Source organism: Sphaerisporangium krabiense (assembly GCF_014200435.1).
Taxonomy (GTDB): domain Bacteria; phylum Actinomycetota; class Actinomycetes; order Streptosporangiales; family Streptosporangiaceae; genus Sphaerisporangium; species Sphaerisporangium krabiense.
Genome location: NZ_JACHBR010000001.1, coordinates 4,732,123 through 4,789,793 on the forward strand (window position 1 = coordinate 4,732,123; position 57,671 = coordinate 4,789,793).

Genomic DNA, 57,671 nt, shown 5'->3' on the forward strand with positions numbered 1-57,671 from the left:
ATCGATTTACGGCATCAGTTCCGCTGCGCTGGCTCGCCCACCTATGTCGACTGGGTCGAGCGGCTGCTGAAGTTGGCCCCCACCAACGGTAAGCCCATGTGGCAGCCGACCGACGGCTTTACCCTCCAGGTCGTCCACGATCCTGCCGTAATGGAGACGTTCCTCCGCGAGCGGGTGGCGGAAGGCCACACCGCGCGCATCATGGCTGGCTTCTGCTGGCCGTGGAGCGAACCTTCCGCTGAGGATCCTCTCCCAGTGGACGTGAAGCTCCCCGGCTGGGAACGTCCGTGGAACCTTCAGGCAGAAGAGCCGATCAACGGCATCCCGCCATGGCCGCTGTGGGCCACTGATTCAGCCGGGTTCGGCCAGATCGGCTGCATCTACAGCGCTCAAGGCTTCGAGTTCGACTACGCCGGGGTCATCATCGGCCCCGACTTGACGTGGACTCCTTCGGGCTGGGTCACGGTTCGACAGGCGAACAAAGATCGGACCAATACAGCGCCCGAGACTTCGATGCACTGGTTCGCCATACGTATCGGGTCCTGGCCACGCGCGGAATGCGCGGCGTAATCTTGCACGCCGTCGACCCCGCCATCAACCGCCTGCTGAACGAACTTGGTGTCCCTGTGATGGATGGCTGACACGCGGGATGACACGTACTAATAGCGCCAGCGCCAGGCTGTCATGGGCATTGGCGGTGCTGATCGCGACAGAGATCGGCAGACCTGTCCGTTTGGTGATGAGGTGGATCTTCGAGCCGTTCTTGCCGCGATCGACAGGATTCGGACCTGTCAGGTCGCCCATGTGACCGCTCGCACGCTGACCGAGTCGATCGCGCATCGCGACCAGTCCAGCTCTCCGCGTGCGCCCAGCTCGTCCAGCAGGAGCCGGTACAGCTTGACCCGCATTCGGGCGGTGGTCCACTCGGTGAAGCAGCGGTGCACGTCTGCTAGGAGAACGGAAGGTCGGCGGCAGTTGCCGCCACGCACACCCGCTGGTGGCCACGTACACGATCATCGCCAGGATCCTCCGGTCGTCCACCCGCGGCCGCCCGCCACCTTGTGGCGGTGTCGGCGCCGGCGAACCACCCGCTGGAACAACTCCCAGACCTCATTGGGGACCAGCGGTCGAAGGAACGCGTCCACGACCGATCTGACGATCAACCTCAAACGAGTCGCGGTCAAGGCCGGATGCACCGCCACGTTGACGCCTGACAGCCCCACCGTGAGTGCCTCATAGCTTTGTCCGCTGGGTTCGCCTCAGGAAGTCCTCTCCTCCCGCGTCGCTGCCGACCGTCACCCTGTCGACCGCAGACGCCTCCCCGGCCTCATCTGCCAGCAGCCATAGCAGAAGCCTTCGCCCCACCTGTCGCAGGCAGAAACCAAATCGCCGGAGCCGACTTTGGATGACTTGCATAAGCCGTTTCCCCTGGCGTATATATCAAGCGGGCAGCGGTAGGGCGAGTGCGGCATGAAGTCCGTACTGATGGATAAGTTCATCTGCAAAAGTCACTCTCCCACTCCTTCGTGATTCGGTCTCGAATCTCCCGATTGTATTCGACACGCGCAGGCAGGTAGGGGGCAGGGGGTGGGCTCTGCACGGAAAGGCCACCCTGGCATTACGGCGACCCCAGGCGGGACGTAGAACGAGGTGCTGGAGTCTGAAATCTGGATCATTGAGGGTGCTTGGATCGGTTCATCCTCCAGCATGATCCACTTGGCTCCATTCGAGCCTTTGGCAAGTTCGACGCGAATTGCTCTAGCTACCCCTGACGGAGCAGACTGCAGGCCGTGCAGATGGTGTGCGGCGATTAGTTCAGGACATGCATCACGGTAGGTCGCATTCCATGGAATGGGACCTCCGGCGGGCCAACTCCCACCCTGCCTGAGAGGCCCAGGCCAACCTGCCCGCATGTATGAGTAGCGAGCCACCGCGAGTTCGATGCCTACGCCGCGGTTTGGGTTAGTAGCAGCCTCAACGAAGGTACGGTGATAAGTGAGATAATCGGTCGCTAGGGTCGCCCTTGCCTGACGTCCGCGCTTATCTCTTACTGTGCAATGAAGTAGCCCCCACCCAAGTGGCGTCGGGATCAGGCTGGACGCACCGCAGAACTCATCGTAAGTTGTACCCGCATCACGCGCAGTGGAAGGCGAAATCTCTGAGTACTCTTTCAGATCCGTTTCCTTCAGGGCTGAATTCATGTACAAGCCCCGCTTCTCCCATACCGGATTCCGTGGAGAGCTGTAGCCGGCCTTGGATCGCTTTCTCGTCATACCGAGAATGCTGCCGCCATGGAGAAAGTTGCGCTACCGGTCACATTCCAGCGCTCTTCACTCGCCTTGAGATGGCTACGAACTGGGTGGATGCTCGCCCACAAGCCCGTCAACCGTGTGTGGCAAGCGCGATCGCGTCATCCGCAAAGCGCGCCAGCGGTTCAGGCAGCCAGCCGAACCCTTAGGTGCTCAAGTGGTGGCTTCTGCCAGCCTCTCGGGCGCGCGGGGCGGTGCGTGCCCAGACCGGCCGAAGAGCCGCAGTCGGGCACGCAGACCGCCCGGCGGGCCGCCTTGACTGGAAGACGTGAAGAAAGTCCTCATCCGATGGGACTGGCTCGCTTGGTAGCTGGCCCCGGGTCTCAAGCTGGCCGGCGGCTACTCGGGCTTGGGGAGCTCGCGCTCGTCTGAGTCGGTGACGAAGGAGCCCATGCCGGGTTCGGTGTGGATGAGGCCGTCTGCTCGTAGGGCGCGCATGACCTTCTGGGCGGTGGCGTTGGCGATGCCGAACTCTTCGATGATGGCGATGAGGGAGGGGATGCGCTCGCCTGGCTTGTACTGGCCGGCGAGGATGTGTTCGCGCATGATCGCGTGGACCTGGCGCCACCTGGGCTGCGTGAACACCAGCTATGACGTGAAGTTCTGGGACATCCGCCGCAACCAATCCAGCAGGACCGCCTTGTTCGAGGTGCGCTGGAAGGTTGGCCGGCGGGGGAAACGAAGAGCTTCCGCACCAAGGGTTTGGCCGAGAGCTTCCTGTCCGATATGCGACAAGCGGCCAAGTGGACGGCCAAGCGGGGCGAGGCGTTCGAGCTGGAAACCGGCCTGCCGAGTCGATGATCAAGGCTAAGAACGCGCGAAACTCGCTGCAGTTCGCACAGGCGTACGTCTTGGCCAAGTGGCCTCACTCCGCGGCCAAGTCCCGTGAGGGCATGACGGACACCATGACAGGCGTCACGCTCGCGCTGCTGCATGACCGTCCGGGCAAGCCTGATACCGCAACGCTGCGGGCGGTCCTTCGCAACCACGTTTTCCTACCCGACGACCGGCGGGCGCTCCTCGATCCTGAGCAGACGGCGGCGATGCGCTGGCTCTCCGCGGCTTCGCTGACCGTCATCGAGTTGGAGGAGGCCAAGACCGTGCGCGCTGTGTTGGCGGCGATATCCGTCAACCTCGGCGGCACACGGGCGGCTGACCCTACCTTCCGGCGCAAGCGCGCGGTGTTTCATCACGCGCTTGGCTACGCGGTTGAGCTGGGGAACTTTCGGCGAATCCGCTGGACCGGGTGAAGTAGAAGCTCGCGAAGATCTCGGGCGAGGTAGATCGGCGCGTGGTGGTCAATCCGACGCAGGCTCGGGAGCTCCTGGCGGCGGTCACCTATGTGGGCCGGGCCCGCGGAGCGATGCTGGCTGGGATGTTTGCCTGCATGTACTTCGCCGGCCTGCGGCCTGCTGAGGCGGCGGGGCTCCGCGAGAAGGACTGTCACCTACCCGAAACCGGGTGGGGCCTGCTGACCTTGGAGGAGACTCGTCCGGAAAGTGGGCGGCGGTTCTCCGACTCAGGCGAGACGCATGATGTTCGTGGGCTCAAGCAGCGTCGACGCAAGGCCATACGCGATGTGCCGATCCCGCTTGAGCTGGTGAAGATCCTCCGCGCGCACATCGAGGAGCATGGCGCCGCGGCTGACGGGCGGCTGTTTCGCACTGCGACCGGCGGCGTCTTCTCCACGACGGCCTACGCCAAGGTATGGAAGGAAGCGCGGATGTACGCGCTGACACCTGATCAAGTCGCGTCATCCTTGGCAGGCAGGCCGTACGACCTGCGGCATGCGGCGGTCTCGCTCTGGCTCAACTCCGGGGTTCCGGCTCCGGACGTCGCTGAGCGGGCAGGGCACAGTGTGGACGTGCTGCTTCGGGTGTACGCCAAGTGCATCGATGGGCAGCGAGAGATCGCCAACCAGCGGATAGCGGACGCGCTGACGACCTGAAGACGATCACTCTGCGAAGGGCCACGGATGACCGTGGCCCTTCGATTTTGTGTGTCTGAGCTGGGCAAAAGGCGCGGTTTTCATCCCGCATATATCCCGCAAGTACCCGCCTGGGGCTGCATTCGGTGGCATGCGGCTGCAGGTGGCGACGATCGCCGATCAAGAGGAAAGACCAGGTCAGAGGGTAGATGACCTGGTCTGGAGGGCGCGCCCTGCAGGATTCGAACCTGCGACCGTCGGATTAGAAGTCCGGTGCTCTGTCCAGCTGAGCTAAGGGCGCTCTCGGTTAATTGTGCATGATCCCAGGAGTGGCCGTGTACCTTGCGGGGGCGGGTGGGCCGGTCATGGCTTGTGGGAGTCTATGGCCTGGCAGGGCGGGGGGCAGGTGGGTGGCCGGGGGCCTGAGATCGGTGTCTTCGGTCGGTGGGTGTGATCGTCTGGCGGAGGTCTCTCTAGGGTGATCTTCGGACTTTCAGGTGCTGTCGCGCTTGGGCGTACGCGGTGAGCGGGATGCGGAGTTGGGCGGGCGCCGTGCAGGGCATCGGGATCAACCGTCCCGCATCATGCTGAGACGGCGCCGACAGAAGGGCGTGCACCAGGACGATGAGGCACGCTGCGCGACACGAACATCGACCGGGGTGAGTGAGAGCGCACGAGGCCAGGCCGTCTACGTGGCGTGTCTCTCGCGGATCGGTGCGACGCGCGACGTGGGCTGGGGCGCACCGACAGGCGGGACGGCGTGTCTCGTCGTCGGTGTGGGTGGCGGGGAGTGCGGGTTGTCGAGAACTTGGGTGGGCGGATCGGGAGACAACTGGGTAAAGCGCAGGCGCTGCTGGTGAGGTGATGATGCGGTCACTTCGTCTGGCGGCGCGGACTCATGAAGGGGTGGCCGTTGAGGGTTGATGCGGCCGAGATCGATGATGCTGAGCTGATCAGGCGGTCTGGTGATGATCCTGAGCAGTTCGCGGTGTTGTTCGACCGGTATGGGCGGCAGATTCATCGGTATGTGGCGCGCCGGCTTGGTGCGCAGGTCGCCGATGACATCGTGGGCGAGACGTTTCTGGCCGCGTTCCGGCGGCGTGGGGCGTTCGATACGTCGTTTCCGCAGGCCAGGCCGTGGCTGTACGGGATCGCTACCACGCTGATCGCCAGGCATCGGCGGCAGGAGGAGCGGTTGCTGCGGGCGCTGCACCGGACAGGGATCGATCCGTTGCCTGAGGCCATGGCGGACGTCGTGGAGCGGCGGGTGGCGGCGCAGGACAGGAAGCGTGAGCTGGCGGGGGCGCTGGCGTCGCTGTCGCGTGGTGACCGGGACGTGCTGTTGCTGGTCGCGTGGGAGGACATGTCGTACGAGGAGGTGGCGCGGGCGTTGGACATTCCCCTGGGAACCGTGCGGTCGCGGCTGCATCGGGCGCGGAAGAAGGCCAGGAGCGTGCTGGAAGGGGAGGAGTTCTGATGGGGGTCGGTCTCAGGGAGTTCCGTCGGGACACGCCGGAGATGACGGCGGAGGCCGAAGGGGCGGCTCGGGCGCGGCTGGTGGCGGCCATGCGGGCTGAGCGCGAAGGTCGTGAAGGCGGGGAGAAGGGAGCTCTCGGAGGGCTGGAGCGGGGCGGTCGCGGGGGCCGGGTGGGTAGGAAGGCTGGGCTTGGTCGGGGCGGTGGGTCTTCCGTGGTTCGCTTGGGGGTGCGGGTGGCGGTCGCGGCGGGGGTGGCGGTGCTGGTCGGTGCCGGGATCGTTCTGGTGCGGGGCGGGCCTGCCATGGTGCCGGCGGCGAATGTACGGGAGCTCGGGGAGCGGGCTGCCGAGGCGGCGGAGAGTACGCCCGCACCGGTCGCGGGTACCGGCAAGTGGCTTTACATCAAGCAGCTACAGGCGCCTGCGGCGGAGGGGAGCCACGGGTTCGGCAGGGATCTCGGGAAGCGCATGACGTGGGAGCAGTGGACCAGTTCGGACGGGAAGCAGGTGGCCTGGTATCAGCCGGACGGCAAGCTGCTCGTGCAGGGAACCTCTCCTGGGGTCAGCGCGGCCGAGTTGTCCGAGCGGCCGGTCACTCCCGAGGAGATGATCAAGCGCGTCGAAAGCGCGTTGCAGGCGAGCCGCGTCGGCGCCATTGTCGACGTCGATCACGGGCCTCCCACGACGGAAGAGGAGGAGTTGTTTCAGGCGATCTCCCAGCTGATGAGTGAGCAGTCACTCGGACCTGAGGTCCGGGCCGCGCTTTTCCGGGCGCTGCCCACCATCCCGGGCGTTTCGATGACGCGGGACGTGGCCGACGCCGATGGCAGAAAGGGGGTGGCGTTCAGTTATGCGGGATCGTGGGCTAGGTCCGATCTCATCCTGGACGCCACGGACTACCGCTTTCTGGGCACTTACGGGGTCACTCTCAAGGACCAGACCTTCGAGTACGCCGACGTCGGCAAGGTCTTCGTCAAAGCAGGCACTCCGCTCAACTGGACGGCCCAACTTGAGACTCAGGTCGTGGATCGGGCCGGCCTGAAGCCCTGACGGGACATGGAGACAGGGCCGGATAGAGGCCCCTGGCATGAACGTGTGAGGGGACACGGAACAGAACCTTTCCGGCCCTGTTCCGTGTCCCCTCGGAGCGGCGCTCCAGCCGTACTGCCCTGAGTGGAGAGATACGCGGTTGGCGGGTGGAGCCCGGTTCCGGAGTCGGTGTTCCGCAGCACGGCGGAGTCTCTCGGTGTCTGGGCGATCACCCACGTCCGTTGCGGGCATCTATCACGGTGCCTCTGGCGGCAGTACAAACTACGTGTCTGTATTAAGAAGCCCGGGCGCACGCGCTCTGCCTGGGACATGGCCCGTGGGCCGTGTCCCAGGCACGTGCAGCCGGCTATGGCCTTAGCTCCAGCACCACGGCGGCCCCAGTGCGCCGCCCGGGTGGGACATGGCCTGTGGGCCGTGTCCCACCCGGGCGGCACCCGCGCGTCCGAGTTGTGTGCGCTTCCACGTCCACGCTGAAGCACCCGGGGGACACGCCGGGCTCTGGTCGGTGCATCGTCCCCTATCGGGAGGCGATGCCCTTGTTTGTGCATTTGTCCAGGTCAGTTCCCTCGTCGGCTGAAGCGGATGGTCGTCAGGTGGTGCTGGAGGCCGCCTGTGAGTCGGCTTCCTCTGAAGACGGACGAGTGCCCCGACCCCTGTAATGCTCCCGGGATTCCGGACATGGATCAGAAGACCGACGATCCAGATGAGGAGACCCGATGGGAGCCGATCCCCCCGGACGGTTCATAGAGATCTATGAACATGCCTACCGTCCGATACTCGGGTACGCCTTGCGTCGCTGTGAGGACCCCGATGACGCGGCCGACGTGGTGGCCGAGACGTTCGCGATCGCCTGGCGGCGGGTTGAGGAGATACCTGAAGGGGACGAGGCCAGGCTTTGGCTGTTCGGGGTGGCTCGGAGGGTGCTGGCCAATCATCGGCGCGGGGAGTGGCGTCATGAGCGGCGGACGGCGGCGCTGCGGGAGCAGCTTTCGGCTTCACCACTGTTCGCGCAGCGTTCGCAGGAGGACGTGTCCGACATAGGACGGGTCTTCGCCGGCTTGTCGGACGGTGACCGGGAGCTTCTGGCGCTGGTCGCGTGGGAGCACCTGGACACCGCTCAGATCGCGCGGACGCTCGGCATCTCGCGCAACGCCGTCCGTGTCCGGCTCTACCGCGCGCGCAGGCGGTTCGCGCGGGGCCTGGCCGAGGCCGGAATCGACCATCCACGCACCGTCGAGTTCCAAGGGAGCGCACTGTGAGAATCGAGCGCGCGATGGACATCGCCGGCCTCGTCAGGGTCCGGGACGAGGACCTGGCAGAGGATCCGGTGGGCCACGCGTCCGGCGCGGGGGCGCGGATGCTGATGGAGTCCATCATGTCCGAGGAGCGTGTCGCCGTCTCGCCGCGCCCGAATGTGCCGCTGCGGCGGCGCTTAGTGCTGGGCGGCGCAGGAGTCGTCGGTTTGGCGGCGGCGGTCACGATCGGGTTCGGCCTGCCGATCGGTGGTCCGGTCACCGAGTACGCCAACGCGGCCGTGTCCATCAGTAAGGCCGACGACGACTACAGCATCACCATCACCGACCCCGCCGCCGATCCTCGTCGCCTTGAGGAGGCGTTCCGTGCCGTGGGGGTGAACGCCACGGTGAGGCAGGTGCCGGCGATGCCCGACCATGTGGGCAAGCTGTACGGCCCGGCACGTCCTAGCGGGGACGACTCCGTGTGGAAAGGGAGCATGTCGCTGACCCCGGTAGAGCCCTGCGCGTCGGCGTTCTGCGCCACGCTGACCGTGTCCGGCGGCTCACCCGATCAGCTCGTCTTCGGGATCGGCCGCCCTGCCAGGCCGGGTGAACCGTACGCCGACCTGCCTCCTACTCTGACCGGCAGGTACGCGGACGCCTTGGACGGGTACAGGTCGGACGGTTACCGGGTTCGCGGCAAGACGGTCGCGGACGTGCGCGCCGAGTTGGATCGGCGCGGGTTGAAGGCCGTCTACCAGCTCTGGTGGAGTTACGCCGACGGCGGCTTCTTCCCCGAGCCCGTTTCCGCGGACCGGATAAAGGACGACTGGATCGTCGAGAGCTCCCGCGCGTACAGCTCCGACACGATCGAGCTCACCGTCGTTCCCGGCCCGGAGGCCGGCCCCGCGCCTACTCCCTCTCCCCGCCCCCATTGGTGGGACCTCCCGGAAGGCTGACGAACGGGTTCGGTCAGAGTTCGCCGCGGAGTGGCAGGCCCGCTTTGCGGTAGATGGCGTCGATCACGGCCATGTTGGCGAGGGCGTCCTCCGGTGGGGTGAGGGTCGGGGTGCCGTCGTGGACGGCGGTTCTGAAGGCGCGGAGTTGATGGGTGTAGCTCGCCTCGCCGGAGACGCGTTCGCGGCGGCGCTCGCCGTCCACGGTCACGGTGAGGCGGTGCCAGTACTGCGGCGCTACGTAGTTGGTGATGCGGAGTGTGCCGTGCTCACCTTCGACGCGCGCGGCGATCTTGAGTGGGTGGCCGCCCGACCACATCGAGGCGTGGACGCGGCCGGTGGCGCCGCTGGGGAAGCGCAGGTCGGCGGCCATGGCGCGGTCGACGCCCGGGGAGCGCAGCAGGGCGGCGGCCGAGACCACGGACGGCTCGCCGGGGCCGAGGGTGCGCAGGCAGTGGACGGCGTAGCAACCCGCGTCCATGAGCGCCCCGCCCGACAGTTCCAGTGAGTAGCGGATGTCGGAGAAGCGGGGGAGCGGGAAGCACATCCAGGTCTCGACGTGCCGGACCTCGCCGAGTTCGGTGTGGACGATCTCCAGTGCGCGTTCCATCAGCGGGTGGTAGCGGTAGTGGAACGCCTCCATGACGACCAGGCCGGAGCGCCGCGTGGCCTCCGCGACGGACGTGGCCTCGTCGGCGTTCGAAGCGAAGGGCTTCTCGCACAGGACGTGCTTGCCCGCGTCGATCGCGCGCAGCGTCCACTCGGCGTGCAGCGCGTTGGGCAGCGGGTTGTAGATCGCGTCGATGGACGGGTCGGAGAGGAGCGCCTCGTACGACCGGTGGACGACGGGGATGCGGTGCTTTGCCGCGAAGCGCTCCGCCCGGGAGCGGTCGCGCGCGGCGACGGCCACGATGTCGACGCCGGGGATGGAGCGGGCGGGCCTGACGAGTGCCGTGGGGGTGATCCGGGCCGCCCCGAGAGTCCCGATGCGCATGATCGAATCATGCCAGATGACATGACATAGGGGCCGTGCCGAGAGTCGAGACCGAGAGTTGGGGGTGGTTCCGCCGCGGAGGCGTACTGCGGATCGGTACCAGGACCACGTCGCGACCGGGCGGGCCGGAGAGAAGGCGGGTGGCGCGGGGAGTTTACGGGGAAGTGCTTGCTTTCTGGGAAAGGCTGCCGTCGGTGGGGCGGGCTGCTTAAAATTAGACGCCATGTTCGTCCGTACGGCCCTTCCTGAGATATCGCTGACCGGTGGTGATGTGACGGAGGGGGTCGTGCGCGTAGGCGACACCGTGCGGCGGCCGATGGGGCCGTCGAGTCCCGCGGTTCACGCTCTGCTGCGCCACCTGGAGTCCGTGCGTTTCGAGGGCGCGCCGCGGGTGCTCGGTATTGACGACCGGGGCAGGGAAGTTCTTTCGTACGTCCCCGGCCAGGCGGCCACGCGTCCGCTGGCCCCGCACGTGGTGACGGACGAGGCGTTGGCTCGGCTCGGGCGGCTGGTGCGTCGGTTTCATGATGCGGTGTCCACGTTCGTTCCGCCTTCTGACGCGGTCTGGGTGGACGGGTCGGGGGACGACGCGGAGCCCGAGCTGGTCGGCCACTGCGACATCACCCCGGAGAACGTCGTCTTCCGCGGCAGCACGCCCTGGGCTCTCATCGACTTCGACATGGCGCGCCCGACGACCCGCCTGTTCGACGTCGTCACCACCCTGCGCCACTGGGCCCCGATCGCCGACCCCATCGATCGCGATCCGGCGCACCGCATGGTGGACGTCGGCAGGCGCATCCGCGTCTTCTGCGACGCTTACGGGCTGGAGGGGCGCGACCGCCGCCGGCTGCTGGAGCTGAGCAGGCTCCGTTTCGGTCGCTCGTATGTCGCCATGCGGGCGCGGGCGATCGAGGACGGCGGGGGCTGGGCCCGCATGTGGGAGGGCGGCGCGGGGGAGCGCATCCGGAGGGCCGCCGACTGGCTGGACGCCAACTGGGACGAGCTGGAGTCCCACCTCCATTAGTCGATTCATCCCCGTTCCTGCACAATTCTGGACGGCGCGCGGCACGGCACGATTCGGACATGCCGCGACGCGGGAGCCTGGCGCGCCGTGGCACGGAGGTCCCCGTGACGGGGGACGTGGCGCGGTGCTCATGGATGTCTCCGAGGACAGAGGGTGGGGGTCGGAGTGAAACGGGCCAGTACGGGTCATGCCGGGGCGAGGGTGCGGAGGGCGGGTCTGCGGGAGCGGGGCGTCGGGCTGGCGCTGGGCATGGTCTTGGACACGGTGTTCGCCGATCCCCGGAGTTCCGTGCATCCGGTGGCGCTGTTCGGGCGGGCCGCGTCTCTGCTGGAGAGTCGTCTCCATGGGCGGACACGGGTGCGGGGCGTGGCATACGTCGCCGTCTGCGCGGGGTCGGCGGCGGCCTTGGGCGTGGCGGTCGAGCGGCTGACCCGGCGCAGTCCGCTCGCGCGCACGGGCGTCACGGCCGTCGCGACCTGGGCCGTGCTCGGTGGGACGAGTTTGGCACGGGAGGGCGTGTTCATGGCCGCCGCGCTGGAACGGGGTGACGTGGCGGCGGCGCGCGGGCGGCTGTCGCACCTGTGCGGCCGCGATCCGTCCCGGCTGTCGGAGGGGGAGCTGGCGCGGGCGACCGTCGAGTCGATCGCGGAGAACACCTCGGACGCCGTGGTGGCGCCGCTGGTCTGGGGCGCGGTGGCCGGGGTGCCGGGGCTGCTGGCGTACCGGGCGGTCAACACGATGGACGCGATGGTCGGGCACCGTTCGGAGCGGTACGAGGTGTTCGGCTGGGCCGCCGCGCGGCTGGACGACGTGGCGAACTACCTGCCGGCGCGGCTCACCGGGGTTCTGGCGAGCTTGTCGGCCCCACTGGTCGGCGGGTCGCCGCGGACGGCTGCGGCCATGCTGCTCAGGGACGGCCACCGGCATCCGTCCCCGAATTCCGGACGGTGCGAGGCGGCCTTCGCGGGGGCGCTCGGCGTGCGGCTCGGGGGGAGTAACGACTATGGCGGGCGGATCGAGCACCGGCCGCACCTTGGAGACGGCCCTCCGCCTTCCGTTCCCGACATTTCACGATCCGTACGCTTGGCCCGCGCCGTGAACCTGACCTCCGCCGCCCTCGCCGCGACCGCGGTCCTGGCCGTCCACCGATACCTCAGAAGGGCAGGCGGGAGGGCCTCCGCCCGGTGAGGTTCCCAGGGCGCCGCGTCCACGCGAGGAGCAGGGCACGGGACGTCACCTGGTGAGGCGCGGTGCGGGGGCTCGAATGGGTGAGTTCGCTGTGCTGGTGGTCCCGTTCGCGTTGGGGTCTGGGAGGGTTGGGGGGTGCTGAGCGGGATGTTGCTGGTGGCGGGGACTACGTCGGATGCGGGGAAGAGTGTGGTCACGGCTGGTATATGCCGATGGCTTGCTCGGCGCGGGGTGCGCGTGGCGCCGTTCAAGGCGCAGAACATGTCGCTTAATTCGTATGTGACGGCTGACGGTGCGGAGATCGGGCGGGCGCAGGCGGCGCAGGCGCGGGCGGCGGGGGTGGAGCCTGTCGCGGATATGAATCCGGTTCTGCTGAAGCCGGGCAGCGATCGGCGGAGCCAGGTCGTCGTGCTCGGCAAGCCGGTCGCCGAGGTGGACGCCATGGAGTACGGCGCGCACAAGGACCGGCTCAGAGCGGTGGCGCTGGAGTCGCTGGAGCGGCTGCGGGCGTCCTATGACGTGGTGGTGTGCGAGGGGGCGGGCAGCCCTGCGGAGATCAACCTGCGCCGGGGGGACATCGCGAACATGGGTCTGGCGCGGGCGGCGGGGATGCCGGTGGTCGTGGTGGGGGACATCGATCGTGGCGGTGTCTTCGCGGCCCTGTACGGCACGCTGGCGCTGATGGACGCGGGGGACCAGGCGCTGGTCAGCGGGTTTCTGATCAACAAGTTCCGGGGGGCGCGCGAGTTGCTCGATCCAGGGCTGGACATGCTGACCGGGCTGACCGGACGGCCGGTGTACGGCGTGCTGCCGTGGCTGGACGGGATGTGGATGGACCTGGAGGACTCGCTGGCGCTCGACGCCCGCCGGGGGGCCGTCCCGGCGAGCGCGGGGGCCCGGGAGAGCCTGCGGGTGGCGGTGGTGCGCTATCCGAGGATCAGCAACTTCACCGACGTGGACGCTCTCGCCGCCGAGCCGGGGGTGGTGGTCCGCTTCGCCAGGTCTCCCGCCGAGATCCTGGACGCCGATCTGGTCGTCCTGCCGGGATCGCGGGCCACCGTTTCCGACCTGGCGTGGCTGCGCGATACGGGTCTGGCCGAGGCGCTGCTGGATAGGAAAGGCCCGATTCTTGGTATCTGTGGCGGCTATCAGATGCTCGCCCGCACGATCCGTGACGACGTCGAGTCCGGGGCGGGGCTCGTGGACGGGCTCGGGCTGCTGCCGGCGGACGTCGACTTCGCCCGGGAGAAGACGCTCGCGCGACCGGTCGGCACGGCGTACGGTGAGCGCGTGGCGGCGTACGAGATCCATCACGGGATCGTGACCGCCGACGCCGGGGCCGAGCCGTTCCTGGACGGCTGCCGCGCGGGCGCCGTCTGGGGGACGACCTGGCACGGCGCGCTGGAGAGCGACGGCTTCCGCCGCGCCTTCCTGGCCGACGTGGCGGCGGTCGCGGGCCGCGACTTCGTCCCCGCGCCCGACGTCTCCTTCGCGGCCCTGCGCGAACGGCACCTCGACGCCCTCGGCGACATGATCGAGCAGCACGTCGACACCGAGGCGCTGCTGTCGCTGATACAGGACGGCGCCCCCAGGGGCCTTCCCGTCCTCGCCCCCGGCGCCTGACAGCCGGGTGCGCGGGGCGCTTCCCGGCGATCGTCGCTCTCGGGCCGTGCGTAGAATCGTGGCGTGCTCGTCTACGACGGAGACTGCGGGTTCTGCCAGCGTTGCGTGGAATTCGGCCACGCGCACCTCCGGATGCCGCAGGTGCGGCGCTTCCAGGAGCTGGATCTCGCCGAGCACGGCCTCACGCTTCAGCAGGTCACCGAGTCGGTGCAGCTTCTTGGGCCGGACGGGCTGCGGGCGTCGGGGGCGCGTGCCGTGGCCGTGCTGCTGGCCGTGCAGCCGGGGCTCGGCTGGCGGCTGCTCGGACGGCTGATGCTGGTGCCGCCCGTGAGCTGGGCCGCCGAGGCGGTCTACCAGGTGATCGCCCGCAACCGTCACCGTCTGCCCGGCAGCACGGGCGCCTGCGCGATCCCCCAGCGCTGAGGCGCCCCCTCCCGCGCCACACCATCCGACGTGATCGCGCATCCGCCACGACAGGGCGCCTTGCCGGATTCGGGAAAGGAAGGGGCGTTCAAGTGTCCGGGAATGCCGCTACCGCGGCGGCGGACCGCCCGCGACGATGCCATGCATGACAGCAGTGGTGGAAACCGAAGGACTGACCAAGTTCTACGGGAAACGCCGGGGGCTTGAGGACCTGACCTTCGAGATCCGTCCCGGCGAGGTGTTCGGGTATCTCGGGCCGAACGGGGCGGGGAAGACGACCACGATCAGGTTGCTCCTGGACGTGATCCGGCCGACCCGGGGTACCGTGCGCGTGCTGGGGGCCGACCCCCGCCTCCCGGCGGTCCGCGGCAGGATCGGGTACCTTCCCGGAGAGCTGGCCCTGGAGGGCCGGGAGAAGGCCCGTGAGTACCTGCGGTTCCTCGCGGACGTCCGGGGCGGGGTGGCCGCGGGGCGGATCGAGGGGCTGGCCGAGCGGCTGGAGGCCGATCTGTCGGTGCCGATGGGGAAGCTCTCCAAGGGCAACAAGCAGAAGGTCGGCCTGATCCAGGCGTTCATGCACGACCCGGAGTTCTTGATCCTGGACGAGCCCACGAGCGGCCTGGACCCGCTGGTCCAGCAGGAGTTCCTGGCCATGGTGCGCGAGGTCCGCGCGGACGGCAGGACGGTGCTGATGTCGTCGCACGTGCTGGCGGAGGTCGAGCACGTCTCCGACCGGGTCGGCATCGTCAGGGGTGGCCGGCTGGTGGCCGTGGAGGACGTCGGCGCGCTGCGCGAGAAGGCGGTGCGGCGGGTGGAGTTCCACTTCGATGCGCCTGTCCCGGAGGAGGCGTTCCGCGACCTGCCGGGGGTGCGCGACCTGAAGGTCGAGGGCGCGAGCGTGGTGTGCACGATCGACGGCCGGCCCGACGCGCTCGTCAAGGCGGCGGCGAGGTTCACCGTCGTCCACATGGTCTCGGCCGAGCCGGACCTCGAAGAGATCTTCCTCACCTACTACAGCGAGGACGTGCACCGTGCCCACGTTGGCGCTTAAGACGCTGCGCGAGTCGCGGCGTGCGATCATCGGCTGGACGATCGGCATCTGCGCGTTCGCCGGGATGTACACCTCGTTCTATCCGCAGATGGCGGCGAACCCGGATCTCTACAGCAAGATCGCGATGGCGAAATATCCGGACAGTGTGAGAAAGCTCCTGGGCGGCCTGGAAAACTTCACCACCGGCGTCGGGTTCCTCCAGGCGGTCATCTACCAGCTCTTCGTCCCGCTGATCTTCATCATGTGCGCGATCGTCCTCGGCAACAAGGCCATCGCCGCGCCGGAGGAGTCCAAGACGCTGGAGCTGACCCTCACCCTCCCGATCGACCGCAAGCGGCTGGTGCTGGAGCGGTTCGCCGGCCTGGCCGTCTCCCTGCTGGCCATCGCCGTCGCCTCGCTCATCGTGATCATGGTTCTCGGGGGCGTGGTGGACCTCGACGTCTCCTTCGGGCGCGTGCTCGCCGCGCACACCGGCCTTTTCCTGCTGGTTCTCTTCTTCGGTACACTCGCGCTGACCGTCGGGGCGGCCACCGGGCGCAAGGCCCTGGCGATGGCGGTCGCGGGGGTGTACGCGGTCGGCGGCTACCTGGCGCAGACGCTCGCGGCGGACGTCGAGGTGATGAAGTGGCTCAGCCACCTGTCGCCGTTCCACTACTACACCCAGGGGAATCCGCTGGTCAACGGCCTTCCGGTGGGCGACTACCTGATCATCCTCGCCGCGGTCGCCGTGCTGCTCCTGACCGCCGTCCTCTCGTTCGACCGGCGTGACGTAGGGGTGTGATGGACGTTCTCGCTCACGTGAGCGAGGCCACGGGGGTGCCCGCCGACCTGCTCGGCGGGTATCTGCCCGTCCTCTCCTCCGCCGCGGCGACCGGGCGCCTGCCCGGCCGGGACGCCGTGGACGTGCTGCGCGCCCTCGGGGCCGAGGCCGCCGAGCGGGGCGTCCCCATGCGCGCGCTCGCCGAGGCGTGCCTGCTGGCCGCCGAGCTGGACGCGGGCCCCGCCGGGTCCCCGGTGCTGGCCGCGGCGCGGCGCTCACTCGCCGCCTACTTCGACGGGTACGAGGAGGCGCAGCTCAGGGCCATCCGCAGCGAGGACGAGGCCCGGCGCGCCTTCATCGACGACCTGCTGCAGGGACGGGCGGACCGCCTGGCCGAGCGTGCCGAGCACTTCGGCCTGCGGCTGGCCGAGGGGTACGTCGTCGCCGTCGCCAAGGACGCCGAGCCCGTCGGCGAGGACCACCCCCTGGTCCGGCGGATCGAGGAGGCGCTCATCGCCCGATTCGGCTCGCACAACATCCTGATCGCGGCCCGCGACGGCCTGCTCGTGTGCGTCGCCCCGGCCACGCTCACCGCCGCGACCGGCGAGTTCACCCACCACGTGCGGGGCGGCCTCGGACCGGGCTGGCGGGTGGGCGTCGGACGCCCGCACCGCGGCCCCGGCGGGGTGGTGACCTCCTTCAGGGAGGCGAGCGAAGCGATCGCGCTGGGGGAGCGGCTCGGCCTGCGCCCGCAGGTGCTGAAGGCCGCCGACCTGCTCGTCTTCCCGGTCCTGTTACGCGACAGGGCCGCGATGGAGGATCTCGTGGCCACGGTGCTCGGCCCGCTGCTGGCGGCGCGCGGCGGTCCCGAGCCGCTGCTGGAGACCCTGGAGGCGGTGTTCGGCGCGCAGGGCAACCAGACCGCCGCCGCCCGCAGGCTCGGCATCAGCACGCGGGCGGTCACCTACCGCCTGGAACGCGTCCGCCGCCTCACCGGTTTCTCTCCCGACGATCCGACGCAGCGCTTCACCTTGGAGACGGCCGTCCTCGGCGCCCGCCTGATCGGCTGGCCTCCGCCCGCGCGGCCGGGTGGCGAGCCGTGATTGATTGGTATTGTCCGGTCCTGTCCGGAGCGTCGGGGTCTGCCCTACCATACGGAGCGTGATCACGACCCGTGGACTGGTTCTCCGGTCGATCGGCACGCTCGCCGGACTCGGCGGGCTGGCCTGCTGCCTGACGATGCTCTACCTCGGCGCTCGCGCCGTCATGTCCGTCGGCGGCTCCTGCGGCTCCGGCGGGCGGTACGCGACGGCGGTGCCCTGCCCGGACGGGGTGGCGTGGCTGATACCGGTGTCCACCATGGGCGGCATCCTGGCCCTCGGGGTGTACCTCGGCCTCCGGCTGCCCGTCGGGCCGAGGCTGGCCGCGCTGGCCTGGCCGGCCCTGTTCCTCAGCCTCGGCTGGGCCTTCCTGGACAGCGCCATGGCCGACCCCGCCCTCGGCCTGGGCATCATGATCCCCGGAGTCGTCTTCATGATCATGGGAGGGGCCCCGCTCGCCCTGCTCTTCCACCGCAGCGCCGCACGCGCGGTCTTCGTAGGCCCCGCACCCGCCCGTCCACCCGTGACGACCCGGGCCGCGGGCCGGAGCGGGGGGCCGAGCGGGGGGACGGTGCGCTGGACCACGTCCGTGGTGCTGCCCGGCCAGGACGACCTACCACGCGACGCCGTGGACCTGGACGACCCTCCCCAGGACCGCCCCACCTACCCGCCGCCCCGCACCGCGCCCGCTCCACGCCCGCGCTCCCCACGGTTCGCCTACCTGGACGGCCCACGTGACGCCCCCCGCGACGCTCCTTGGGATGCACCCCGCGACGTCCCTCGGGACGCCCCTTGGGACGCCTGAGCCCGATGAGATCGCGAAGGGAGTCCCCATGAGCAAAGAGAAGGCGCTGCGCGCGTGGGCGATCGCGCTGCACGTGATCGCGATCGCCGGAGGCGTCTACCTGGGCGTCCTCTTCTTCGGCCTTGCCACAGGGACGGGCTGAGGTCAGGGGATCAGCAGCAGCTTGCCGGTGGTACGGCGCCCCTCCAGGTCCTCGTGCGCCTGACGCACCTGCGCGAGCGGGTACCGGTGCGAGATGTGCACGTGAAGCCGGCCGGACTCCACCCAGCCGAGGACGTCGGCGGCCCGGCCGAGCAGTTCCTCCCGCGTGACGGTGTAGTGCGCCAGCGTGGGCCTGGTCAGGAAGAGCGACCCGGCCGCGTTGAGCCGCTGCGGGTCGAACGGCAGCACCGGGCCGCTCGCCGCGCCGTACAGCGCCATCATGCCGCGCACCCCGAGCGAGGCCAGGCTCCCGTCGAAGGTGGCGGCCCCGACGCCGTCGTACACCACCCGCACGCCGCGGCCTCCGGTGAGCCCGCGCACCGTCTCGTCGAAGTTCTCGTAGCGGATCACGTCGTCGGCCCCGGCCTCCCGGGCCAGCTTCTGCTTCTCGTCGGTGGAGGCCGTGCCGATGACCCGGCCGCCGCGCAGCTTGGCCATCTGGGTGAGCAGCAGGCCCATGCCGCCCGCGGCGGCGTGGACGAGCACGTCGTCGCCGGGGCTCACGGCGTGGACCGAGTGCGTGAGGTAGTGGGCGGTGAGCCCTTGCAGCAGGACGGCGGCGGCCCGCTCGAAGTCCAGGCCGTCGGGCAGCGGGATCGTCCGGTCCGCCGGGACCACCACCTTCTCGGCGTACCCGCCGAGGCCCTCACACCAGCCCACCCGGTCGCCGATCGCGACGCCGCTCACGTCCGGCCCCACGGCGGCGACCGTGCCCGCGCCCTCGGAACCCAGGATGAACGGCGTCTTGACCGGGTAGCGGCCCTCGCGGCGGTAGACGTCGATGAAGTTCACGCCGGCGGCGGCCACGTCCACGAGCACCTCGCCCGGCCCCGGCACCGGATCGGGGACCTCCGTGTAGTCGAGGGCGTCGGATCCGCCGGGAGTCGTGACGACTATGGCATGCATGACCTAAGGCTCCTTCTCCACGAGTTCTCCACGAGTTGCCTGGCGACGCCGGGAGGGGCCTGACGTGCGCCGTCGCGGACCGTCGATCGTCCCCAACCCCGCGTCACCCGCCCATTGTTCCCCGACATCCCCGCGGACGCGGTGGGAACCCCCGACGTCCTCGCGTGAGCGCGCGCGGACGGCACGGGCGCGGCTGGCATACTGGGGATCATGGAAGGACCCGGGCTGCGCGTGCGGTTCGACGAGGATCTCCGGCTGTTCCTGCCCCCTCGGCACCGGCGTGAGGAGGAGGTGCGCCTGCCCTACGACGGCGTGTCCTCGCTCGGCCACGTCGTCGAGACCGCGGGCGTGCCGCTGCCCGAGGTCGGCGCCCTGGCCGCCGGCGGCCGCGCGGTGACGCCCGCCTACCGTCCCGAGCCCGGTGAGGTCGTCAGCGTCGCCGCGGTGCCCCGCCCGCAGCCGATCCCGGCGCCGCGCTTCCTGCTGGACGTCCACTTCGGCACGCTCGCGCGGCGGCTGCGGCTGGTCGGCGTGGACACCGCCTACGAGAACGACCTGGACGACGACACGCTGATCGTCCGCGCCAACGCCGAGCGCCGCGTCCTGCTCACCCAGGATCGGGGCCTCCTGCGGCGCAGAAGCCTCTGGCTCGGCGCGCACGTGCGGGGCTCGCGGCCGGCGGACCAGTTCCGCGACGTGCTCACCCGCTTCGCGCCACCGCTGGCGCCCTACACCCGCTGCACGGCCTGCAACGGCGTCCTGACCCCCGCGGGGAAGGACGACGTCGCCCCCGAGCTGCTCCCGGGCACCCGCCGCGCCTACGACACCTTCGCGCGCTGCCGCGACTGCGGCCAGGTGTACTGGCAGGGCGCGCACGGCTCCCACCTGCACGACATCGTGGCGCAGGCCGAGCGGGTGCTGGCCGCTCAGCGGACCGGCTGAGGCCGCGCCTCAGCGCGTCGTCGCCGCCCCGGCCGGCCCCTGCACGCCGAAGTCGTCGAAGGACGTCTTCAGGGTGCTGTCGGTCTTGTCCGGGACGCGGGCGAGCAGGCCGACGTCCCCGTTCGGCAGGCTGGACGGCGTGCCGGAGGAGTCCAGGAACGTCGCCACCCGGTCGCCGTCCACCCACATCGAGAGCTGGACGCCGTCGGAGGTCCTGGCGCACTCGGCCTGCAGCTTCACCGGGGTGTTCTTCTTGAGGCCGCCCACCGACGCGGGCTGGGTGAGGTTGCCGCCCGCGCCTCTGGTCACGCGGCGGATCCGCGCGTCGCCGGTGGCGGTGAGCAGGAACTCGTACCGGCTGGGGGAGCTCTCGTCGTCGGCCCGGCAGAACAGGCCGTACTCGCCGGTGCCGGAGGTCTCGCGCACGGTCGCGGTCACGGTGAGCAGCAGCAGCTCGGGCGTGGTCGGGGTCGGCGAGGCGGACGGGTCGGGCGTGGCCGGCTGCCGGGGGACGAAGGGGATGGGCGCCTTGACGATGCGCTCGGCGTGGTCGTCGGCGACGTCGATCGCGTAGAAGCCGTTGGGCGCGTATCCGTAGGTGCTCACGGAGTCGCCGCTGTAGTCCCCGCCGTCCCAGCCGGTGCCGCTCTGGGCGAAGTCATCCTGGAACAGGGTGTTCAGGTCGGCGGGCGGCGCGGAGTCGCCGAGCAGCGCGCGGGCGCCGAGGGCCCCGGCGACCACGACGGCGGCGACGCCGAGCCCGATGAGGCCCTTGCGCCAGGCCGCCGTGCCGGTCCGGCCGGCGGGGCCGTGACCGCCCGCGAACCGGGTGGCCGTCCCCGTGGCGCCGGGGGAGACCCGCGTGTCCGGGACGGCGTGGCCGGGCGGGACCGGGCCGCCGTACCCGGGGGCGGCGCCGTGCCAGGTCGCGGGGGCTTCCTGCCAGGCGCGGAACACCGAGTGCTCGGCGTGCTCGGGCGTCGTGCGGCCGACCATCTGGTCGAGGACCTGCTGCGCCGTGGGCCGGCGCGCCGGGTCCTTGGCCAGGGCGGCGGCCACCAGCGCGCGCAGGGAGGGCTCCATGCCGTCCAGCGCGGGCTCGGTGTTGAGCACCTGGTAGACGATGGACGGCAGCGACTCGCCGCCGAACGGCGCCCTGCCGCTGGCCGCGTAGGCGACCAGGCATCCCCAGGAGAACACGTCGCAGACGGGCGAGGCCGGTTCGCCGCGCAGGACCTCCGGCGCCATGTACCGCGGCGTGCCCATCAGCTCGCCGGTGCCGGTGACGCCGCCGAGCGTGTCCAGGGCGCGGGCGATGCCGAAGTCGATCACGCGCGGCCCGACCGGCGAGAGCAGCACGTTGGACGGCTTGAGGTCGCGGTGCACGATGCCCGCGCTGTGGATGGCCGTCAGCGCGGTCGCCACGCCGACGGCCAGCGCGTCGAGGCTGGACCCGCGCATCGGCCCGGACGCCTGCACGGCGCTGTGCAGGTCGGGCCCGTCGACGAACTCGGTGACCACGTAGAGCTGGTCGCCGTCGAGGTCGGCGTCCAGGACGGCCGCGGTGCAGAAGCGCCGCACCCGCCGCGCCGACTCGGCCTCCCGCCGGAACCGGACGCGGAACTGCTCGTGCTGGCTGTACTCCGGGTTGATCACCTTCACGGCGACCCGCTGCCCGGACTCGTCCTCGCCCAGGAACACCGTGCCCATGCCGCCGCGGCCGAGCCGCCCGATCAACCGGTAGCGACCTAGCTGGGAGGGTTCACCCGGACTTAGGTTGTTCACGCCGTTGCCTTACCGCTATGCACCTGTTCGCGGGGGCCAGCCTACCGAGATCGGCGCCACCCGACCGGCCAACGCGGCCCGGTGACGCCGATCCGTTCCGGGATCAGGCCGGCACGGGGGAGGCCGCCGTCCGGGACGCCACCAGGACCGGGCGTTCGACGAGGCGTACGGCCGCGTGGGCGCCGGGGGAGAAGCGGGTGGCGTGGTGGCCGGGGAGGTCGGCGGTCAGTTCGGTGCCGTCGGGGAGGCGGAGGAGCAGGCGCACCGAGGCGCCGCGGAAGGACGAGGTGACGATCAGGGCGTCGGCCTCGCCGCCGGGGGTGACGAGGACGGCCTCGGGGCGGACGAGCACGTCCACCTCCGGTGTGCCCGGCAGGTCGCCGTGGACGGGGAGGCGTTGCCCGGCCACCTCGACCAGGCCGTCGCCGCCGAGCCGGCCGGGCAGGTGGTTCATGGTGCCGACGAACTCGGCCACGAACGGGGTCGCGGGGCGGTCGTAGATCTCCGCGGGCGGGCCGGACTGCTCCAGGCGGCCGGCCCTGAGCACCGCGACGTGGTCGGCGACCGAGAGGGCCTCCTCCTGGTCGTGGGTGACGAAGATCGTCGTGATGCCGAGGGAGAGCTGCAGCCGCCGGATCTCCTCGCGCAGGGTGACGCGCACCTTGGCGTCCAGCGCGGACAGCGGCTCGTCCAGCAGCAGGACGCGCGGCTCCAGCGCCAGCGCCCGGGCCAGCGCCACACGCTGCTGCTGGCCGCCGGAGAGCTGGTGCGGGTACCGGGTGCCGTGCGCGGGCAGGCCCACCAGGTCGAGCAGCTCGGCGGCGCGGGCGTGCCGCCTGGCCGCGGCCACCCCGCGCACCCGCATCCCGAACGCCACGTTGTCGCGGGCGTTCATGTTGGGGAACAGGCTGTACGACTGGAAGACCATCCCGGCGTCCCGGCGGTTGGCCGGCACCCGCGTGACGTCCTCGCCGTCCACGAGCACGGCGCCCTCGTCGGGCGTCTCGAAGCCGGCCACGCAGCGCAGCGCGGTCGTCTTGCCGCAGCCGGACGGGCCGAGCAGGGCGATCAGCTCGCCCGGCGCCACCGTGAGGTCGAGGCCGTCGAGGGCGACGGTCTCGCCGAACGTCCGGCGCAGCCCACGGAACTCCACGCGCGCCCCGTTCACGAACGACTCCTTCTGGTTCCGGCGGTCGACAGGATGAGCAGCAGCGCCCAGGTGAGCAGCAGGCTGAAGATGGACACCGCGACCGACAGCGGGGCGTTCGCGCCGGAGATCGTGACGATCCACACCGAGAACGGCTCGAAGCCGAGCAGCCGCGCGATCGTGTACTCGCCGAGCACGAGCGCGAGGGTGAGGAAGGACGCGCCGGCCAGGCCCGCCTTCAGGTTGGGGACGATCACGCGCAGCAGCACCACGGGCCAGGAGGCGCCGCAGTTGCGCGCGGCCTCCACCAGCGTGCGGACGTCCATCGCGCCGAGCCCGGCGTCCAGCGCCCGGTAGACGAACGGCAGCGCCAGCACCGCGTAGGCGATGACCAGCACGACGGGGAACGACGGGTTCTGGACGGCGATGATCGTCTGGTAGAACGGCGTGGCCGCCAGGTGGTCCGGGCCCCAGCGCAGCACCGTGCTGATCCCGGCCACGAACGTGATCGGCGGCACGACCAGCGGCAGCGTGCACAGCACGTCGAGCACCGGCCGCAGCCGCGGCGCGCCGAGCCGCACGGCCAGCATGGCGGGCAGCGTGAGCAGCAGCACGACCGTGATCGTCGCCGCGGCCAGCCCGAGCGACAGCAGCAGGCTGCGCGTGAACCCCTCGGCGACGAAGATCTCCCCGTACGCCTCCAGGGTGAACCCCTTCTCGGGGTCGTTCACCGTGAACACGAACGAGGCGGCGAGCGGCGTCACGAAGTACAGCGCGGCGACGGCCAGGACCACCGCGCGCCAGGCTCCCGCCCCGCGCCTCCCGCGCACGGGCCGGGGCGCGGGGACGCCGGCCTCGGGCAGCACGGCCGGGGTCAGCGCAGCCATCGGGCGCTCCTGCGCTGGAGGGGCAGGTAGACGGCCATGACCAGCCCGGCGACCACGATCATGTCGAGGCTGAGGGCCAGGGCCACGTTCTCGTGGCCGATCAGGACGTTGCCGGCCAGCGCGTCGGCGATCTGCAGCGTGACCAGCGGGACGACGGTGCCGACCATGGCGGCGGCGGTCGCGTAGGCGGCGAAGGCGCCGCCGAACAGCAGGACCACCCCGCCGAGCAGGGTCGGGGTGAGCACGGGGATCCCGACGTGCCGCCAGAACTGCCAGGTGGTGGCGCCGTTGTTCTGCGCCGCCTCCCGCCACTGGGGCCGCAGCCCGTCCAGCGCGGGCACGATGACCAGCACCATCAGGGGAACGGAGAAGTAGAGGTACACCAGCACCAGGCCCCAGAAGCTGTAGAGGTTCCAGCCGAGGTCGCCGAGGCCGAGGCGCGTGGTGAGCACGCCGGAGTTGCCGAGCGTGGCGATCCAGGCGAAGGCGAGCGGGACGCCGCCGAAGTTGGCGAGCACGCCCGAGGCCGTGAGCACCGCCTCGCGCAGGGCCCGCAGGCGCGAGGTGACCACGGCCTGGGCGAGGAAGGCGCCGAGCACGGCGCCGGCGACCGCGACGATGGCCGACAGCTTCACGCTGCTGAGCATCGCCGTGAGGTAGGCGCCCCGCAGCGACTCGGTCAGGTTGGCCGTGCTGGGGGCGCCGCCCGCGGTGAACGCGCCGCCGAGCAGCGCGGCGGCGGGGACGCCGAAGGCCAGGCCGACGAAGACCAGCAGGGGCAGTGCCCCGGTCCAGCCGGCGGAGCGGGTGCGGGCCCTGCCGCCGCCCTCGCCCCTGCTCTTCAGGGGGAGGGGGGCGGGGGCCGCCGAGGTGGTCTCGATCATGGGGGTGGGGCGGGTCAGCCGGAGACCGCCGCGCCCCAGCCCGCGGCGAGGACTTCCTTGGCCTTGGTGACCTGCGCGTCGGTCGGGAACTGCGGGGTGCCTTCGACCTTCGGCAGCTTGGCCACCAGCGCGGCGTCGGCGCTGCCGTCGGACTGCATGGACGGCAGGAGCACGGGGCGGGCGTACCCCTTCAGCCAGAGGTTCTGGCCCTCGGTGCTGTAGAGGAACTCCTCCCACAGGCGGGCGGCGGCCGGGTGGGGAGCCCACTTGTTGATCGCCTGCGCGTAGAAGTTGGCGTACTTGCCGTCGGCCGGGACGGTGACCTTCCAGTCCACGCCCTTGGCGGCGAACTGGTCGGTGTAGCCGGAGTTGAGGTAGTCCCAGTCGATGCTGATCGGCGTCTCGCCGTTCTGCACGGTCGCGGGGGTCGACTCGACGGGGTTGTAGTTGCCCGCCGCCTTGAGCTTCTTGAAGAAGTCGAGGCCGGGCTGGATGTCGTCGAAGGATCCGCCGTTCGCCAGGGCGGCGGCGAAGACGCCGGCGAACGCGGAGCCGGACTTGGTGGGGTTGCCGTTCATCGCGACCTTGCCCTTGTACTCGGGCTTGAGCAGGTCGGCGAAGGTCTGCGGGCAGGCCGGGATGCGCTTGGCGTCGCAGCCGATGGAGACGTAGCCGCCGTAGTCGTTGTACCAGTTGCCCTGGGCGTCCTTCTGGCCTTCGGGGATCTTGTCGAAGGACTGCACCTTGTACGGCGCGAACAGGCCCTCCTTGGCGCCGCTGAGGGCGAACGCGGTGCCGAGGTCGAGCACGTCGGGAGCGCGGTCCTGGCCCTTGCGGGTCTTGACGGCGTTGATCTCGTCCGCGCTGGAGCCGTCGGGGTTCTCGCTGTTGACCTTGATGCCGTACTTCTCGCCGAACGTCTTGATGATCTCCCCGTAGTTCGCCCAGTCCGGGGGCAGGGTGATGACGTTGAGCTGTCCTTCCTTCTTCGCCGCCTCGACGAGCTTGTCGAGGCCGCCGAGGTCGGCCGCGGAGGTCGCGGTCGCGGCGGAGTTCGCGGCGGAGGCGGAGGCACCGGTCTGGGCGCCGGTGGCCGGGGCGGACCCGCAGGCCGCGCCGAGAGAAGTCGCGACGGTAAGGACGGCGGCCAGGCCGACGATACGCGTTCGTGATGATTGCACGCTTGCTCCCACTTTCGGAGGTTGTGGGATGAACGTAGAAGGGCAGGGACAACGGTTCGCGACTACTTTCCCGGCGCACGGGTTTCTTTGTGTGAACAGCTGGTGACGTGATCACGCCCGTGCTCCCGGCCCGCCGGGGCGATCGTGACCGGACGATGACGGGCCTGCGGCCTGTGGTGATTTGCCCTCCGCGCCCTGGGAACGTATGTTCGAAGTAGCACCACCCGCCTTCCCCCGGGTGCTCCAAGTTCCAGAGGCCCAGGGAGAAGAAGCGCCATTGAGCAGAATCTACGGCGATCCCATCGAGGTGTGGACGCGCGACGGCGAGCCCGCCCGCTTCGTGTGGCGTGACCGGCTCTACGTCGTCCGCCGCGCCCTCGACCACTGGGTGACCTCCCGCGAGTGGTGGAAGATCTCCGAGACCGACCCGGGCGAGCGCCGGTTCTGGCGGGTGGAGGCCAGCCCCGGCGGAGACACCGGCACCTACGAGCTGCGCTTCGACACCGCGAGCGGCGGCTGGCTGCTGCTGAGGGCGTGGGACTGATGTTCGCCCACCTCCACGTCGCCTCCGCCTACTCCCTGCGGTACGGCTCGGCCTTCCCCAAGGACCTGGTCGCCCGCGCGGCCGGGCACGGCATGGACGTCCTCGCGCTGACCGACCGCGACGGCATGTACGGCGCGGTCAAGCACGTCCAGGCGTGCTTCGAGGCGGGCCTGCGGCCGGTCGTCGGCGTCGATCTGCTCCTGGACGGCCCCGACGGCCCCGTCGGCCGCGGCGGCGACGACGGCGACCGGGTCACCGTGCTGGCCAGGGCGGACGGGTGGGCGCACCTGTGCCGTCTCACCACCGCCGCCCACCACGCGGGGGAGCGCGGCGAGCCCCGCGTCACCCGCGAGCTGGCCGGCCGCCACGCCGGCGGGCTGCTGGTCATGCTCGGCCCCCGCTCGGACGTGGGCCGCGCCGTGGCCGAGCGCCGCGACGGCCGGGCGCGCGAGCTGCTCGCCGCCTGGCGGGCCGCCGTCCCCGACGTGGTGGTCGAGGTCGTCGACCAGTTCGGGCACCGGGAGGCGAGCACCGCCGCGCGCATGATCGCCCTGGCCGAGTCGGCGGGCGTGCCCGCCGTGCTGACCAACGCCGTGCGCCACCTGGACCCGGGGGACTACCGCGTCGGCGACGTGCTGGACGCCGCGCGCAAGCTCGTCCCCCTGCACTCGCGCCACCTGGAGCACTCCGCCTCCCACGCCTACCTCAAGAGCGGCGCGGAGATGGGGCGCGTGGCCCTGCGGATCTGCGGCGGCGACGAGGCCCGCGCGTCCCGCCTGCTCGCCCGCACGCGGGAGACCGCCGAGCGGTGCGCGCTCGACCCCTTGGAGGTCCTGGCGCTGCGCGGCGGGCGGGAGCGGCTCCACCTGCCCGAGGTCGACGGCGACCCCGTCCCCCTGCTGCGCGGCCGGTGCGAGGAGGGCCTGGTGGCCCGGGGGATGGAACGGTCCAGCGAGGCGCGGGAACGGCTGGAGGACGAGCTACGCGTGATCGAGGCGAAGCGGCTGTCCGGCTACTTCACGGTCGTCTCCGACATCACCGACATGATCCGCGGGATGGGCGTGCGCTGCGCGATCCGCGGCTCGGGCGCCGGCAGCCTGGTCAACTACCTCATCCGCATCGGCGAGGTGAACCCCCTCGAACACGGCCTGCTGATGGAGCGCTTCCTGTCCGAGGGGCGCAAAGGGCTGCCCGACATCGACGTGGACGTGGAGTCGGCGCGCCGCCTGGACTGCTACCGCGCCATCCTGGACCGCTACGGCGAGGACCGCGTCGCCTGCGTCTCCATGATGGAGACCTACCGCGCCCGCAGCGCCATCCGCGACGTCGGCGCCGCCATGGGCCTGCCCCCGCACGAGATCGACGTCATCGCCAAGGCGTTCCCGCACATCAGGGCGAGGCAGATCCGCGCCGCCCTGTCCGACCTGCCGGAACTGCGTGACAGCGGCCTCGGCGACCGCGCCCTGGCCACGATGTTCGAGCTCGCCGAGAAGCTGGACGGCCTGCCCCGGCACATCGCCCTGCACCCCTGCGGCGTGCTCGTCGGCAACTCCGGCCTGCGCGACCGCACCCCCGTCGAGCGCAGCCTGCTGGACTTCCCGATGAGCCAGTTCGACAAGGAGGACGTCGAGGAGGCCGGGCTGCTGAAGCTCGACGTGCTCGGCGTGCGCATGCAGTCGGCGATGGCGTACGCGCTCGGCGAGATCAGGCGGGTGGACGGCGAGGACGTCGACCTGGACCGGGGCGTCCCCCGGGACGACCGGGCGACCTACGACATGATCCGCACCGGGCACACGCTCGGCTGCTTCCAGATCGAGTCCCCCGGCCAGCGCGAGCTGGTGTCCAAGCTGGAGCCCCGCACCATGCACGACCTGATCGTCGACATCTCGCTGTTCCGGCCGGGCCCGGTCAACTCCGACATGGTCACCCCCTACCTGGAGGCCAGGCACGGCTGGCGCGAGCCGTCCTACCCGCACCCGAGGCTCAGGCCCGCGCTGCGCGAGACCCACGGCGTCGTCATCTTCCACGAGCAGGTCCTGAGGGTGGTCGACGCCATGACCGGCTGCGGGCTGTCGGAGGCCGAGAGCGTCCGCCGCGCGCTGTCCTCGCCCGAGGGACGCGAGGCGGTCCGCACGTGGTGGGAGTGCTCGGTGCTGCCCGAGTTCGACCGCGAGACCACCGACCGGGCCTGGAGGGTGCTCGACGCGTTCGGCTCGTTCGGGTTCTGCAAGGCGCACGCCGCCGCGTTCGCGCTGCCCACCTACCAGTCGGCCTGGCTGAAGCGCCACCACGCCGCCGCGTTCTTCGCCGGGGTGCTCACCCACGAGCCGGGCATGTACCCCAATCGGGTCATCCTCGACGAGGCCCGCCAGTGCGGGGTGACCGTCCTGCCCCTGGACGTCAACCGCTCGGGACGGCAGTGGCTCGTCGAGCGCTGCCCCGCCCCGTCCTCCGGCGCCCCGCCCGAGGACCCTCCCCGCCGCGTCGGCGAGGGGTACGGCCTGCGGGTGCCGTTCTCGTCGGTCAAGGGCGTCAGCGAGGCCGAGGTCGAGCGCATGGTCGCCGGGCAGCCGTACACCTCGCTGGCCGACTTCTGGGAGCGGGCCCGGCCGTCGCGGCCGGTCGCCGAGCGCATCGTGCAGGTCGGCGGCGTCGACGCGCTGTACGGGCTGCACCCCGGAGGGCCGCGCTGGCGCCCGGGCGAGCTGACGCGCCGCGACCTGCTCGCCCAGGTCGGCACCCTGGAACGCGCCTCGGCGACGGGCGTGCGCGCCGCGCGCCGCGCCGGGGCCGGACGCGCCAGGGCCCAGCCTCCCCCCGAGGCCGGGACGGACGCCGTGCAGATCCCGATGGGCTTCACCGAGCACGTCCGGCCCGGCGAGCTGCCCGAGATGACCGAGGCGGAGGCCGTGCAGGCCGAGCTGGAGATCCTCGGCATGGACGTCAGCCGCCACATCATCGCCTTCCACGAGGACCTGCTCGCCGCGATCGGCGTCGTCAGGGCCTCGGAGCTGCTCACGATGCGCAACGGCGCCGAGATCCTCGTCGCGGGCGTGAAGGTCGCCACCCAGACCCCGGCCGTGCGCTCGGGACAGCGCGTCGTCTTCACCACCCTGGACGACGCCACCGGGCCGATCGACCTGACCTTCTTCGAGTCCGTGCAGGGCCACTGCGCCGCCACGCTGTTCGGGTCGTGGCTGCTGGTCGCCAAGGGCGCCGTACGGCGGGTCGGGGCCCACGCGGTCTCACTGCGCGCCCTGGACTGCTGGAACCTCGTCGAGCTCGACGAGATCTGGCGCACCGAGGGGATCGACGCGGTGCGCGCGGTGCTGGACGCCGTCCCCGCGGAGCGGGGCGGGGTCGGCGGGCGGCCCCTGGACTACGGCAACGGCTACCGGCTCTCGCCGTACGCCGACATCGGCCCGGCCGCGGGCGTGCGGACCGCGCCGCGCAGGCTGTGGCACGTCAGCCCCGGCAGCTCGGGGCCGCCGCCCGCGCCGCAGCGCCTGGACCTCAGTCCCGGGCGGGATACGTATGCCGGGGGAGCGAGCGCAGGGCGGGCAGCAGCTTCAGGCGGGGCGCGATCCCCGAAGGACGCGCGCTCATCCGCGCCTCGGTGACCTCGTGGACCGTCACCGCGCACAGCAGCGCGGCCAGCACCGCCACCGCGAGCTCGGGCACGCCGAGCCCGGTGAGGTCCTTGCCCTGCGGGGCGCCCGTCACGGGCAGCCGCGACCCGATGAGGAACAGGATGCCGAGCCAGCTCGCCCACCAGGCGGCGACCATCACGAGCCACACCTTGCGGCGGCCCTCCCGCAGCCCCGCGTCCTCGCGCAGCGCGTGCAGCAGCAGCGCCGGCGCCGCCAGGTTCAGCACGGGGACGAACCAGGCGATGGCGATCATCCCCGGCGTCGCGCCGGCCTGCCGCAGCCACGCGAAGTACGAGAACCCGGCCGCGACCGTGGCCGCCACCACCAGAAGGATCAGCACCGCGAACCAGGTCATCGCGCCCGTGACGGCCGCCGCTCCCGGCGCGGCGGGGTCGGCGCCGAGCTGTGCGACCTGCCGGGCCAGCGCCTCGCCCCGTGCCTGCTCGAAGACGACCAGGCAGGCGAACGTGGCGATCTGGGCCGCGAGCGCCAGGTAGACGCCGACCGCCGCCCTGCGCACTGAGGATCGGGCATAGCGCATGTCTCTCTCCCCCCGGCATGCGCCTCGGTCGTGTTCGCTCTGCGACGTAGCGCGACGCCTGACTCACTCCTATCCAGGAGATCGCCGCGCTAATCGGCGAGCCGGGGGAGAGATCCCGGACGCTCCACGAGATGATCTGAGGTTCGCCCGGCGGTCAGCGCACGACGCCGGACTCCCACGCCCACGCGGCGGTCTCGACGCGGTTACGGACGCCCAGTTTCGCCTGGATGCTGCTGAGATGCGTCTTCACCGTGGACAGGGAGACGAACAGCTCGGCCGCGACCTCCTGGTTGGTCCGGCCCCGCGCGACCAGCCGCACGACGTCGTACTCCCGCTCGGTCAGCGGCTCGCGCGGCGGCCGTCCCTGGCGGGCCGCGGGCCGGGCCAGGTGTTGCAGCAGGCGCACGGTCACCGACGGCGAGACCAGGGCGTCGCCGTTGGCGGCGGCGCGGACCGCCTCGATCAGCAGAGTGGGCCCGCTGTCCTTCAGCAGGAACCCGCACGCGCCCGCACGCAGCGCGCCGTAGACGTACTCGTCCAGGTCGAAGGTGGTGACGATCACCACGCGCATGGGGTCGGGGACGCCGGGACCCGCGAGGATCTTGGTGACCTCCAGGCCGTCGAGCCGGGGCATCCGGATGTCCAGCAGGCACACGTCCGGCCGTAGCCTGCGGGCCTGCTCCACCGCCGCCGCGCCGTCGGCGACCGCCGCGACGACCTCGATGTCCGGCTGGGCGTCCAGGATCATCTGGAATCCGGTCCGCACAAGCTCCTGGTCATCCGCGACGAGTACCCTCACATCGCCCGATTCTGCCAGCCTCCGGGCACGGCCGCCGCCGCGCGGGCGAGCGGCGGGATGCGGACAGGCCGTGCGGGTCGGTCATTCGGCCGACCTCTGGGGCGCCGGATCCGACGGGCGGCCGATCCCGGGGGCGGCGCCTCCCGGCGATGCTCGAAGACATGTCCGCGCACATCGTTCTGGAAGGCCGTGGCCTCAGGAAGAGCTTCGGTACCGCCACCGCCCTCGCCGGCGTCGATCTCGCGATCGGCCGCGGCGAGGCCGTCGCCGTCATGGGTCCCAGCGGCTCGGGGAAATCCACCCTGCTCCATTGCCTCGCCGGGATCACGAAGCCGGACTCCGGCGAGGTCCACCTGCTCGGCGAGCGGATCGACGCGCTCGGCGAGCGCCGCCGCAGCGCGCTGCGCCGCACCCGATTCGGCTTCGTCTTCCAGTTCGGGCAGCTCCTGCCCGAACTGCCCGCGGACGAGAACGTCGCCCTGCCCCTCATGCTCGGCGGCACGGCGCGGGCCCAGGCCGTGCGGCAGGCCCGGTCGTGGTTCGGCCCGCTCGGCCTGGCCGGGCTGGAGGGACGCCGCCCGGGCGAGCTGTCCGGCGGCCAGGCCCAGCGCGTGGCCATCGCGCGGGCGCTCGTCACCCGGCCCGCCGTCGTCTTCGCCGACGAGCCCACCGGCGCGCTGGACCAGGCCACCGGCCAGGACACCATGCGCCTGCTCGTCGAGGCCGCCAAGCACAACGACGCCTGCCTGGTCGTCGTCACCCACGACCCCGCCGTCGCCGCCTGGTGCGACCGCGTGGCCGAGGTGCGCGACGGCCTGATCGTCCCCTCGTACGCGGCGCACGCCGCGGGCCAGGGGAGGACGGCGTGAGCGGCCTCCTGGACCTCACCTGGCGCCTGATCAAGGGCGGCGGGCGGCGGGGGACGCTGGGCTCGGCCCTCACCGTGGCGGCGGTCGCCGTCTCGACCGCCCTGCTGCTGTTCGCCGTGGCCGTCAACGTCGCCTTCGACGGGCGCGCCCAGCGCGCCGCCTGGCGCGAGCCCGTCGCCGCCACGGGCGCCCCGCGCGCGATCGAGGCGGTCCGCACGCACGTCGTCGCCGGCGACCTGCCGGTCACCGTCGTCCACGTGGCCGTGCTCGACCCCGGCGTGCGCCCGCCCGCGGGGGTGTCCCGCCTGCCGGGCCCGGGGGAGGCGCTGCTGTCGCCCGCGCTCGCCCGCGACCCGGCGGCGGCACGCGACGTTCCCGGCAAGGTCGTGGGGACGATCGGGGACGAGGCCCTGGCCCACCCCGACGAGCTGGTCGCGCTGGCCGGGCAGGCGCCGGGGGACCCGGTGATGAAGGCGCGATGGACCGGCGACTCCCGGCTCGGCGTGTCCGCGACGAAGGTGTCCGCCCTCACCGGCAGGCAGGGCGACAACGCCATCGGGTACCGCCTGCTCGCCGCGCTCGCCGGCGTGCTCATGATCGCGCCGCTGCTCGTGTTCGGGGGCGCGGCGGCACGGCTCACCGTCGCACGCCGCGACCAGCGGCTCGCCGCCCTGCGCCTGGTCGGCGCGACGCCCGGCCAGGTGGTCGCGATGACCGTCGCCGAGGCCGTGGTCACCGCGTTCGCCGGCGCGGTGCTGGGGCTGGTCGTCTACGCCGCCGCGTCCCCGCTCCTGCGGCGGATCGAGATCACCGGAGGCACGTGGTTCGCCTCCGACGTGTGGCCCGGCGTGCTTCCCGTGGCCGCCGTGCTGGTGGCGGTGCCGCTGCTGGTCGGCCTGTCGGCGGTCGCGGGCCTGCGCAGGGTGGTCGTCAGCCCGCTCGGCGTGGCCCGGCGTCAGACGCCGCCCGCGCTGCGGTTCGTGCGGGTCGTCGCGCTGGTGGCCGTCCTCGCCGCGGTGCCCGCCATGGGCATGGGCGCGGCGCCCGGCGTGATCCTCACCGTGCTCGCGCTCGCGTTCCTCGCCCTCAACGCGGCCGGCGCGTGGGTGGTCGGGATGATCGGCCGGATCGTGGCGGCGACCGCGCGCGGGCCGGCGCGCCTGCTGGCCGGGCGGCGGCTCACCGACGACCCCAGATCGGCCTGGCGCACGGTGAGCGGGGTGGCGCTGACGGGCTTCGTCGCCGGGTTCGTCGGCCTGCTCACCCCGCCGGGGAACCTGGCCACCGACAAGATGACCGCCCTGCTGCTGCGGGACGTGCGCACCGGAACGCTGGTCGTCCTCGCCGTGTCGTTCCTGATCGCCATCGTCAGCGCGGGCGTCACGGCGGCGTCCTCGATCCTCGACCGCCGCCAGGCGTACGCGCTGCTGCGCCTGGCGGGCACGCCGCTGGAGGTGCTCGACCGCGCCCGGCGCGTCGAGACGCTCATCCCGCTCACGGTCATGGGCGGCGGGTCGATCCTGACCGGTGTGCTGTGCGGGCTGCCCTTCGCCGTGATGTCGCCGAGCCGGGAGGGCATGGTGACGCTGCTGTGCTGCGTCGCGCTCGGCTTCGGCGGGGTCGTCGCGGCCGGGGCGCTCACCAGGCCGCTCCTGCGCGCGGTGGCCACCGACCCGGCGCCACGCCCCGACTAGGCGTGCCTCGGGTCAGGCGCCGGCCGCGCCTTTCAGCAGCACGTCGCACAGGGCGTCGGTGATGGGCATCCCGGTGACCTCCTCGATCAGCAGGAAGCCGCCCTCGGGGTTGACCTCCAGGAAGACGTAGTGGTCCTCGGGCGTCAGCGTCAGGTCGATCGTCCCGAAGGACAGGCCGAGGTGCGCCATCACGCCGAGGCAGCGCGCCCGCACCTCCTCGGGCAGGTCGTGGGCGCGCAGCCGTCGCACGCTGCGCGGCGAGTGGATCTCGGCGGCGAACACGCGGGAGCCGGTGACGATCACCCGCAGCGCCAGCCTGCGCAGCACCCGCGCCTGCGCGACCAGGGGGAAGGGGCCCGTGCCCGCGGGGTCGGTGAGCACGGGCGCCTCCTCCTCCGGTGCGGGCGGCGGCTCGCGCACGTCCCAGGGGCGGTCCAGCACCCGGGCCACGATCTGCCCGTGATGGGCCAGGTAGAAGTCCAGCAGCTCCTCGTGGTCGGTGCTGATCAGCGTGGACGGCAGCTCGAAGCCCGCGCGGCCCGCCACCGAGAGCTGGTACAGCTTGCGCTGGGCCCGGCGGATCGCGGCCCGCGTGGCCGGCACGGCCAGGCAGTCCAGGGTGTCCCACACGTCGGAGGCGAATCCGTCCTGCTGGGCGTTGCCCTCGGAGGGCGGCCCGGGACGCCGGAACCACACCGAGGTGAGCCGGTCGAGGTCCACGCGCCGTCCTGCGGCGAGGAGCACGCGCCGCGCGGTGCCGGAATGGTCCAGCGTGACGGACAGGCGCGCGGCGCCGGGGAACCATCCCGGCTCTAAGACGAGCGCGTCGGCCCCCCGCCCGACGAGGGCGCGCGCCACGTGCCGCGCCTGGGTGTCGCCATCCTCGGTGAGGATGAGCACCGTACTACTCATGTCCCGATCTCCACTCGTGCCCGAGGACAGGGGGCGGCCCCCCTCGGCGTTCCATGGACGGTCCACGATGACGCGCGGCACTTGATCACGGCTTGTCTGCGCGGCGGGGCGACTTGCGGATGGCTTGGAGCACTCGGCGAGCACCCTGTGAGCCCCTCGCGGCCACCGCGCCCATCTATTCCAGATAAAACCTGTAGGGATAGTTGTAAAGTTCGGTCCACGGGATTACCGTTGGGAACGTGAACCGCGCCGCCTACCTGACCACTCGCCGGCACGTCGATCTCTGCAGGGTCACCGGTTCTCTCTGTCGCGCCGAGACGCCCACCGGCCGATCCACGACGACAGGAGAAGACCATGCAGGAGTTGTGGTACACCCGAGCCCCTGAGCCCACCGCGACCGGCATCGCCGCCGATCTCGGCTGGCTCGACGACGAGTTCGCCCCCGAGGGCATCGCCGTGCGCCCCTTCAGAGAGACCTCCGGTCTCGACGGGCACGCGGGAGGCCCGCTGCGGACGCTGCTCCACGAGAGCGGCAACGTCCCCGCCCTGTGGGCGCGCTCGCGCGGGGCCTCGTCCCGCCTTGTCGCCCTGGCTTGGGCCGAGACGCCGCAGGTGGTGCTCACCCGAGCCCACGTCACCATCCGCGAGCCCGAGGACCTGCGCGGGCGCCGCCTCGGCCTGCCCCTGCGCGCGGACGTCCCGGTGGACGTCGAGCGCGCCACGGCCCTGCGCGGCCTGCGCAACGCCCTCTGGGCCGGCGGCCTCACGCTCAACGACGTCCACCTGATCGACGTCCCCGCCGCCCCCGGCGCCTCCGCCCCCGAGGTGGACGCGCTGGCCGGCGGCGAGGTGGACGCGGTCTACGTCGGGAGCGCGGCCGTCCTGCACGACGCCGAGGCCCGCGGCCTGCCGGTCGCGATCGACCTCGGCGTCCATCCCGACAAGCGCGTCAGGGTCAACGACGCCACGCTCAGGCTCATCACCGTCGACCAGCTCCTGCTGGACATCCGGCCCGACGTCGTCGCCCGGTTCCTGCGGGTGCTCCTCGACGCCGCCGACTGGGCCGCCGCCTACCCGCGGCAGGCCGTCCTGCTGGCCGGCGAGAACGACGGCACGCCCGGCCGCGGCTGGGACGCGCCGCCGCCCGGCCTGGCCGACCTGCGGGTCGACCTGTCGGCCGAGCGCCTCGGCCTGCTCGCCGAGCAGGAACGCTTCCTGCGGTCGCACGGCTTCCTGGAGTCCGCCGTGGACGTCCACGGCTGGGCCGACGGCACGGCGCTCGCCGCCGCCCACGCGGGCCGCCGCTCCTACCAGGAGCAGACCGTGTGACGGACGCGCGCGGGCCCGCGGGGCCCGCGCCCACGAGCCGGTACGGCGAAGAGCGGGGCGCGCTCAGAGGATGGCTCGCCGTACCTTCAGGGGCACCGGTGGGGGAGGACGTTTCGGGGTTGGCCGCCCTCCCTCCCGGTGCCCCACCGCGTCATCCGCGCTGAGACGCCGCGGCCTTCTCCGTGTCTTCCACGTCCCTCGCGTCCTTCGCGTCCTTGTCCGGGTCCGGCAGCGTCCGCCCCGTCTCCAGCAGGGTCTTGAGGTCGGCGAGGATGCGCGGCCAGCCCTGCGACACCCCTTCGAGCACCTTGCTGCCGGGGTCGAACCCGTCGTGGACGACGGTCAGCTTGACCATCCCGCCGACCGGCTCGATGTCGAACGTGACCTTGGAGCGCCGCTCGGACGCCCACGTGTCGAACATCTCCTCCGGCACGTCGTGCGCATTGGCGAACTCCGGCGTGAAGGTGTGCCAGGTGTAGGAGAGACGCCGGTAGGGGTCGGACTCCAGGACGACCTGCTCGGGGTCGGCCATGGTGACGCCGGACTCCCGCCAGACCACCGGGGATCCGGTCTTCCATTCGGACTCGAAGGTCACCCCCCAGTACCGCCGGGTGAAGGCCGGCTCGGTCAGCGCCTGCCAGAGGCGCTCCGGTGTGGTGTTGATGTAGGTCGTGTAGACGAACTCGGGCTTGCTCATCGGCTCCTGCTCCAATGCCTTCTTCAGGTCGGCGAGCGCGTGCACGCGGTGGCGGTCGTACCGGTCGATCCAGCGCTCGGCCACGGCGTTGATGGGCGCCGCGTTGAGGTAGTGCAGCTTCTCCCGCCCCCGCCACACCGTGGTCACGAGGTCCGCCTCCTCCAGCACGGCCAGATGCTTGCTGACGGCCTGCCGGGTCATGTCCAGGTCCGCGCACAGTTCCCGCAGCGTCTGGCCGTTGCGCGCGTTCAGGCCGTCCAGCAACCGCCGCCGGCTGGGGTCGGCCAGTGCCTTGAACACCTCGTCCATCTCGCCACCTCTGATATGCAACCCTCTGGCTGCATGTCCACCATAGGCAGCCATCCGGTTGCATGTCAACGCGCCGGCCCCGAGGGGAAGTGTTTTGGCAGGGGGTCCACGTGCGGGGAACAGTAGGGTCGGACCGTGATCGGCCGGGGAGGGGGAGGGCGGCGATGCGGGTCGGATTGTTCGTCACCTGTGTGAACGACACCTTGTTCCCGGGCACCGGGAAGGCGGTCGTGACGCTGCTGCGGCGGCTCGGGTGCGCGGTCGAGTTCCCCGAGGGGCAGACGTGCTGCGGGCAGATGCACGTGAACAGCGGCTACCGCGACGAGGGCGTGCGGCTGGCACGCGGCTTCCTGGAGGTCTTCGCGGGGTACGACGCCGTGGTGGTCCCTTCGGGGTCGTGCGCGGCCATGGTGCGGGAGCAGTACCCGAAGCTCGCGGCGGGCATGGGGGCGACCCGGCCGGGCGCCTTCGCGGGCGCGCATCGCGGGCGCACGCGGTTCGCCGCGGCGGTGGCCGCGGTGACGCCCCGGGTGTACGAGCTTTCCGAGTTCCTCGTGGACGTCCTCGGCCGCACCGACGTAGGCGCGTATTTCCCGCACCGGGTGACCTACCACCCGACGTGCCATTCGCTTCGCGGCCTGCGCGTCGGCGACCGCCCCACCCGCCTCCTGCGCGCCGTGCGCGGCCTCGAACTCGTCCCCCTCCCCGCCGCCGACGAGTGCTGCGGCTTCGGCGGCACGTTCGCCGTCAAGAACGCGGCCGTCTCCGCGGCGATGTGCGCGGACAAGATCGCCAACGTCGAGGCCACGGGCGCGGAGGTCCTGTGCGCGGCCGACAACTCCTGCCTGATGCACCTCGGCGGCACGCTGAGCCGGCTGCGCACGGGCGTGCGGGTGATGCACCTGGCCGAGATCCTCGCCGCGACGGAGGGGGACCGGTGAGCGGCACGTTCCTCGGGATGCCCGCGTTCCCGCGCAACGCCGAGAAGGCCCTGCGGGACTCGCAACTGCGGTTCAACCTCCGCAACGCCACCCACACCATCCGGGCCCGCCGGGCCGCCGTCGTCGAGGAGCTCCCCGACTGGGACCGGCTCCGCGCGGCCGGGAAGGCGATCAAGGACGACGCGCTGCGCAACCTCGACCGCTACCTGGTGCGCGCGGAGGAGGCCGTGACCAGGGCGGGCGGCCACGTCCACTGGGCCGCCGACGCCGCCGAGGCCGGCCGGATCGTCGTCGACCTGGTCAGGGCCACCGGCGAGACCGAGGTGGTGAAGGTCAAGTCGATGGCCACCCAGGAGATCGGCCTGAACGAGGTCCTGCGGGACGCGGGCATCGTCGCCGCCGAGACCGACCTCGCCGAGCTGATCGTGCAGCTCGGCGACGACTGGCCGTCGCACATTCTGGTGCCCGCCATCCACAGGAACCGCGCGGAGATCCGCGAGATCTTCCGGGAGCGCATGGCCGACTGGGGCCGGCCCGCGCCGCCGGACCTGACCGACGATCCCGCCGCGCTCGCCGAGGCCGCCCGCCGCCACCTGCGCGAGCGGTTCCTGACGGCGAAGGTCGGGATCTCGGGGGCGAACTTCCTGATCGCCGAGACCGGCACGCTGGTGGTGCTGGAGTCGGAGGGCAACGGCCGCATGTGCCTGACGCTGCCCCGCACGCTGATCAGCGTCGTGGGCATCGAGAAGGTGCTGCCCACCTGGCGCGACCTGGAGGTGTTCCTCCAGCTCCTGCCGAGGAGCTCCACGGGCGAGCGGATGAACCCCTACACCTCCACGTGGACCGGCGCGGCCGAGGGCCAGGAGTTCCACCTGATCCTGCTGGACAACGGCCGGACGAACGCGCTGGCCGACGAGATCGGGCGTCAGGCCCTGCGCTGCATCCGTTGCTCGGCGTGCCTCAACGTCTGCCCGGTGTACGAGCGGGTCGGCGGGCACGCGTACGGCTCGGTCTATCCCGGGCCGATCGGGGCGATCCTCACCCCGCTGCTACGGGGCACGGCGACCGACCTGGACGCCTCGCTGCCGTACGCTTCCAGCCTGTGCGGCGCGTGCTACGACGTGTGCCCGGTCGCCATCGACATCCCCGAGGTGCTCGTCCACCTGCGCGCCAAGGTGCCGCACCCTCCGGCGGAGCGGCTCGGGATGGCGGCGGCGGGCTGGACGCTGAACCGCCAGGCCCGGCTGCGGCTGGCCCAGCGCGCCGCCTCGCGGCTGCGCCGGCTCGTGCCCAGGCGGCGCCTGCCCGGCCCGGGCGCGGCCTGGACGGACACCAGGGACGTCCCGGCCGTCCCCGAGGAGTCGTTCCGCGAGTGGTGGCGGCGGACCGAGGGACGCGAAGGAGGGGACCGGTGAGTTCGCGGGAGCGGATCCTGGCGCGCGTCCGCGCGGCGGTGGCGGGCGCGCCGCCCGCGGAAGTCGAGCGCGACCACCGTACGGCCGGCCACGGGCCGGGGGACACCGGGCGGTTCGCCGAGCGGGTCCGCGACTACCGGGCCGCGGTCGAGGTCGTGCCCGCCGATCAGGTGGCGGACGCGGTCGCCCGCGCGCTGGCGGCGCGCGGGGCGCGGCGGGTGGTCGTCCCCGGCGGTCTTCCCGAGGAGTGGCTGCCGGCGGGACTGGAGCGGCTGCGGGACGACCCGCCGCTCGGCGCGGCGGCGCTGGACGCGGCGGACGGGGTGATCACCGGCTGCGCGGTGGCCGTCGCGGAGACCGGCACGATCGTGCTGGACACCGGCCCCGGCCAGGGCCGCAGGGCGCTCACCCTGGTGCCGGACTACCACCTGTGCGTGGTCCTGGCCGCGCGGATCGTGCCCGCCGTCCCCGACGCGGTGGCCCGCCTCGACCCGTCCCGGCCCCTGACGTGGATCAGCGGCCCCTCCGCGACCAGCGACATCGAGTTGAACCGGGTCGAGGGGGTTCACGGCCCCCGCACGCTCGACGTCGTGGTCGCCGCCGGCTGATCACGCCCCGCCGTACTGCCCCCGAGTCGCGGTCTGGTAAAGAACGACATTCCAGCACTTGAACCGGAGTTGAGTACTTGATACGTTTTTGACCACGTGAAGAGGGGGCGAGCGGATGAACGCTGACGGGGATCTCAGTGCGCGCGAAGCCTTAGAGGCCATCGGCCGGGTGCGCCGCAAGGTCGGGCGGTCGGCGACCTGGCTGGGGTGGCTGCTCATCGTCTGGGGGGTCGCGGCGTTCTTCTACTGGAACGCGATGTACTTCGGCTCCGAGCCGCTCCAGTCGATCGCCGGCGCCGCCTGGGTGGTCATGAGCCTGGTGTCCCTCGTCTTCGTGTACATGCGCGGCGTCTACGGCAGAGGGTCCTCCTGCCGTGAGCAGTTCACGGTGACCCTTTCCTGGCTCGCCACGATGTTCGCCGCCGCGGCCTTCGCCCACGTCATGCCCGAGGGGCCCACCGGCTGGTGGATCGCGGGAGGGGTCGCGGCCGCGCTCGTCGCGGCGGCGCCCGTGTCCTACTTCGGCTGGCGGTTGCGCCCCTGGGCGGGCGAACGGTGACGACGGGCGGCGGAGCGCACCCTCGGCACGACCTCGACCAGCTCATCCACACCCCGGTACGCCTGTCCATCATGGCGGCGCTGGTCACCGCCGAGAAGGTCGAGTTCCGCTTCCTGCGCGACACCATCGAGGTCAGCGACTCCCTGCTGTCCAAGCACACGCTGGTCCTCGAGGAGGCGGGCTACGTCAAGGTCGAGAAGGCCTTCATCAGCAAGAAGCCCGGCACCTGGCTCTCTCTCACTCCCGCGGGACGCGCCGCGTTCCAGGAGTACGTCACGGTGCTGGAAAAGATCATGAAGGGATCCCCTCATGCTTGAGATCGACGGACTGAGAAAACGGTACGGCGACGTCGTCGCGCTCGACGGCGTCAGCCTCACCGTCGCCCCCGGCGAGATGTTCGGCTTCGTCGGCGCCAACGGCGCGGGCAAGACCACCACGATGCGCATCGTGATGGGCGTGCTGAGCAGCGACGGCGGCGAGGTCCGGTGGAAGGGCGCCCCGGTCGGCCACGACACCCGCCGCAGGTTCGGCTACATGCCGGAAGAGCGCGGGTTGTACGCCAAGATGCGGGTCGCCGAGCAGATCGAGTACTTCGGCAGGCTCGGCGGCATGAGCCCCGAGGCCGCCAGGCGGTCGGCGGGCGACCTGATCGAGCGGCTGAGCCTGACCGAGCGGCGCGGCGACGACGTCGACAGCCTGTCCCTGGGCAACCAGCAGCGCGTCCAGCTCGCCGTGGCGCTCATCCACGACCCCGAGCTGCTCGTCCTGGACGAGCCGTTCTCCGGCCTCGACCCGATCGCCGTCGACGCGCTGGCGGGCGTCCTCGCCGAGCGCAAGGCGGCCGGCGTGCCGGTCGTGTTCTCCAGCCACCAGCTCGACCTGGTGGAGCGCCTGTGCGACTCGGTCGGCATCATCAAGGCCGGCCGTCTGATCGCCGGAGGGACGGTCGCGGAGCTGCGGGCACGGGAGTCCCGCAAGCTCCTGCGCGTCGTCGTCACCGGCGCCGCCCCCGGGTGGACCGACCGGCTGCCCGGCGAGATCGTCAGCAAGACCGACCGCCCGCGGCACGGCACGCCCGACGCGTACGCGGACGACCGCTACGACGAGGTGATCCTCATGCCCACCGACGACCAGGAGGCGCTGCGCGTCGCCGTCCAGGCAGGCCGCGTCCAGCACTTCGCCTGGCAGCAGCCCTCGCTGACCGAGATCTTCCGTGAGGTGGTCGCGTGAACCCCGTGCTCCTGGTCGCCCGGCGCGAGATCGACGTGCGGGGGCGCACGCGAGGCTACCGCTGGGGCCTGCTCGTCACCGCGGTGCTGGTGGCCGTGCTCGCCGCGCTGCCCAAGCTCATCGGCGGCGGGGGCTCCGACTACGCCGTGGGCCTGGCGGGCGCGCAGGCCGACCGCCTGCAGGCCACGCTGACCGCCCAGGCGGCGCAGGCGAGCGACACCACCGTCAAGGTGGTCCGCTACCCCGACGAGGCCGCGGCCCGCAAGGGCGTCGCCGCGGGAGACGTCGAGGCCGCGATCGTGGACAACGTCACCGTCATCGCCAAGTCCGTCGTGGACGACGATCTGTCGGTCCTGCTGGACACCGCGCACCGCGTCGCCGCCACCGAGGGGAACCTGACGGCGGCGGGCATCGACCCGGCCAAGGTCGGCCAGGCCCAGCAGGTCGCCCCCCTGAAGGGGGTGTCGCTGGACGGCACCGGCGAGGACGCCACGGTCCGGCGCGTCATCGCCACGGTGATCGTCGTGCTGCTGTTCATGCTGCTCATCCAGGTCTGCACCTGGGTCGCCATGGGCGTGGTCGAGGAGAAGGGGAGCAGGATCATCGAGATCCTCCTCACCGCCGTGCGCCCGTGGCAGCTGCTGACCGGGAAGGTCATCGGGCTCGGCGTGCTCGGGCTCGCGCAGATCGTCGTCATCGCCGTGGCCGGGCTCGCCGCGACGCGGGTCACCGGCTCGATCCCCGACCTGCCCGACGGCACCTACGGCGTGGTGGCGAGCGCCATCGGCTGGTTCCTGCTCGGCTACCTCTTCTACGCGGCGGTGTTCGCGGCCATCGCCTCGCTGGTCTCCCGGCAGGAGGAGCTCAGCGGCGTGCTGACCCCGGCGACGATGCTGCTGATGGCGAGCTACCTGGTCTCCTTCGTCTCCGTGGCCAGCCCGGACGGCACGCTGACGCGCGTGCTGTCGGTCGTCCCGCCCTTCTCCGCCATGGTGATGCCGGTGCGCTCGGCGGTCGTCCCCGTGCCTCTCTGGGAGATGGCGCTCGCGGCCGTGCTCATGGTGGCCGCGGCGGCCATCGTGCTGCGGATCGGCGGGCTCGTCTACCAGCGGGCCGTGCTGCGTACGGGTGCCCGGGTGAAGTGGCGGGAGGCGCTGGCCCGCGCGTCCTGAGTTGCGCACATCCCCCCTTGTGCGGTGAGCTGATATGTCCGCACAAGGGGGATCACATTGACCGGCTTCGACCAGCACTTGGCGATCGTCACCAAGCGGCTCGTGCTACGCCCGTTCGGCCCGCACGACGCCGACCAGGTGCGAGGGATCATCGAGTCCGGCGCGCGGTTCCTCCCACCCGGCGTCCCCGCCCACGTCGCGGGCGTCGCGCAGTGGCTGTCGTACGGCGTCCACGAACTCTGGCGGTCCGGCCAGGGCGTCCACCTCGCCATGGTCAGCGACGGCGTGATCGTCGGCGCCATCAGCCTCTTCAAGACCATGTGGAACGCCGGGACCGCCGAGGTCGGCTACGGCGTCCACCCCGCCCACCGCGGGCGCGGCCACGCCACCGAGGCCCTCATGGGCCTCACCGAGTGGATGCTCACCAAGGGCGGCCTGCGGCGTATCGAACTGCGCGCCAACCTGGACAACGCCCCCTCGCTGCGCGTCGCGGAGAAGGCCGGGTACACCCGCGAGGGCCTGCTGCGCGGCGGCGGGTTCGAGGACGACGGCCCCCACGACCTGGTCGTGTTCGGCATACTGGCCCGCGACCTCGCCATCGGCCCCCCCACGATCAGCGGGCGCGGCTTCGGCACCGGCGTGCGCCTGGAGAGCGAACGGCTGATCCTGCGCCCGTTCACCGGCTCCGACGCCAGGGACGTCCTCGCCGCCGTCGACGGCGACCCGGAGATCAACCACTGGATGCCCTGGGCCGAAGGCTACGACCTGCAGCGCGCCTACGACTGGTGCACCAGATACGCCCACGCCGACTCGGTGAGCGGCGTCCACTTCGCCATCGAGCCCAAGGACGGCGGCAGGCTCGCCGGCTCCGCGGGAGTGCAGCGGGCGGACTGGGAGCGCGGCGACGTGGAGATCGGCTACTGGATCTCGCCGTGGGCCCGCCGCCAGGGCGTGGCGCTGGAGGCCACCCGCGCCGTCGCCACCTTCCTGATGATGCGCGGCTTCCACCGGGTGACCCTGCTCATCGCGGTCGGCAACCACGCCAGCCGGGCCGTGGCGAGGAAGGCCGGCTTCACCGAGGAGGGCGTGCTGCGCCGGGCGCTGCACGTGTCCGGCGGCCTCTCCGACGGCGTCCTGTACAGCTTGCTCAAAGGCGAATCCGCCTGAGGTGACACCGGGGGAGGCGCGGCCACGTCCGCGCCGCCTTCCGCCAGATCACGATGATCCCTCGGTCTTGACTTGGCCAAATACGGCGCAAAGCCATGTCCATAGATTGGCAGATTCGGATATTCTCGCGACCCGGCCACCATAACCGCAGGTCAACGTATCGGAGATCCACATGAAGCCGCCGCTCTTGCTGATCGGGCACGGCGCCCACGACGACACGGGCGCGGCAGAGTTCGGCCGTTTCGTCCACCGCCTGCGGTGCCGGCTCGACGGGGTCGCCGCCGACGTGTCCGGCGGATTCGCCACGCGGGGACGCCCCGCGCTCGGCGACTCGATCGCCTCACTCGTCGCCCGCGGCCACCACCGCATGGTGGCCATCCCCCTGACCCTGGGGCACAGCGACGACATCCCCGCCGCCCTCGCCCGGGCCCGGGTCGCCCACCCCACCCTCACCTACGACTACGGCCGCTCGCTCGCCGCGTCCCCCCGGGCGCTGGCGCTGATGGCCGAGCGGCTCGCCGACGCGCTCGCCGAGATGCCTCGCCTGGCCGCGGTGCCCGCCGGGTGCTCCGACGACCACGACGCGGTCCGCGAGCCGGTTTCCCCGGCCGAGACCGCGGTGGTGCTGGTCGGGCACGGCTCCCGCGAGACCGCCGCCAACGCCGAGGTCCACCGGGTGTCGCGGCTGTTCTGGGAGACCCACGCGCCGGGCCTGCTCACCGTCGAGACCGCGTACGTCTCCGACGCCCCGCCCAGCGTCGCCCAGGGCATCGAGCGCTGCCGCCGCCTCGGCGCCAAGCGCGTCGTCGTGCTCCCGTACCTGCTGTTCGCCGGGGCCGTGCTCGAACGCATCTGGGCCGAGGCGCTGGCGTACGCGGCCGGGCACGTCGACCTGGACGTGCGGTGCGCGGAGGTGATCGGCGACTGCGAGGGGCTCGCCGACCTGATCATCGAGAGGTACGAGTCCGCGCTGAGCGCCGTCGAGCCCGTCCACGTGCTGACCGACGAGGCGCTGGAGGTCTCGCTGGAAGAGGTCGAGTCCCTCAAGGAGGCCCTGAGCGAGGTCGAGTCCTCCGAGCTTGCCACCGAGCTCGCCACCGAGGTCGTCGCCGAACCCGCCATCGAGTCCATCACCGGATCCGTCGCCGAGCCTGGCACCGCCCTCGTCGCCGAGCCTGTCGCCGAGCCCGCCGGTGGGTCCGTCGCCGGATCGGAGTCGCCCCGGCCGCGGCGGCTGGCGCCCAGGGGTACGGCGGCGCTGGCGGATGGGCGCGTCTGACGCCGATCGGGGCCTTCGCTGCCTTTTCAGTGGCTTCGTACCTGTAATGGGGTTAAATGGTTACATTCTGCTGAAGAGCGTGATTGGACCTTGATGCCCTACACCGGCACCCCCGAGCCCGACGGGGACGGAGGCCGCCCACCGGACCGAGCCGTGTCCCCGGCCGCGCCGGGCCTGTAGGTTTACTCCACGCACAACGGTTCCGCCACGTCCCGGGAAAGGGAACACCGTCCCCATGTCGTCGCCCTACCTGCTCGGTCTCCGTCTCGACGGCAGGCGCGTGCTCGTCGTCGGCGGCGGGCGCGTGGCCCAGCGCAGGGTTCCCGCCCTCCTGGACGCGGGCGCGTCGGTCGTCCTGGTGTCCCCGAGCGTGACCCCCGCCCTCGACGACCTCATCGCCGACGGCGCCGTCACCTGGGAGCGCCGGACCTACCAGGTGGGCGACTGCGACGGCGCCTGGCTCGTCCACGCCTGCACCTCCGACCGCGCCGCGAACGCCGCCGTCGCCGCCGAGGCCGAGGCCAAGCGCATCTGGTGCGTGCGCGCCGACGACCGCGACGCCTCCGCCGCCTGGACTCCCGCGAGCGGCAGGGTCGACGAGATCAGCGTGGCCGTCACGGCCGGCGGCGATCCCCGCCGCGCGGCCGGCATCCGGGACGCCGTGGTCGGAGCGCTGCGCGACGGCACCGTCGACGCCCGGCGCAACCGCACCAAGCCCGTCGGGGTCGCGCTGGTGGGCGGCGGCCCCGGCGACCCGGGCCTGATCACCGTGCGCGGGCGGCAGCTTCTCGCCCAGGCCGACGTCGTCGTCGCCGACCGGCTGGCGCCCCGGGCCCTGCTGGACGAGCTGGCCCCCGACGTCGAGCTCATCGACGCCGCCAAGATCCCGTACGGCCGCTACCTGGCCCAGGAGAAGATCAACGAGCTGCTGGTCGAGCACGCGCGGCGCGGCAGGTTCGTCGTCCGGCTCAAGGGCGGCGATCCGTTCGTGTTCGGCCGCGGCGGCGAAGAGATGCTGGCCTGCGCGCGGGCCGGGATCCCCGTCCTGGTGGTCCCCGGCGTGACGAGCGCGGTCGCGGTGCCCGCCGCCGAGGGCGTGCCGGTGACCCACCGCGGGGTGAGCCAGGAGTTCCACGTGATCTCCGTTCACGTGGCGCCCGAGGATCCGAGATCAACTGTTGACTGGCCGGGACTGGCGAGATCACCAGGAACCCTGGTACTTCTGATGGCTGTTGAGCGAATAGCCGCGATCGCCCACACACTCATACGAGAGGGACGTTCGCCGGAAACACCCGTGATGGTGGTACAGGACGGTACTCTTCCGACCCAGCGAGCTCTGTATGCCGACCTTTCCACGGTGGCGGAGCGCGTGATCGCCGCTGGGACGCGGCCTCCGGCGATCGTGGTCGTCGGTGACGTCGTCAGGGTCGGCCAGGAGATCAAGATGGTGCGAGCGGAGCGGGTTCCGTGAAATCGGCTGCGAGGAAGACGGAGTGCGCCGATGAGCACACCGAGCGGTCGGGGGACATGGTGACCGGGGGGAACGACGCCCCCGAGGTCCCGGAGGAACAGACCATTACCTTCCAGGCCATCAGGGTCGAGGAGGACCGGGAGGACGCCCGCGACGCGCCCGAGCCCACGGACGCCGAGAAGGCCGAAGACGCCGAAGACGCCGAAGACGCCGAGAACGCGGCGGACCCCGAGGACGTCGCGGAGGCTCAGGCTTCTGAAGACGCGGACCGTCCTGAGGACGAGGAAGGGCCTCAGGAAGCCGACACGGCGGACGACGTCACGGAAGCGGCGGACCCGGCCCATCCGGCGGACGTGGCCGACCCGGACGAGCTCACGGACGTGACGGACGCGGCCGACCCCGATGATCAGCCGGACGCGGCGGACCCGGACGACCGTACGGACGCGGCCGATGCCGCCGAGCGGGCCGACGCGGCAGAGGCAGCCGACACGGATGCGCCCGACACGGATGCGACTGACGCAGATGTGCCCGGCACGGCACCGGCCGACGCGGACGCGAAGGACCAGGACGCGGCCGACGTGGACGCGGCCGACGTGGACGCCGATGCGGCGGACGCCGATGTGGCCGGCTCGGACGCGCCCGGCCTGGACGAGGACGCGCCCGACTCGCCGGAGGACGTCGAGGCCGCGGCCGAGTCGCCCGAGACGGGCGAGCGCGTCCGTGAGGTGCCGCTGCCCAAGCCCGTCTCCCGGGCCCTCACCGTCGCGCTGTCCAACCTGCGCGACAGCGTCACCGGCCTGCGCCTCGGCCTGGACGTCCCCGGGGTCGAGGAGGCGCGCAAGGCCCAGGCCGAACTGCTCGCCCAGCTCGGGAACTACGTGATCCCGCGCGTGCACATGAGCGTCGCGCCCGCCCTGATCGTCGTCGTGGGCTCGACGGGCGCGGGCAAGTCCACGCTGGTCAACACCCTCGCCGCGGCCAAGGTGAGCGCCACGGGCGTGCGCCGTCCCACCACCGGCACCCCGGTGCTGGCCTGCCACCCCGACGACCGCGACTGGTTCGCCAAGGGCGACGTCCTCGGCGGCATGATCCGCGTGGACCGGCCCGGCACGGACAGCTCCCTCGAAACCCTGGTCCTCGCCACCACCGAGAGGCTCCCCGAGGGGGTGGCGCTGCTCGACACGCCCGACATCGACTCGGTGGTCGAGACGCACCACGAGATCGCCCACCGCATGCTCGACGCGGCCGACCTGTGGGTCTTCGTCACGACCGCCGCGCGCTACGCCGACGCCCCCTCGTGGAACGTGCTGCGCCGCGCCAAGGAACGGGGCGCGCGCCTCGCCATCGTGCTGTCCCGCGTGCCGCCGAAGTCCCGCGAGGTGATCGACAAGCACTTCGCCCGCATGCTGCAGGAGTACGGCCTCGGTGACGTCGAGCGGTTCGTGGTCAACGAGTCCACGGTGACCGGCGGGCGCCTGCCGGAGGACGACGTGGCCGAGCTGCGCATGTGGCTCACCGAGCTGTCGGTGGACGAGCAGCGGCGCGAGCAGGCCGTCCAGGCGACCCTCGACGGCGTGATGAACAGCTTCCGCGCGCGGGTCCCCGCCCTGGCCCGGCACCTGGAGGCCCAGGTCGCGTTCCGCTCCGAGCTGCGCACCGACGTGGACGCCGCCTACATGGCCGCGCTCGCCCAGATCGACCAGGCCACGACCGACGGGTCGCTCATGCGCGGCGAGGTGCTCGCCCGCTGGCAGGACTTCGCCGGCTCGGGCGACCTGATGCGCACGCTGCACCTGCGCCGTCCAGGCCGCCTGGCGTCCAAGGCGTCCCAGCAGGGCCCGGCGCGCTCGCGCGCCTTCAAGACGGCGCTGCGCGCGGCGCTGGAGTCGGTCATCGTCGCGGCGGGCCAGCACGCGGCCGAGGAGGTCGTCTCCCGCTGGCGGCGGCACGACGGGGTCGGCGACCGGCTGGCCGGCACGCCCGGCCTCGACGGCCCGTCCGAGGAGTTCGTCCGCCGGGTCGGCCGCATGGTGGGCGCCTGGCAGGAGCACGTGGTGGGCCTGGTGCGCTCGGTCGGCGTGGCCAAGCGCTCGGTCGCCAAGCTGGTCGCCTTCGACGAGGAGTCGCTGGCGCTGGTGTTCATGATCGGGCTGCTGGGCTACGGCGGTTCGGAGGTCGCCGCGTCCTCGGGCACCGGCACCCTCCCGGAGCGGCTGCTGCGCGGCGTGCTCGGCGCCGACGCGCTGCGCACCATCGGGACCAAGGCGCGCAGCGATCTTCGCGCCCGTGTCAGCGTGCTCTTCGACGAGGAGACATTGCGATACGTGCAGGTTCTCGACGAGGCGGGAATCCCCGACGAGGCCGCGGCCAAGCGGCTCTACCAGGCAACGTACAACCTCGAGGTCGCCCGATGACTGTCACCGCCGGACGCGCCGGGATGGAGCGAAGCGACCTGGGCCATCGGCTGGCGGCCCTGGCGAAGGTCGTCGAGCTCGGCCCCGGCCGGATCGACCCCGAACTGCTCGCCGAGAGCGGCAGGCTCCTGCTGCGCGCCGGCGACCGTCTCAAACTGTCCGGCGAGCACACGGTGGTGGCGCTCGCGGGCGGCACGGGCAGCGGCAAGTCCTCGCTGTTCAACCGCATCTCCGGGCTGGAGCTCTCCCCGACGGGCGTCCGCCGCCCCACCACCGCGCGTCCGCACGCCTGCGTCTGGGGCATCGACGGCGCCGGGCCCTTGCTGGACTGGCTGCAGATCCAGTGGCGGCACCGCTTCGCCCGCGCCAGCGCCCTGGACAAGGGAGAGAGCCAGCTCCACGGGCTGATCCTCCTCGACCTGCCCGACCACGACTCGATCCGCGCCATCACCGATCACGAGGCCGACCGGCTGATCCAGGTCGCGGACGTCATCGTCTGGGTGCTCGACCCGCAGAAGTACGCCGACGCCGCCACGCACGGCAAGTACGTCGCCGAGCTGGCCGGGCACGAGGCGGTGACCGTGTTCGCGCTCAACCAGGCCGATCGTCTGGCGCCGGAAGAGCTGGCCGAGTGCGTCGTCGACCTGTCCGACCTGCTCAAGCGCGAGGGCGTGCAGCACCCGCGCATCGTCCCCACCTCGGCGGTCACCGGCAGGGGTGTCAACAGCCTCAAGAGCGTGCTCGCCGACTCCGTCGCCGGGCGCCGGGCCGCCGTCGAGCGCCTGGAGGCCGATCTCGACCGCGTCATGGCCCGGCTGGGCAAGGTGATGCCGGAGCCCGAGGCCATGGCCGTGCAGTCCACCGTGGACCTGGCCAGGCAGGAAGGGCTGACCGACGCGCTCAGCGACGCGGTGGGCGTCCCCGCCGTCGGCGAGGCCATGGAGAACGTCTACGGCGTGCGCTCCCTGGACTGGATCGGCTGGCCCTTCGCCCGCTGGGCGGCCCGCCTCCGCCCCGATCCGCTGAACAGCCTGCGCCTCGGCAACCTCAAGGACGAGATCAAGGCCGTGACCGCGGCCTCGGTGAGCGCCCAGCCCGCCGAGGTCGAGAACGCCGTGCAGGCGCTGGCCGACGGCCTCACCTCGGGCATGCCGGAGGCCTGGCGCAACGGGGTGCGCGACGCCGCGCGGTCCCAGCTCCACCGGCTGCCGAAGGTCCTCTCCGAGGAACTGGCGGAGGCCGCCCCGCGCCTCGACCGCGTGCCGGGGTGGTGGCGGCTGACGAGGATCTGGCAGTACCTGCTGGTGGCGCTGTTCGCGGCCGGGCTGGCCTGGGCCGCGGCGATCCTGGTCTACGGGGTGTTCAAGCTGGGGCGGGCGCCGTCGGAGACGCTCGGGGACGTCGCGCTGCTGCCGTGGATCGGCGTGATGCTGGTCAGCGTGCTCGGGCTCGGCCTGCTCTCGGCCGTCGCCGGGCGGAACTTCGTGGTGCTGGGCGCGGGCAACGAGCGCGAGCGGCTCGAACGCGAGATGCGCCGGCGTACCGCGGCCGTCTCCAAGGAGATGGTGATCAAGCCGGTGGAGCAGGAGCTCACGCGGTACAACGAGTTCTTCGCCGCGCTCTCCTCCGTTCGCCGCTGACCCGCCTCGCGGGTTTTCCACAGGAGACGGCGCGGGGCGGCGGGCCGTCCACAGAACGTGGTTCGGTGACGGTGGAGGGTGACGGGCCCGGGCAGGCTGGCCTCCATGCCGGCGGCACAGCGCGCGCCGGTCCGCCACGGGAGGCACCACGATGAACGACATCTACATCACGCTGAGCGGCAACGTCATCGCCGAGCCCCGGCAGTTCACCGCCGAGGCCGGCCCCCGCGTCACGTCGCTGCGCGTCGCCTCGACCCCGCGCCTCTACGACAAGCCCACCCAGTCCTGGTACGACGGTGAGACCAGCTACTACGTCGTCCGCTGCTACCGGGTCCTCGCCGAGAACGTCGCCCGGTCGGTCAGGGCGGGCCAGCCGGTCGTCGTCCACGGCAGGCTGCGCATCCGCTCCCTGGACCGCGACGGCCAGAAACGCTCGGTCGCCGAGGTCGAGGCCGTCTCCGTCGGCCACGACCTGCGACGCGGCGTGAGCGCCTTCGAGAAACCCCAGCGAACCGCCCCCGCCCAGGCGGACGCCATCGGCGTCATGGGCGTCATGGGCGGGGGCGAACATCCCCGCCCGGCGAGCCCGCGCCCGCTGCCCATCGAACTTCCGTTCGCCGAGTCCGGTGATGGTGCACTCGGCGATGCCGGCCCCGGTGGTGTCGCACCGGGCGGCGTCGTGACGGCTGATGATCCGCTCCCCGCACCGGAGTCCCTCGCCCTCACGACAGGGGCGGACCCGGAGACGCCGGTCGAGACGGCCGGAAGGCTGGCCGCCTGACCTGCGAAGACGGGGAGGTCATAGGTGGTCGATGGTGGTGGAGATCGGCTCGCGCGCCGGTCGAGGTGCCGCCGTGGGTGATGTGTGGGTGCATCTGATCAGGTCCAGATGATGCCTCGCACCATGGCTGCTCCTTTCCCGAAGGGGAGCCGCTCTTTCGTGGAGCGGTCGGATCGTGGCCGGCCCCTCCGAACAGGGGAGGCGTGGCCGCAGTGCTCCAACGTAGCGGTTCTCTTCGCGGCCCGCACACTCTGCGACTATTGTGTTACACATCGTGAGACGTACAGTCGAGACATCCACCAGGTCCTGGCCGATGTGAGCGTGGGGGAAGTGATGACGGCGCCCGGTCATTCCTCGGTCGAGCCACGCGGCGGCGTGCTATCGCTAGCCGACCGCTGGCCGCTGCTGGCTCAGCCCACCATGCTGGTCCTCTACCTTTGCGCCACCGTGGGCCTCGCCGCGGGGGCCGCGGGCTATCTTGCCATGGCCACCCCGTTCCGCTGGGCCGAGTTCCTGACCTTCCTGGCCCTGGTGGCGTGCGGCGCCGTCTGCATCGAGGCCACCCGCAGGCTCGGCATGCCGGCCGGCGTCTCGCGTGACCTGCTGTCGGCGTGGTGGCTGCCGGTGGCCCTGCTGCTGCCCCCGGTGTACGCCCTGCTGGCCCCGCTGCCGCTGCAGTTCCTGCTGCAGATCCGCGTGCGGGCCACGGTCCTGTACCGCCGCGTGTTCAGCGCCGCCGCCATCGGCCTCGCCGCGGGCGTCGCGTCGATGGTCTTCCACGCCTTCGTGCGCGCTCCGGCGGGGCCCGCGCTGCGGTCGGGCGGCCCGATCGTGCTGGCCGTGGCCTGCGCCGTGATCTTCACGGTGCTCAACACGGCCTTGATCGCCGCCGCCCTGCACATCTCCGACCGCGACACCCGCTGGCGCGACGTCCTGTGGGACCGCGAGCGCGTCATGCTGGACGTCGTGGAGCTCTGCCTCGGCGTCCTGGTCGCCATCGCCTGCGGGGTCAGCCCCCTGCTCCTGCTGCTGACGCTCCCGCCGGTCGTGCTCCTGCAACGCAGTCTGCTGCACGCCCAGCTCAAGGCCGCCGCCCGCACCGACGCCAAGACCGGCCTGCTCAACGCCACGGCCTGGCAGCGCGAGGCCGACACCGAGATCGTCCGCGCCCGCCGCACCGGCGAGACGCTGGCCCTGCTCATCGTCGACATCGACCACTTCAAGCGGGTGAACGACACCTTCGGCCACCTGGTCGGCGACCAGGTGCTCGCCGGCGTGGCCACGGCCCTGCGCAGCCAGCTACGCGACTACGACGTCGTGGGCAGGTTCGGCGGCGAGGAGTTCGTGATCCTTCTTCCCCGGGCGGACATCGGCGAGGCCCGCCGGGTCGCCGAGCGCCTGCGCTCCCGCGTCGGCAGGATGGCCATCCCCGTCGACGACGCGATGATCACGGTCACGGTGTCCGCCGGGGTGGCCATCATGAGCGTCCACGGCGACGATCTGATCGAGCTGCTCGCCGCCGCCGATCTCGCGCTCTACCGGGCCAAAGAGCTGGGCCGCGACCGCATCTGCCTGCCGGTCGCGCCCGTCCCTCCGCCCCGTGCGCGAGCGGACAACTCCGATGGCGGAATCCCCTAGTCTTAAGAGCATGCCCGAGTACATCTACACGATGCAGCGCGTGCGCAAGGCGCACGGCGACAAGGTTGTCCTTGACGACGTCACGCTGCATTTCCTGCCCGGAGCCAAGATTGGTGTACTGGGCCCCAACGGCACTGGTAAGTCCACGCTTCTGAAGATGATGGCCGGTCTGGAGCAGCCGTCCAACGGCGACGCCCGGCTGATGCCCGGCTTCACGGTCGGCCTGCTGCAGCAGGAGCCCTCGCTCAACGAGTCCAAGAACGTCCTCGGCAACGTCCAGGAGGGTCTCGCCGACGTGCTCGCCATGCGGGCCCGCTTCGAAGAGATCGCCGAGCTCATGGCGACCGACTACAGCGACGCGCTCCTCGACGAGATGGGCAAGCTGCAGGAGGCCCTCGACCACCGCAACGCCTGGGACGTCGACAGCCAGCTCGAACAGGCCATGGACGCCCTGCGCTGCCCCCCGCCGGACGCCGACGTCACCAAGCTGTCGGGTGGCGAGCGCCGCCGGGTCGCGCTGTGCAAGCTCCTGCTGGAGCAGCCCGACCTGCTGCTGCTGGACGAGCCCACCAACCACCTCGACGCGGAAAGCGTCCAGTGGCTGGAGCAGCACCTGGAGAAGTATCCCGGCACCGTCCTGGCCGTCACCCACGACCGCTACTTCCTCGACAACGTCGCGACGTGGATCCTCGAGCTCGACCGCGGCCGCTGCTTCCCCTACGAGGGCAACTACTCCACCTACCTGGAGCAGAAGGCGGCCCGCCTGAAGGTCGAGGGCCAGAAGGACGTCAAGCGCAGGAAGCGCCTGCAGGACGAGCTCGAGTGGGTGCGCTCCAACGCGCGGGCCCGCCAGACCAAGAGCCGGGCCCGTCTGCAGCGCTACGAAGAGATGGCGGCCGAGGCCGACAAGTACCGCAAGCTCGACTTCGAAGAGATCCAGATCCCGCCGGGCCCGCGCCTCGGCACCACGGTCATCCGGGCGAACGGCCTGACCAAGGGCTTCGGTGACCGCGTCCTCATGGAGGGGCTGAGCTTCGACCTGCCCCGCAACGGCATCGTCGGCATCATCGGCCCGAACGGCGTCGGCAAGACCACGCTCTTCCGCATGATCATGTCCGCCGAGACCCCGGACTCCGGCGCGATCACGATCGGCGACACCGTCAAGATCTCTTACGTGGACCAGGGCCGCAGCAACATCGCCCCGGACAAGAACGTCTGGCAGGTCGTCTCCGACGAGCTCGACCACATCAAGGTCGGCCACGTCGAGATGCCCTCGCGGGCCTACATCGCGGCGTTCGGCTTCAAGGGCCCCGACCAGCAGAAGCCGGCGGGCATCCTGTCCGGCGGCGAGCGCAACCGCCTGAACCTGGCGCTCACCCTCAAGCAGGGCGGCAACGTCCTGCTGCTGGACGAGCCCACCAACGACCTCGACACCGAGACCCTGTCCAGCCTGGAGAACGCCCTGCTGGAGTTCCCGGGCTGTGCGGTGATCACCTCCCACGACCGCTGGTTCCTGGACCGCATCGCGACCCACATCCTGGCCTGGGAGGGCGGCTCGAACTGGTTCTGGTTCGAGGGCAACTACGCCGACTACGAGAAGAACAAGATCGAACGGCTGGGCCTTGAGGCGGCGCGCCCCCACCGCGTGACCTACCGCAAGCTCACCCGCGACTGACACGAACCACGATGGCGGGCCCGGTCCGAGACCGGGCCCGCCATCGCGTTCCCGGGCACATGCCGGGCGCGTCCCGAGACCGTGGCTCAGGGGTTGTTGACGAGGCTCTGCGCGGCGTACTCGAGGTAGTGCCAGAGCTTGGCGGAGAGCTCCTCGGGGAGTTCCAGCGAATCGACGGCGTCCCGCATGTGCCGCAGCCAGGCGTCCCGTTCGGCCGGGCCGATCACGAACGGCACGTGCCGCATGCGCAGCCGGGGGTGGCCGCGGCGCTCGCCGTACGTGCTGGGGCCGCCCCAGTACTGGATCAGGAAGAGGCGTAGGCGCTCTTCGGCGCCGGTGAGATCCTCCTCGGGGTACAGCGGGCGCAGCAGGGGATCTTCCGCGACGCCCTCGTAGAAGCGGCGCACCAGGCGCTCGAACGCCTCCGAGCCGCCCACGGCGTCGTAGAACGAGATGGATTCCGGAGAAGTAGCGGACACGCTCACAAGCCTACTCAGACACTGGCGAGGGGAATCCCGGCGTGGTCGAGCTCGGCCTTGACCCGCACGCGAAGCTCCCTGGCCACCTCGGCCTGATGGGTGGGCACGGTCTTCACGGTGATCCGGAAGATCACCGCCGCGGCGGAGATCTGCTCCAGCCCGTACACCTGGGGCTCCTCGACCAGTGCGACGTCCCGGAACTCCGGGTCCTCCCAGATGTCCGAGGAGATCTTCTTGAGGATCTCGCGGACGGCGGTGACGTCCGACTCGTAGGCCACGGGCACGTCCACGAGCGCCCGCGACCAGCCCTGCGACTCGTTGCCGACCCGGTTGATCGTGCCGTTGCGCACGTACCAGACCCGGCCGTCGACGTCCCGCAGGCGGGTGATCCGGAGCGTGACGGCCTCGACGGTGCCGGCGGCCACGCCGGTGTCGATCAGGTCGCCGACGCCGTACTGGTCCTCCACGAGCATGAACATGCCGGCGATGAAGTCCTTGACCAGTTCCTGGGCGCCGAACCCGACCGCGATGCCGAGGATGCCGACGCTGGTGAGGATCGGGGCCAGGTCCAGCCCGAAGCGTCCGAGGACCATGAGGCCCGCGGTGCCGAAGACGACGGCGGTGACCAGGCTGCTGAGGACGGACCCGAGCGTCTCGGCCCGCTGGCGTCGCCGCTCGGTGAGCACGGCGGCGGCCCCGTCCATGGGGGTGGCCGCCCGGAACCGCAGCCGCTCGGGCATAACGCCGTCGGCGGCACGCCGGATCACCCGGTCGATCAGCCGGTTCAGCAGCGCCCGGATGATCAGGGCGACGACGACGATGAGCGCGATGCTGATGACCCACGCCACAGGGGACGCCCACTCGGGTGGTAGCACGTTCAGCAGCGTCGCACAGACGGCGTCGTCGCGACCGTTACCGCCGCAACCTTTCAGAAAATTGACCCCGAACTCCGTGATCGGATCGGGCGTCGGGGCGGGCGTCGGGCTGGGGGCCAGCAGGAACACGCGGTTGATCCCCTTCGGATCGGGTCGGTCGGCGAGGACGATCATCGGTACTTGACCTACAAGGAACGGTACTTGACCGAAGTGCCTTCGCCGACCGGCCCGGCCGCCGCCACATCGCGCCGGGGAAGACGGGAGTGCCCGGCCCGGGGCCGCGGAGGGCGGGCCCGGACACCCCGGTGACGTACGGCTCGGACGGGACACGCACCCGGAAGCGTGTCCCGCGCCGTTTCCGATCGGGGTTCTCCCGATCACCACCGGGCACGGAGGGCGTCCGCGTCCGGAGGCTGCTTCAGGGGGCCGCCGGCGGAAGATCACGGGCCTGAATCGGTTCAGTTGAGCGCCGGAAATCATCCGCTGCGCCCGTGAAATGGGGCCCTTATCCGATAAGGGGTTATACGTACTCAGACGCCGTTGTGTGGGCACGTATGCGGGTTTTCCGAAATGTTCCGGTAAACCATACGGAGCCGGCGGGGCGCCCAGCGCTCTGGCCGTGTCTCCACGGTCCGGAGCGCTCCGCACCGGACGCCCCGCCGACCCCGAAGAGCCGCGGTGTGGCGCGGGTGGTCGCGATGACTGCGCTGCATCGCGTCCACCACGTGCCTATTCGCTCACCGCGGCCAGCACTCGTGCGACCTTCGTCGCCGCCCCCGCGGGGTCGTCCGCCTTGTGCATGCGCTCGCCCCATGACCACCAGTAGTACGCGGGAGTCGCCTGCGCCCGGCAGGTGACGTTCTCGGTCAGGGTCGTGGCGTTCGGGTTGATCACGCGGACGAACGCCCGTCCCGACTGTGTGCGCACCACCCTGGCGAGCAGCCCGCGAGCGTCGAGCTCGTCGGCCAGGCGTTCGAGGTGCTGGAAGCTGTCGTCCACTCGGAGCCTTCCTCGTCTCCAGCGATTTCCCGCGGTGTTAATCCGCGGCGAATCGCGGCTGGTTGGCCAAATCTGACTCACGAGCGCCGGTGGGTCAACGAAGCTTCACCGGTGGTCGGGTGTGAGGTTA

The 57,671-nt window shown here is 71.5% G+C and carries 51 protein-coding genes, 1 tRNA gene and 2 pseudogenes (1 of these 54 running past the window's edge); 37 read left to right on the forward strand and 17 right to left on the reverse strand.

The window, feature by feature from the left end; translation table 11 throughout:
• Positions 1–570, forward strand: the 3' end of a protein-coding gene (locus tag BJ981_RS20905) for a DNA/RNA helicase domain-containing protein (protein WP_184612983.1). It extends 1,248 nt beyond the left edge of the window; the window shows 570 of its 1,818 coding nt (coding positions 1,249–1,818); the start codon falls outside the window, past its left edge; its stop codon occupies positions 568–570.
• Positions 571–639: 69 nt separating this feature from the next.
• Here the strand turns inward: BJ981_RS20905 and BJ981_RS20910 are convergent.
• Positions 640–1,145 (reverse strand): annotated as a pseudogene (locus BJ981_RS20910) (IS5 family transposase); the annotation flags it as partial.
• A gap of 1,503 nt (positions 1,146–2,648) precedes the next feature.
• The gene (locus BJ981_RS20915; protein WP_275422350.1) at positions 2,649–2,894 is read right to left on the reverse strand and encodes a GntR family transcriptional regulator; all 246 of its coding nucleotides are present in this window, start codon (positions 2,892–2,894) and stop codon (positions 2,649–2,651) included.
• A 308-nt stretch (positions 2,895–3,202) separates the two neighbouring features.
• Between BJ981_RS20915 and BJ981_RS39265 the strand changes: the two genes are divergently transcribed.
• Together BJ981_RS39265 and BJ981_RS39270 are read left to right on the forward strand one after the other, a co-directional pair.
• Positions 3,203–3,559, forward strand: a complete 357-nt coding sequence (locus BJ981_RS39265) for a hypothetical protein (protein WP_184612986.1) — start codon at positions 3,203–3,205, stop codon at positions 3,557–3,559.
• Between the two features lie 41 nt (positions 3,560–3,600).
• Positions 3,601–4,257, forward strand: a complete 657-nt coding sequence (locus BJ981_RS39270; protein WP_275422351.1) for a tyrosine-type recombinase/integrase — start codon at positions 3,601–3,603, stop codon at positions 4,255–4,257.
• 206 nt (positions 4,258–4,463) lie between these two features.
• On the opposite strand, the gene BJ981_RS20930 is transcribed toward BJ981_RS39270, so the two are convergent.
• A tRNA-Arg gene (locus BJ981_RS20930) sits at positions 4,464–4,537 on the reverse strand.
• Positions 4,538–5,149: 612 nt separating this feature from the next.
• Here BJ981_RS20930 and BJ981_RS20935 point away from each other — a divergent pair.
• The 4 genes from BJ981_RS20935 to BJ981_RS20950 all read left to right on the forward strand — a co-directional run bounded on the left by BJ981_RS20935 (position 5,150) and on the right by BJ981_RS20950 (position 8,956).
• The gene (locus BJ981_RS20935; RefSeq protein ID WP_239139768.1) at positions 5,150–5,713 is read left to right on the forward strand and encodes an RNA polymerase sigma factor; all 564 of its coding nucleotides are present in this window, start codon (positions 5,150–5,152) and stop codon (positions 5,711–5,713) included.
• On the forward strand, positions 5,713–6,762 hold the full coding sequence (locus BJ981_RS20940; RefSeq protein ID WP_184612988.1) for a CU044_5270 family protein: 1,050 nt from the start codon (positions 5,713–5,715) through the stop codon (positions 6,760–6,762). The genes BJ981_RS20935 and BJ981_RS20940 overlap by 1 nt, the downstream gene beginning before the upstream one ends.
• Positions 6,763–7,478: 716 nt before the next feature.
• Positions 7,479–8,021, forward strand: a complete 543-nt coding sequence (locus BJ981_RS20945; protein WP_184612989.1) for an RNA polymerase sigma factor — start codon at positions 7,479–7,481, stop codon at positions 8,019–8,021.
• Entirely contained in the window at positions 8,018–8,956 is a 939-nt protein-coding gene (locus BJ981_RS20950; RefSeq protein ID WP_184612990.1) for a hypothetical protein, read from the forward strand. Before BJ981_RS20945 ends, BJ981_RS20950 begins: the two co-directional genes overlap by 4 nt.
• Positions 8,957–8,969: 13 nt before the next feature.
• Here BJ981_RS20950 and BJ981_RS20955 read toward each other — a convergent pair whose 3' ends face one another.
• Positions 8,970–9,947 (reverse strand): Gfo/Idh/MocA family protein, encoded by a 978-nt coding sequence (locus BJ981_RS20955; protein WP_184612991.1) that lies wholly within the window; start codon positions 9,945–9,947, stop codon positions 8,970–8,972.
• A 286-nt stretch (positions 9,948–10,233) separates the two neighbouring features.
• On the opposite strand from BJ981_RS20955, the gene BJ981_RS20960 reads away from it, so the two are divergent.
• The 8 genes from BJ981_RS20960 (at position 10,234) to BJ981_RS20995 (ending at position 17,921) form a co-directional block, all read left to right on the forward strand.
• Positions 10,234–10,971, forward strand: coding sequence for a phosphotransferase (locus BJ981_RS20960; RefSeq protein WP_239139769.1), 738 nt, complete (start codon positions 10,234–10,236; stop codon positions 10,969–10,971).
• A gap of 216 nt (positions 10,972–11,187) precedes the next feature.
• Positions 11,188–12,159, forward strand: coding sequence for a cobalamin biosynthesis protein (locus BJ981_RS20965; protein WP_260325175.1), 972 nt, complete (start codon positions 11,188–11,190; stop codon positions 12,157–12,159).
• Positions 12,160–12,306: 147 nt separating this feature from the next.
• Positions 12,307–13,782 carry a cobyric acid synthase gene (locus BJ981_RS20970; RefSeq protein ID WP_184616281.1) on the forward strand — a complete coding sequence of 492 codons (1,476 nt, stop codon included), beginning with the start codon at positions 12,307–12,309 and terminating at the stop codon, positions 13,780–13,782.
• Positions 13,783–13,845: 63 nt separating this feature from the next.
• Positions 13,846–14,205: a thiol-disulfide oxidoreductase DCC family protein gene (locus BJ981_RS20975; protein ID WP_184612993.1), complete on the forward strand. Its 360-nt coding sequence runs from the start codon at positions 13,846–13,848 to the stop codon at positions 14,203–14,205.
• 145 nt (positions 14,206–14,350) lie between these two features.
• A complete protein-coding gene (locus BJ981_RS20980) occupies positions 14,351–15,256 on the forward strand; it encodes an ABC transporter ATP-binding protein (protein ID WP_184612994.1) in 906 nt (301 codons plus the stop codon).
• The gene (locus BJ981_RS20985) at positions 15,237–16,037 is read left to right on the forward strand and encodes a DUF2705 family protein (RefSeq protein WP_184612995.1); all 801 of its coding nucleotides are present in this window, start codon (positions 15,237–15,239) and stop codon (positions 16,035–16,037) included. The genes BJ981_RS20980 and BJ981_RS20985 overlap by 20 nt, the downstream gene beginning before the upstream one ends.
• Before the next feature lie 17 nt (positions 16,038–16,054).
• Complete coding sequence (locus BJ981_RS20990; RefSeq protein WP_204070742.1) at positions 16,055–17,119, forward strand: PucR family transcriptional regulator; 1,065 nt, start codon at positions 16,055–16,057, stop codon at positions 17,117–17,119.
• 58 nt (positions 17,120–17,177) lie between these two features.
• Positions 17,178–17,921, forward strand: a complete 744-nt coding sequence (locus BJ981_RS20995) for a hypothetical protein (RefSeq protein ID WP_184612997.1) — start codon at positions 17,178–17,180, stop codon at positions 17,919–17,921.
• Positions 17,922–18,065: 144 nt separating this feature from the next.
• Here the strand turns inward: BJ981_RS20995 and BJ981_RS21000 are convergent, their stop codons facing one another.
• Positions 18,066–19,028 (reverse strand): quinone oxidoreductase family protein, encoded by a 963-nt coding sequence (locus BJ981_RS21000; protein ID WP_184612998.1) that lies wholly within the window; start codon positions 19,026–19,028, stop codon positions 18,066–18,068.
• 210 nt (positions 19,029–19,238) lie between these two features.
• Between BJ981_RS21000 and BJ981_RS21005 the strand changes: the two genes are divergently transcribed.
• Positions 19,239–19,970 (forward strand): Mut7-C RNAse domain-containing protein, encoded by a 732-nt coding sequence (locus BJ981_RS21005; protein WP_184612999.1) that lies wholly within the window; start codon positions 19,239–19,241, stop codon positions 19,968–19,970.
• Between the two features lie 9 nt (positions 19,971–19,979).
• Here BJ981_RS21005 and BJ981_RS21010 read toward each other — a convergent pair whose 3' ends face one another.
• The 5 genes from BJ981_RS21010 to BJ981_RS21030 form a co-directional block, all read right to left on the reverse strand.
• Positions 19,980–21,755 carry a serine/threonine-protein kinase gene (locus BJ981_RS21010; protein WP_239139770.1) on the reverse strand — a complete coding sequence of 592 codons (1,776 nt, stop codon included), beginning with the start codon at positions 21,753–21,755 and terminating at the stop codon, positions 19,980–19,982.
• 103 nt (positions 21,756–21,858) lie between these two features.
• The gene (locus BJ981_RS21015; protein WP_204070743.1) at positions 21,859–22,923 is read right to left on the reverse strand and encodes an ABC transporter ATP-binding protein; all 1,065 of its coding nucleotides are present in this window, start codon (positions 22,921–22,923) and stop codon (positions 21,859–21,861) included.
• Positions 22,920–23,789 carry an ABC transporter permease gene (locus BJ981_RS21020; protein ID WP_204070744.1) on the reverse strand — a complete coding sequence of 290 codons (870 nt, stop codon included), beginning with the start codon at positions 23,787–23,789 and terminating at the stop codon, positions 22,920–22,922. The genes BJ981_RS21015 and BJ981_RS21020 overlap by 4 nt, the downstream gene beginning before the upstream one ends.
• Entirely contained in the window at positions 23,777–24,673 is an 897-nt protein-coding gene (locus BJ981_RS21025; RefSeq protein ID WP_184613000.1) for an ABC transporter permease, read from the reverse strand. Before BJ981_RS21025 ends, BJ981_RS21020 begins: the two co-directional genes overlap by 13 nt.
• A 14-nt stretch (positions 24,674–24,687) precedes the next feature.
• A complete protein-coding gene (locus tag BJ981_RS21030; RefSeq protein WP_184613001.1) occupies positions 24,688–25,854 on the reverse strand; it encodes an ABC transporter substrate-binding protein in 1,167 nt (388 codons plus the stop codon).
• Between the two features lie 277 nt (positions 25,855–26,131).
• On the opposite strand from BJ981_RS21030, the gene BJ981_RS21035 reads away from it, so the two are divergent.
• Both BJ981_RS21035 and BJ981_RS21040 read left to right on the forward strand, forming a co-directional pair.
• Positions 26,132–26,398: a DUF6504 family protein gene (locus tag BJ981_RS21035; RefSeq protein ID WP_184613002.1), complete on the forward strand. Its 267-nt coding sequence runs from the start codon at positions 26,132–26,134 to the stop codon at positions 26,396–26,398.
• Positions 26,398–30,018 carry a DNA polymerase III subunit alpha gene (locus BJ981_RS21040; RefSeq protein ID WP_184616285.1) on the forward strand — a complete coding sequence of 1,207 codons (3,621 nt, stop codon included), beginning with the start codon at positions 26,398–26,400 and terminating at the stop codon, positions 30,016–30,018. The genes BJ981_RS21035 and BJ981_RS21040 overlap by 1 nt, the downstream gene beginning before the upstream one ends.
• Here BJ981_RS21040 and BJ981_RS21045 read toward each other — a convergent pair.
• Positions 29,912–30,589, reverse strand: coding sequence for a hypothetical protein (locus BJ981_RS21045; RefSeq protein WP_184613003.1), 678 nt, complete (start codon positions 30,587–30,589; stop codon positions 29,912–29,914). The genes BJ981_RS21040 and BJ981_RS21045 overlap by 107 nt on opposite strands.
• 154 nt (positions 30,590–30,743) lie before the next feature.
• Complete coding sequence (locus BJ981_RS21050; RefSeq protein WP_275411673.1) at positions 30,744–31,388, reverse strand: response regulator; 645 nt, start codon at positions 31,386–31,388, stop codon at positions 30,744–30,746.
• A 161-nt stretch (positions 31,389–31,549) separates the two neighbouring features.
• Between BJ981_RS21050 and BJ981_RS21055 the strand changes: the two genes are divergently transcribed.
• Both BJ981_RS21055 and BJ981_RS21060 read left to right on the forward strand, forming a co-directional pair.
• Positions 31,550–32,257 (forward strand): ABC transporter ATP-binding protein, encoded by a 708-nt coding sequence (locus tag BJ981_RS21055; RefSeq protein WP_184613004.1) that lies wholly within the window; start codon positions 31,550–31,552, stop codon positions 32,255–32,257.
• Entirely contained in the window at positions 32,254–33,951 is a 1,698-nt protein-coding gene (locus BJ981_RS21060; RefSeq protein ID WP_239139771.1) for an FtsX-like permease family protein, read from the forward strand. Before BJ981_RS21055 ends, BJ981_RS21060 begins: the two co-directional genes overlap by 4 nt.
• Positions 33,952–33,963: 12 nt before the next feature.
• Here the strand turns inward: BJ981_RS21060 and BJ981_RS21065 are convergent, their stop codons facing one another.
• The gene (locus tag BJ981_RS21065) at positions 33,964–34,863 is read right to left on the reverse strand and encodes an MvdC/MvdD family ATP grasp protein (RefSeq protein ID WP_184613005.1); all 900 of its coding nucleotides are present in this window, start codon (positions 34,861–34,863) and stop codon (positions 33,964–33,966) included.
• Between the two features lie 239 nt (positions 34,864–35,102).
• Here BJ981_RS21065 and BJ981_RS39675 point away from each other — a divergent pair, with 239 nt between their 5' ends.
• Positions 35,103–35,249 (forward strand): putative leader peptide, encoded by a 147-nt coding sequence (locus tag BJ981_RS39675; RefSeq protein WP_372437237.1) that lies wholly within the window; start codon positions 35,103–35,105, stop codon positions 35,247–35,249.
• Positions 35,218–36,192, forward strand: coding sequence for an ABC transporter substrate-binding protein (locus BJ981_RS21070; RefSeq protein WP_184613006.1), 975 nt, complete (start codon positions 35,218–35,220; stop codon positions 36,190–36,192). The genes BJ981_RS39675 and BJ981_RS21070 overlap by 32 nt, the downstream gene beginning before the upstream one ends.
• 151 nt (positions 36,193–36,343) lie before the next feature.
• Here the strand turns inward: BJ981_RS21070 and BJ981_RS21075 are convergent, their stop codons facing one another.
• The gene (locus BJ981_RS21075; protein ID WP_184613007.1) at positions 36,344–37,198 is read right to left on the reverse strand and encodes an ArsR/SmtB family transcription factor; all 855 of its coding nucleotides are present in this window, start codon (positions 37,196–37,198) and stop codon (positions 36,344–36,346) included.
• A gap of 164 nt (positions 37,199–37,362) precedes the next feature.
• Between BJ981_RS21075 and BJ981_RS21080 the strand changes: the two genes are divergently transcribed.
• From BJ981_RS21080 to ettA, 15 genes are all read left to right on the forward strand, one after another.
• Positions 37,363–38,139, forward strand: coding sequence for a (Fe-S)-binding protein (locus BJ981_RS21080; RefSeq protein ID WP_184613008.1), 777 nt, complete (start codon positions 37,363–37,365; stop codon positions 38,137–38,139).
• Entirely contained in the window at positions 38,136–39,554 is a 1,419-nt protein-coding gene (locus BJ981_RS21085) for a lactate utilization protein B (RefSeq protein WP_184613009.1), read from the forward strand. The genes BJ981_RS21080 and BJ981_RS21085 overlap by 4 nt, the downstream gene beginning before the upstream one ends.
• A complete protein-coding gene (locus tag BJ981_RS21090; RefSeq protein WP_184613010.1) occupies positions 39,551–40,162 on the forward strand; it encodes a LutC/YkgG family protein in 612 nt (203 codons plus the stop codon). The genes BJ981_RS21085 and BJ981_RS21090 overlap by 4 nt, the downstream gene beginning before the upstream one ends.
• 115 nt (positions 40,163–40,277) lie before the next feature.
• A complete protein-coding gene (locus tag BJ981_RS21095; RefSeq protein ID WP_184613011.1) occupies positions 40,278–40,721 on the forward strand; it encodes a hypothetical protein in 444 nt (147 codons plus the stop codon).
• Positions 40,718–41,038 (forward strand): winged helix-turn-helix domain-containing protein, encoded by a 321-nt coding sequence (locus tag BJ981_RS21100; protein WP_239139772.1) that lies wholly within the window; start codon positions 40,718–40,720, stop codon positions 41,036–41,038. Before BJ981_RS21095 ends, BJ981_RS21100 begins: the two co-directional genes overlap by 4 nt.
• A complete protein-coding gene (locus tag BJ981_RS21105) occupies positions 41,031–41,951 on the forward strand; it encodes an ABC transporter ATP-binding protein (RefSeq protein ID WP_184613012.1) in 921 nt (306 codons plus the stop codon). Before BJ981_RS21100 ends, BJ981_RS21105 begins: the two co-directional genes overlap by 8 nt.
• Positions 41,948–43,123: an ABC transporter permease gene (locus tag BJ981_RS21110; protein ID WP_184613013.1), complete on the forward strand. Its 1,176-nt coding sequence runs from the start codon at positions 41,948–41,950 to the stop codon at positions 43,121–43,123. Before BJ981_RS21105 ends, BJ981_RS21110 begins: the two co-directional genes overlap by 4 nt.
• A 57-nt stretch (positions 43,124–43,180) precedes the next feature.
• Positions 43,181–44,290: a GNAT family N-acetyltransferase gene (locus BJ981_RS21115; protein WP_184613014.1), complete on the forward strand. Its 1,110-nt coding sequence runs from the start codon at positions 43,181–43,183 to the stop codon at positions 44,288–44,290.
• A gap of 172 nt (positions 44,291–44,462) precedes the next feature.
• Positions 44,463–45,569, forward strand: coding sequence for a sirohydrochlorin chelatase (locus BJ981_RS21120; RefSeq protein ID WP_184613015.1), 1,107 nt, complete (start codon positions 44,463–44,465; stop codon positions 45,567–45,569).
• A gap of 235 nt (positions 45,570–45,804) precedes the next feature.
• Positions 45,805–47,040 (forward strand): uroporphyrinogen-III C-methyltransferase, encoded by a 1,236-nt coding sequence (cobA, locus tag BJ981_RS21125; protein WP_184613016.1) that lies wholly within the window; start codon positions 45,805–45,807, stop codon positions 47,038–47,040.
• The gene (locus tag BJ981_RS21130; protein WP_239139773.1) at positions 47,037–49,454 is read left to right on the forward strand and encodes a GTPase; all 2,418 of its coding nucleotides are present in this window, start codon (positions 47,037–47,039) and stop codon (positions 49,452–49,454) included. The genes cobA and BJ981_RS21130 overlap by 4 nt, the downstream gene beginning before the upstream one ends.
• The gene (locus BJ981_RS21135) at positions 49,451–51,094 is read left to right on the forward strand and encodes a GTPase (RefSeq protein WP_239139774.1); all 1,644 of its coding nucleotides are present in this window, start codon (positions 49,451–49,453) and stop codon (positions 51,092–51,094) included. Before BJ981_RS21130 ends, BJ981_RS21135 begins: the two co-directional genes overlap by 4 nt.
• Positions 51,095–51,245: 151 nt before the next feature.
• Positions 51,246–51,875, forward strand: coding sequence for a single-stranded DNA-binding protein (locus BJ981_RS21140; protein ID WP_184613017.1), 630 nt, complete (start codon positions 51,246–51,248; stop codon positions 51,873–51,875).
• Between the two features lie 375 nt (positions 51,876–52,250).
• The gene (locus BJ981_RS21145; protein ID WP_239139775.1) at positions 52,251–53,513 is read left to right on the forward strand and encodes a GGDEF domain-containing protein; all 1,263 of its coding nucleotides are present in this window, start codon (positions 52,251–52,253) and stop codon (positions 53,511–53,513) included.
• Between the two features lie 10 nt (positions 53,514–53,523).
• A complete protein-coding gene (ettA, locus tag BJ981_RS21150; protein WP_184613019.1) occupies positions 53,524–55,188 on the forward strand; it encodes an energy-dependent translational throttle protein EttA in 1,665 nt (554 codons plus the stop codon).
• Between the two features lie 89 nt (positions 55,189–55,277).
• On the opposite strand, the pseudogene BJ981_RS21155 reads toward ettA, so the two are convergent.
• The 3 genes and pseudogenes from BJ981_RS21155 to BJ981_RS21165 all read right to left on the reverse strand — a co-directional run.
• Positions 55,278–55,643, reverse strand: a pseudogene (locus BJ981_RS21155) (globin); the annotation flags it as partial.
• Between the two features lie 38 nt (positions 55,644–55,681).
• Positions 55,682–56,542: a mechanosensitive ion channel family protein gene (locus BJ981_RS21160; RefSeq protein ID WP_239139776.1), complete on the reverse strand. Its 861-nt coding sequence runs from the start codon at positions 56,540–56,542 to the stop codon at positions 55,682–55,684.
• A gap of 729 nt (positions 56,543–57,271) precedes the next feature.
• Positions 57,272–57,541 carry a hypothetical protein gene (locus tag BJ981_RS21165; protein ID WP_184613021.1) on the reverse strand — a complete coding sequence of 90 codons (270 nt, stop codon included), beginning with the start codon at positions 57,539–57,541 and terminating at the stop codon, positions 57,272–57,274.
• Positions 57,542–57,671 lie beyond the last annotated feature (130 nt).

Excerpts from the sequence above, each read along its gene's own strand:
- BJ981_RS20940 (WP_184612988.1), top strand. The coding sequence starts at position 5,713 with ATGGGGGTCGGTCTCAGGGAGTTCCGTCGGGACACGCCGGAGATGACG.
- BJ981_RS20980 (WP_184612994.1), top strand. The coding sequence starts at position 14,351 with ATGACAGCAGTGGTGGAAACCGAAGGACTGACCAAGTTCTACGGGAAA.
- BJ981_RS21025 (WP_184613000.1), bottom strand. The coding sequence starts at position 24,673 with ATGATCGAGACCACCTCGGCGGCCCCCGCCCCCCTCCCCCTGAAGAGC.
- BJ981_RS21120 (WP_184613015.1), top strand. The coding sequence starts at position 44,463 with ATGAAGCCGCCGCTCTTGCTGATCGGGCACGGCGCCCACGACGACACG.
- BJ981_RS21000 (WP_184612998.1), bottom strand. The coding sequence starts at position 19,028 with ATGCATGCCATAGTCGTCACGACTCCCGGCGGATCCGACGCCCTCGAC.
- BJ981_RS21020 (WP_204070744.1), bottom strand. The coding sequence starts at position 23,789 with ATGGCTGCGCTGACCCCGGCCGTGCTGCCCGAGGCCGGCGTCCCCGCG.
- ettA (WP_184613019.1), top strand. The coding sequence starts at position 53,524 with ATGCCCGAGTACATCTACACGATGCAGCGCGTGCGCAAGGCGCACGGC.
- BJ981_RS20955 (WP_184612991.1), bottom strand. The coding sequence starts at position 9,947 with ATGCGCATCGGGACTCTCGGGGCGGCCCGGATCACCCCCACGGCACTC.
- BJ981_RS21040 (WP_184616285.1), top strand. The coding sequence starts at position 26,398 with ATGTTCGCCCACCTCCACGTCGCCTCCGCCTACTCCCTGCGGTACGGC.
- BJ981_RS21070 (WP_184613006.1), top strand. The coding sequence starts at position 35,218 with ATGCAGGAGTTGTGGTACACCCGAGCCCCTGAGCCCACCGCGACCGGC.
- BJ981_RS20970 (WP_184616281.1), top strand. The coding sequence starts at position 12,307 with ATGTTGCTGGTGGCGGGGACTACGTCGGATGCGGGGAAGAGTGTGGTC.
- BJ981_RS21055 (WP_184613004.1), top strand. The coding sequence starts at position 31,550 with ATGTCCGCGCACATCGTTCTGGAAGGCCGTGGCCTCAGGAAGAGCTTC.
- BJ981_RS39265 (WP_184612986.1), top strand. The coding sequence starts at position 3,203 with ATGACGGACACCATGACAGGCGTCACGCTCGCGCTGCTGCATGACCGT.
- cobA (WP_184613016.1), top strand. The coding sequence starts at position 45,805 with ATGTCGTCGCCCTACCTGCTCGGTCTCCGTCTCGACGGCAGGCGCGTG.
- BJ981_RS21135 (WP_239139774.1), top strand. The coding sequence starts at position 49,451 with ATGACTGTCACCGCCGGACGCGCCGGGATGGAGCGAAGCGACCTGGGC.
- BJ981_RS20945 (WP_184612989.1), top strand. The coding sequence starts at position 7,479 with ATGGGAGCCGATCCCCCCGGACGGTTCATAGAGATCTATGAACATGCC.
- BJ981_RS21140 (WP_184613017.1), top strand. The coding sequence starts at position 51,246 with ATGAACGACATCTACATCACGCTGAGCGGCAACGTCATCGCCGAGCCC.
- BJ981_RS21065 (WP_184613005.1), bottom strand. The coding sequence starts at position 34,863 with ATGAGTAGTACGGTGCTCATCCTCACCGAGGATGGCGACACCCAGGCG.
- BJ981_RS21080 (WP_184613008.1), top strand. The coding sequence starts at position 37,363 with ATGCGGGTCGGATTGTTCGTCACCTGTGTGAACGACACCTTGTTCCCG.
- BJ981_RS21075 (WP_184613007.1), bottom strand. The coding sequence starts at position 37,198 with ATGGACGAGGTGTTCAAGGCACTGGCCGACCCCAGCCGGCGGCGGTTG.
- BJ981_RS21045 (WP_184613003.1), bottom strand. The coding sequence starts at position 30,589 with ATGCGCTATGCCCGATCCTCAGTGCGCAGGGCGGCGGTCGGCGTCTAC.
- BJ981_RS21095 (WP_184613011.1), top strand. The coding sequence starts at position 40,278 with ATGAACGCTGACGGGGATCTCAGTGCGCGCGAAGCCTTAGAGGCCATC.
- BJ981_RS21105 (WP_184613012.1), top strand. The coding sequence starts at position 41,031 with ATGCTTGAGATCGACGGACTGAGAAAACGGTACGGCGACGTCGTCGCG.
- BJ981_RS21005 (WP_184612999.1), top strand. The coding sequence starts at position 19,239 with ATGGAAGGACCCGGGCTGCGCGTGCGGTTCGACGAGGATCTCCGGCTG.